General features: G+C 71.4%; 42 protein-coding genes and 1 pseudogene (1 of these 43 only partly in view). 15 read left to right on the top strand and 28 right to left on the bottom strand.

The window, feature by feature from the left end; genetic code table 11:
• Window positions 1-76: 76 nt before the first annotated feature.
• The gene (locus ACL06G_RS12480) at window positions 77-1,084 is read left to right on the top strand and encodes a dihydroxyacetone kinase subunit DhaK (protein WP_412786624.1); all 1,008 of its coding nucleotides are present in this window, start codon (window positions 77-79) and stop codon (window positions 1,082-1,084) included.
• Window positions 1,081-1,722: a dihydroxyacetone kinase subunit DhaL gene (gene dhaL, locus ACL06G_RS12475; protein WP_412835885.1), complete on the top strand. Its 642-nt coding sequence runs from the start codon at window positions 1,081-1,083 to the stop codon at window positions 1,720-1,722. Before ACL06G_RS12480 ends, dhaL begins: the two co-directional genes overlap by 4 nt.
• Window positions 1,723-1,834: 112 nt before the next feature.
• Here the strand turns inward: dhaL and ACL06G_RS12470 are convergent, their stop codons facing one another.
• The 3 genes from ACL06G_RS12470 to ACL06G_RS12460 form a co-directional block, all read right to left on the bottom strand.
• The gene (locus ACL06G_RS12470; RefSeq protein WP_412786626.1) at window positions 1,835-2,677 is read right to left on the bottom strand and encodes an SAM-dependent methyltransferase; all 843 of its coding nucleotides are present in this window, start codon (window positions 2,675-2,677) and stop codon (window positions 1,835-1,837) included.
• A 106-nt stretch (window positions 2,678-2,783) separates the two neighbouring features.
• Complete coding sequence (locus ACL06G_RS12465) at window positions 2,784-3,782, bottom strand: helix-turn-helix domain-containing protein (RefSeq protein ID WP_412835884.1); 999 nt, start codon at window positions 3,780-3,782, stop codon at window positions 2,784-2,786.
• A 219-nt stretch (window positions 3,783-4,001) separates the two neighbouring features.
• Window positions 4,002-4,397: a GNAT family N-acetyltransferase gene (locus tag ACL06G_RS12460; RefSeq protein WP_412786628.1), complete on the bottom strand. Its 396-nt coding sequence runs from the start codon at window positions 4,395-4,397 to the stop codon at window positions 4,002-4,004.
• A gap of 135 nt (window positions 4,398-4,532) precedes the next feature.
• On the opposite strand from ACL06G_RS12460, the gene ACL06G_RS12455 reads away from it, so the two are divergent.
• The gene (locus ACL06G_RS12455) at window positions 4,533-7,130 is read left to right on the top strand and encodes a cation-translocating P-type ATPase (protein WP_412786629.1); all 2,598 of its coding nucleotides are present in this window, start codon (window positions 4,533-4,535) and stop codon (window positions 7,128-7,130) included.
• Window positions 7,131-7,217: 87 nt separating this feature from the next.
• Here the strand turns inward: ACL06G_RS12455 and ACL06G_RS12450 are convergent, their stop codons facing one another.
• The 21 genes from ACL06G_RS12450 to ACL06G_RS12350 all read right to left on the bottom strand — a co-directional run bounded on the left by ACL06G_RS12450 (window position 7,218) and on the right by ACL06G_RS12350 (window position 27,886).
• Complete coding sequence (locus ACL06G_RS12450) at window positions 7,218-8,666, bottom strand: alkaline phosphatase PhoX (protein ID WP_412786630.1); 1,449 nt, start codon at window positions 8,664-8,666, stop codon at window positions 7,218-7,220.
• A gap of 132 nt (window positions 8,667-8,798) precedes the next feature.
• Window positions 8,799-10,313 carry a hypothetical protein gene (locus ACL06G_RS12445; protein WP_412786631.1) on the bottom strand — a complete coding sequence of 505 codons (1,515 nt, stop codon included), beginning with the start codon at window positions 10,311-10,313 and terminating at the stop codon, window positions 8,799-8,801.
• A gap of 240 nt (window positions 10,314-10,553) precedes the next feature.
• Window positions 10,554-11,417, bottom strand: coding sequence for an EI24 domain-containing protein (locus ACL06G_RS12440; protein WP_412835883.1), 864 nt, complete (start codon window positions 11,415-11,417; stop codon window positions 10,554-10,556).
• Window positions 11,418-11,485: 68 nt separating this feature from the next.
• Entirely contained in the window at window positions 11,486-12,478 is a 993-nt protein-coding gene (dapD, locus tag ACL06G_RS12435; protein WP_412786633.1) for a 2,3,4,5-tetrahydropyridine-2,6-dicarboxylate N-succinyltransferase, read from the bottom strand.
• Window positions 12,479-12,625: 147 nt separating this feature from the next.
• Complete coding sequence (locus ACL06G_RS12430) at window positions 12,626-13,972, bottom strand: cytochrome P450 (RefSeq protein WP_412786634.1); 1,347 nt, start codon at window positions 13,970-13,972, stop codon at window positions 12,626-12,628.
• A 31-nt stretch (window positions 13,973-14,003) separates the two neighbouring features.
• The gene (locus ACL06G_RS12425; protein ID WP_412786635.1) at window positions 14,004-15,122 is read right to left on the bottom strand and encodes a selina-4(15),7(11)-diene synthase; all 1,119 of its coding nucleotides are present in this window, start codon (window positions 15,120-15,122) and stop codon (window positions 14,004-14,006) included.
• Between the two features lie 271 nt (window positions 15,123-15,393).
• Complete coding sequence (locus ACL06G_RS12420) at window positions 15,394-16,836, bottom strand: cytochrome P450 (protein ID WP_412786636.1); 1,443 nt, start codon at window positions 16,834-16,836, stop codon at window positions 15,394-15,396.
• Window positions 16,833-17,453 carry a GTP-binding protein gene (locus ACL06G_RS12415; RefSeq protein ID WP_412786637.1) on the bottom strand — a complete coding sequence of 207 codons (621 nt, stop codon included), beginning with the start codon at window positions 17,451-17,453 and terminating at the stop codon, window positions 16,833-16,835. Before ACL06G_RS12415 ends, ACL06G_RS12420 begins: the two co-directional genes overlap by 4 nt.
• On the bottom strand, window positions 17,434-17,790 hold the full coding sequence (locus ACL06G_RS12410) for a DUF742 domain-containing protein (protein WP_412786638.1): 357 nt from the start codon (window positions 17,788-17,790) through the stop codon (window positions 17,434-17,436). The genes ACL06G_RS12415 and ACL06G_RS12410 overlap by 20 nt, the downstream gene beginning before the upstream one ends.
• Window positions 17,787-18,191, bottom strand: coding sequence for a roadblock/LC7 domain-containing protein (locus ACL06G_RS12405; RefSeq protein WP_412786639.1), 405 nt, complete (start codon window positions 18,189-18,191; stop codon window positions 17,787-17,789). Before ACL06G_RS12405 ends, ACL06G_RS12410 begins: the two co-directional genes overlap by 4 nt.
• Window positions 18,192-18,194: 3 nt before the next feature.
• Window positions 18,195-19,814: a sensor histidine kinase gene (locus ACL06G_RS12400; protein ID WP_412786640.1), complete on the bottom strand. Its 1,620-nt coding sequence runs from the start codon at window positions 19,812-19,814 to the stop codon at window positions 18,195-18,197.
• A gap of 274 nt (window positions 19,815-20,088) precedes the next feature.
• A complete protein-coding gene (locus ACL06G_RS12395) occupies window positions 20,089-20,652 on the bottom strand; it encodes a TetR/AcrR family transcriptional regulator (protein WP_412786641.1) in 564 nt (187 codons plus the stop codon).
• Window positions 20,652-20,972 (bottom strand): DMT family transporter, encoded by a 321-nt coding sequence (locus tag ACL06G_RS12390; protein ID WP_412786642.1) that lies wholly within the window; start codon window positions 20,970-20,972, stop codon window positions 20,652-20,654. The genes ACL06G_RS12395 and ACL06G_RS12390 overlap by 1 nt, the downstream gene beginning before the upstream one ends.
• 117 nt (window positions 20,973-21,089) lie before the next feature.
• Window positions 21,090-21,419, bottom strand: coding sequence for a metal-sulfur cluster assembly factor (locus tag ACL06G_RS12385; protein ID WP_412786643.1), 330 nt, complete (start codon window positions 21,417-21,419; stop codon window positions 21,090-21,092).
• The gene (gene sufU / locus ACL06G_RS12380; RefSeq protein WP_412786644.1) at window positions 21,416-21,883 is read right to left on the bottom strand and encodes a Fe-S cluster assembly sulfur transfer protein SufU; all 468 of its coding nucleotides are present in this window, start codon (window positions 21,881-21,883) and stop codon (window positions 21,416-21,418) included. The genes ACL06G_RS12385 and sufU overlap by 4 nt, the downstream gene beginning before the upstream one ends.
• Before the next feature lie 22 nt (window positions 21,884-21,905).
• Entirely contained in the window at window positions 21,906-23,162 is a 1,257-nt protein-coding gene (locus tag ACL06G_RS12375) for a cysteine desulfurase (protein ID WP_412786645.1), read from the bottom strand.
• Window positions 23,159-23,923, bottom strand: coding sequence for a Fe-S cluster assembly ATPase SufC (gene sufC, locus ACL06G_RS12370; RefSeq protein WP_412786646.1), 765 nt, complete (start codon window positions 23,921-23,923; stop codon window positions 23,159-23,161). Before sufC ends, ACL06G_RS12375 begins: the two co-directional genes overlap by 4 nt.
• A 7-nt stretch (window positions 23,924-23,930) precedes the next feature.
• Window positions 23,931-24,272 (bottom strand): non-heme iron oxygenase ferredoxin subunit, encoded by a 342-nt coding sequence (locus ACL06G_RS12365; protein ID WP_412786647.1) that lies wholly within the window; start codon window positions 24,270-24,272, stop codon window positions 23,931-23,933.
• Window positions 24,269-25,450, bottom strand: coding sequence for a Fe-S cluster assembly protein SufD (gene sufD / locus ACL06G_RS12360; protein ID WP_412786648.1), 1,182 nt, complete (start codon window positions 25,448-25,450; stop codon window positions 24,269-24,271). Before sufD ends, ACL06G_RS12365 begins: the two co-directional genes overlap by 4 nt.
• 172 nt (window positions 25,451-25,622) lie before the next feature.
• Entirely contained in the window at window positions 25,623-27,044 is a 1,422-nt protein-coding gene (gene sufB / locus ACL06G_RS12355; RefSeq protein ID WP_412786649.1) for a Fe-S cluster assembly protein SufB, read from the bottom strand.
• The gene (locus ACL06G_RS12350; protein ID WP_412786650.1) at window positions 27,041-27,886 is read right to left on the bottom strand and encodes a helix-turn-helix transcriptional regulator; all 846 of its coding nucleotides are present in this window, start codon (window positions 27,884-27,886) and stop codon (window positions 27,041-27,043) included. Before ACL06G_RS12350 ends, sufB begins: the two co-directional genes overlap by 4 nt.
• Window positions 27,887-28,053: 167 nt before the next feature.
• Between ACL06G_RS12350 and ACL06G_RS12345 the strand changes: the two genes are divergently transcribed.
• From ACL06G_RS12345 to ACL06G_RS12330, 4 genes are all read left to right on the top strand, one after another.
• Complete coding sequence (locus ACL06G_RS12345; protein ID WP_412786651.1) at window positions 28,054-28,980, top strand: ABC transporter ATP-binding protein; 927 nt, start codon at window positions 28,054-28,056, stop codon at window positions 28,978-28,980.
• A complete protein-coding gene (locus ACL06G_RS12340) occupies window positions 28,977-29,786 on the top strand; it encodes an ABC transporter permease (protein WP_412786652.1) in 810 nt (269 codons plus the stop codon). The genes ACL06G_RS12345 and ACL06G_RS12340 overlap by 4 nt, the downstream gene beginning before the upstream one ends.
• 108 nt (window positions 29,787-29,894) lie before the next feature.
• Window positions 29,895-30,899 (top strand): COX15/CtaA family protein, encoded by a 1,005-nt coding sequence (locus ACL06G_RS12335; RefSeq protein ID WP_412835889.1) that lies wholly within the window; start codon window positions 29,895-29,897, stop codon window positions 30,897-30,899.
• Window positions 30,900-31,014: 115 nt separating this feature from the next.
• Window positions 31,015-31,404: a hypothetical protein gene (locus ACL06G_RS12330; protein WP_412835882.1), complete on the top strand. Its 390-nt coding sequence runs from the start codon at window positions 31,015-31,017 to the stop codon at window positions 31,402-31,404.
• A gap of 78 nt (window positions 31,405-31,482) precedes the next feature.
• Here ACL06G_RS12330 and ACL06G_RS12325 read toward each other — a convergent pair whose 3' ends face one another.
• Entirely contained in the window at window positions 31,483-32,424 is a 942-nt protein-coding gene (locus ACL06G_RS12325; protein ID WP_412786654.1) for a heme o synthase, read from the bottom strand.
• Between the two features lie 391 nt (window positions 32,425-32,815).
• On the opposite strand from ACL06G_RS12325, the gene tkt reads away from it, so the two are divergent.
• The 7 genes from tkt (at window position 32,816) to ACL06G_RS12290 (ending at window position 42,069) form a co-directional block, all read left to right on the top strand.
• Window positions 32,816-34,888, top strand: coding sequence for a transketolase (gene tkt / locus ACL06G_RS12320; RefSeq protein WP_412835881.1), 2,073 nt, complete (start codon window positions 32,816-32,818; stop codon window positions 34,886-34,888).
• A gap of 42 nt (window positions 34,889-34,930) precedes the next feature.
• Window positions 34,931-36,049, top strand: a complete 1,119-nt coding sequence (gene tal, locus ACL06G_RS12315; protein WP_412786656.1) for a transaldolase — start codon at window positions 34,931-34,933, stop codon at window positions 36,047-36,049.
• A 6-nt stretch (window positions 36,050-36,055) separates the two neighbouring features.
• Window positions 36,056-37,582, top strand: a complete 1,527-nt coding sequence (zwf, locus tag ACL06G_RS12310) for a glucose-6-phosphate dehydrogenase (protein WP_412786657.1) — start codon at window positions 36,056-36,058, stop codon at window positions 37,580-37,582.
• Window positions 37,579-38,715: a glucose-6-phosphate dehydrogenase assembly protein OpcA gene (opcA, locus tag ACL06G_RS12305; RefSeq protein ID WP_412786658.1), complete on the top strand. Its 1,137-nt coding sequence runs from the start codon at window positions 37,579-37,581 to the stop codon at window positions 38,713-38,715. The genes zwf and opcA overlap by 4 nt, the downstream gene beginning before the upstream one ends.
• Window positions 38,712-39,497, top strand: coding sequence for a 6-phosphogluconolactonase (pgl, locus tag ACL06G_RS12300; protein ID WP_412786659.1), 786 nt, complete (start codon window positions 38,712-38,714; stop codon window positions 39,495-39,497). The genes opcA and pgl overlap by 4 nt, the downstream gene beginning before the upstream one ends.
• Before the next feature lie 128 nt (window positions 39,498-39,625).
• Window positions 39,626-41,038, top strand: coding sequence for a HEAT repeat domain-containing protein (locus ACL06G_RS12295; RefSeq protein WP_412835880.1), 1,413 nt, complete (start codon window positions 39,626-39,628; stop codon window positions 41,036-41,038).
• 164 nt (window positions 41,039-41,202) lie between these two features.
• On the top strand, window positions 41,203-42,069 hold the full coding sequence (locus ACL06G_RS12290) for a peptidoglycan-binding protein (RefSeq protein ID WP_412835879.1): 867 nt from the start codon (window positions 41,203-41,205) through the stop codon (window positions 42,067-42,069).
• 87 nt (window positions 42,070-42,156) lie between these two features.
• Here ACL06G_RS12290 and ACL06G_RS12285 read toward each other — a convergent pair whose 3' ends face one another.
• From ACL06G_RS12285 to ACL06G_RS12275, 3 genes and pseudogenes are all read right to left on the bottom strand, one after another.
• Entirely contained in the window at window positions 42,157-42,957 is an 801-nt protein-coding gene (locus ACL06G_RS12285; RefSeq protein ID WP_412786662.1) for an ABC transporter permease, read from the bottom strand.
• A 13-nt stretch (window positions 42,958-42,970) separates the two neighbouring features.
• Window positions 42,971-43,207, bottom strand: a complete 237-nt coding sequence (locus tag ACL06G_RS12280; RefSeq protein WP_412786724.1) for a hypothetical protein — start codon at window positions 43,205-43,207, stop codon at window positions 42,971-42,973.
• Window positions 43,208-43,328: 121 nt separating this feature from the next.
• Window positions 43,329-43,571 (bottom strand): annotated as a pseudogene (locus ACL06G_RS12275) (ATP-binding cassette domain-containing protein); the annotation flags it as partial.
• Here ACL06G_RS12275 and ACL06G_RS12270 point away from each other — a divergent pair.
• On the top strand, window positions 43,570-43,661 hold the 5' portion of the coding sequence (locus ACL06G_RS12270; protein ID WP_412835878.1) for a GDSL-type esterase/lipase family protein. Its footprint extends 1,123 nt past the window's final position; the window shows 92 of its 1,215 coding nt (coding positions 1-92); its start codon is at window positions 43,570-43,572; its stop codon lies beyond the right edge, outside the window. The pseudogene ACL06G_RS12275 and the gene ACL06G_RS12270 sit on opposite strands and share 2 nt — an antisense overlap.

Below are 43,661 nucleotides of genomic sequence, written 5' to 3'. Positions count from 1 at the left end.
AGCCGGAACCCGAGCAGCGGACTCCGGGACCGGGTGACCGGATCGGCTCGCGACTCCGTGGAAAGGACGTGTACCGATGAACCATCTGTTCCTCCCCGACACCGATCCGGTGGAGGCCTCGCTGCGGGGCTTCGTGCGTGCGCACTCCGGGCTCGTCGCCCTGCACGAGGATCCCCTCTTCGTCACCGCCCGCAACCGTCACCCCGGACGACGGGTCGGACTCGTCTCCGGAGGCGGCTCCGGGCACGAGCCGCTGCACGCCGGCTTCACCGGGACCGGCATGCTCGACGCCGCCGTCCCGGGCCGGATCTTCGCCTCTCCGCACAACCGGCAGGTCTACGAGGCGAGCCGGGCCGTCGCCGGGGACCAGGGCGTCCTGCACATCGTCAAGAACTACACCGGTGACCGGATCAACTTCGGCATCGCGGCCGAGCGTCTGCGCGACGAGGGCATCGCGGTCCGCCGCGTCCTCGTCGACGACGACCTGGCCACCGACAGCGCCGACACCGCGACGGGCCGCCGCGGAACGGGCGCCACGGTGATCGTGGAGAAGCTGCTCGGCGCCGCCGCCGACGCCGGCCTGGGGCTCGACGAGTTGGCCGCGCTGGGCGGCGACGTGGTGCGGGCCTCGCGCAGCATCGCCGTCGCCGGACGGGCCCAGACCTCCCCCTCCCACGGCGGGGAAGCATTCGACCTCGCGGAGGGACAGATCGAGTACGGGGTCGGTATCCACGGCGAGCGGGCGGCCGGAACCGTCACCCAGCCGCCGTTCGAGGAACTCACCGAACGCATGGCGGTGCAGGTCCTGGACGCCTTGCCGCACACCGGCGCCGGCGTTGTCCTGCTCGTCGGCGGGTTGGGCGCGACCACGCTGCTGGAGCTCTACGCCCTGCACGATCACCTTCGCACCGTGCTGGACAAGCGCGGTGTGGCGGTGGCCGGCCAACTCGTCGGCACCTACGCGCCCGCGCTCGACATGAGCGGCTTCTCCGTGACGATGACCGCAGCCGACCCCGGCTGGCTCGCGTGGTGGCACGCGCCGACACGCACACCCGCCTTCCCCTCCTGGGAGCAGCCACGATGACGAACCACCAGACGGATGTCCTCCGCACCTACACCGAGGCCGTGCACGCCACCGAGGAGGCGCTGACCGCGCTCGACCAGCTCTCGGGCGACGGCGACTTCGGGCGCAACCTCCGCGAGGGCCTGGACCGGACGCTCACCCTGCTGGACCACGAGCCGCGGGAGTCGGCGACCGCCACGGCCGCGACGGCCTTCCTCGACCACGTCGGCGGCACCAGCGGCCCGCTGCTCGGTCTGCTGCTCCGGGAAGTCGGCCGGGCGCTGGAGACCGAACAGGACCACCTGGCCGGCTGGTCGGCGGGCGTGCGCGAAGGGCTTGCCGCCGTCCAGCGCGTGGGCGAGGCGGAACCGGGGGATCGCACCATGGTCGACGTCCTGGTGCCGGCCCGGGACGCGTTCGCCGCCGGCGCCTCGTTCACGGGCGTGGCGAGGACCGCACTGGCCGCCGCCGCCGCGACGGCCGACATGCGGGCCCGGCGGGGACGGGCGTCCTACGTGGGCGCGCGGGCTCTCGGCGTTCCCGACCCGGGAGCGGTGGGCGTCGCGCTGCTGTTCTGGGCGCTGGCAAGAGTGTCGGAACCCGGCAGCGCACTCGGCGACCCCGCCGACCTCGTGCCCGTACCGGAACGGCACGGCTGAGCCAGAGCCGTCGAGCGCGACGGCGGGGCGGGCCGGACGTGTCCGCCCGGCTGCCCGGAGACGGTTCAGGAGAGGGCCGTCTCCGGAAGCGGACCGGCCACGTAGGTGCCGCTCACGGCTTGAGGCCGACCCCGGCCCACAGGCTCACCTCTGGGTCCGTCGGCGCCTCGGAGACGCTGTCGGCGCTGCCGCGGGGAGCGGGAACGGTGATGTCCGGCCGCCACTTGTGCGCCATCACGATGCCCGGGTCCAGCAGCCGCAGACCGTCGAAGAAGCCGGTGACCTCCTCGCGGCTGCGTGCCTGGGTGGGGACGCCCTTGGCGGTGTAGACGTCGATCAACCGCCCCACGCCCTCGGGGTCCACGTCCTGCGTCACGTGCGACAGGCACAGCGCCGAACCGGCCGGGAGGGCGGCCAGCAGGTGCCTCGCGATGTCGTAGGGGCCCCGGTCGTCGGGCACGAAGTGGAGGACGGCGTTGACGGACAGCGCGATCGGCTCGCTCAGGTCCAGCGTCTGCCGGAACTCCTCGGACTCGAGGATGCTGTCCGGCCGGGTGATGTCACCGGCGACGTAGGCCGTCGCGCCGTGTTCGCTGTTCAGCAGAGCACGTGCGTGCGCGAGCACGATGGGGTCGTTGTCCGCGTACACGACCCGCGCGCCCGGCGCCGCGGCCTGGGCGACCTCGTGCAGGTTCGGGCTGGTGGGAAGGCCCGTGCCGATGTCGAGGAACTGACGGAACCCCGAACCCGCCAGGACCTGGACCGCGCGGTGCATGAACGCCCGGTTCGCCCGCGCGGCGCTGCGCGCGGCGGGCCACGCCTTCAACGCCGCCTCGGCGCCTTCCCGGTCCGCCTTGTAGTGGTCCTTCCCACCCAGGTAGTAGTCGTACATGCGCGCGGAGTGCGCCCTGTCGAGCTGCAGGTCCACCGGGCCCTCGGCACTGGATGAGGTCATGACACGCCTTCCTCGTTCTGCTCCCACAGAAGCTGACTGATCATCGGGTCGACGCACCCATCGTAGTGACACGCTTCACCCTCCATCAGGAGCATGGCACATCGGGCTAGTCGGGGACCGCAGGAAGGTAGCCCCGCTGCACAGCGTGCACTCCGGCCTGGAAACGGCTGCGGGCACCCAGGTGGGCCATCACATCGGTGGCGATCCGCCGTGCCGTACGGGCCGAGACGCCCAGCCGCTTGGCCGTCGCCTCGTCGGTGAACCCCTGGGCGAGCAGCCGCAGCACCTCGACCTGCTGGTCCGCCAGGTCCTCCGGGTCTGCCCTGCGGGGAGCGCCGAGGGGGCGAGCGGTCTGCCAAACGCTCTCGAAGAGTGCGCACAGGGCCGCGACGACGCCCCGCGCCCTGATGACGACAGCACCCGTCCCCGTGTCGTCCGCGTCCGCGGCGATGAGGGCGACACGGCGGTCGCTGATGATCAGCCGGGTCGGCAGGGAAGGAGCCGTTCGCACCTTCCCGCCGAGCGAAGTGAGCCACTCGGCGTGCGCCACCGTCGCGGGATCGCGTCGAATACTGTCCAGATAGACGGTCCGCATCCGGATTCCGCGATGCAGCAAACGCTTGTTGAGTGGCCGGGAAGCATTCATGTTCGCCGCGGTCTGCGGGCCCCCGGGCGCGAAGGTGAGGAACTCTTCCTCGACTTCCCTGTTCAACGTGGAGAGATAGTCCCGAATACTGTCGATACCACTGAGCTGCGTCAGATCCCCTTGCGGAGCACTGTTCACCTGGGAAGCGAATTCGGAAATGAGTTTTGCAGCAACTGCCCGACTTGCTTCGACGCGCTGTTGCTGCGCCGCGAGTTCAGCCTGCTGCCGGGCGAGTAGGATCTCCATGGCCAACTGGGGACTCACCGCATGGCTTCGATCGTGCTCGTCCGCGGCCGGCCTGACGAGCGCGAGTTCACTCAACGTGTCCAAGGCCGCTCTGACGACGCTCTCCGGGTGACCCAGACGCTCCGCGAGCTCGGCGATGGAAGCATGAGGATGAACCAGCATGTCTCGGTAAATCGACTCCGCAATCGGGTTGATTCCCAATATCTCCAGCATTCGACTCCCTTGACGTATTCAATTGGTGTCCAGTTGTCATCCTCGTAGAGTACCCGGACACCTCTGCTACGGCGATGCATTCCGGACAATCCATCCCGACAACTGGACAAAGAGAACGCGCCGTCGGACCATCAAGGGTCACGGGCCGGCCCGCGCAAAACACTCGAGCATTCCGCGCCCCGGCAGCCGTCCGGACGCGCGGGTGCGGTACCGGCTCCGTCACAGGGCGAGCAGCCCGGCCGCCGTCCCGCGGAATCCGCAGGCGTCGACGTAGAACGGGCGCAGATCCTCCTCGAAGTCCACGTGCAACCAGGCGCACCCGGCTGCCCTGGCCCCCTCGGCCGCCGTGCCGACGAGGGCAGCGCCGACGCCCCGCGAGCGCACGCGGCGCGCCGTCACGGTGTCGAGTACGAACGCGTGCGCCCCTCCGTCCCAGGCGACATTGACGAAGCCGACGAGCTGCTCCCCCTCCGTGGCGCACACCCACCCCAGACTGTGGCGCTGCAGCCTCTCCCGCCAGTCGATCCGTCCGACCGGACCACCGAATCCCTCGGCGTGCAGGGCGTTGAGCGCGGCGTTGTCCACCGGTCCCCGCCAGAGGTACGTGAGCGTCATACGGTGACACTATGCGCGCCGTCCGTCCGGGGACAGGCCGCCGTGTCGCAGGGCCGGGCGGCCCTGCCGGCCGGCCCCGGCTGCGCCTAGCGTCGGAAAGAGGGAACGGCACGCCCGCGCCGCACGGGAGGCGTCATGGCCGAGGGAGCAGCCCGCCGGGAGGTGCCGGCCGGACCACGCGGGCTGTCGGAGGCCGAGGCCTCCCTCCGGCTCTCCGCCCACGGCCCCAACGTGGTCACAACGGCCCGGCACACGCCCGTGTGGCGGCGGCTGCTCCAGCAGCTGCGCGACCCGCTCATTCTGGTGCTGCTGGTCGCCGCCGCGCTCACCCTCGCCACCCGGGACTACTCGGACGCCCTGGTCATCGCCTTCGTCGTGGTGGTGAACACGGCTGTCGGCGTGGCCCAGGAGGTGCGCGCGGAACGGGCGATCACCGCGCTGCGGTCCCTGAGCGCGCCGACCGCCAGGGTGATGCGTGACGGGACGGCGCGGTCCGTGCCGTCCGCCGAGGTCGTCTCCGGGGACGTCGTGGTGCTGGCCGAGGGCGACATCGTCCCCGCGGATGGCTCGCTGGTCGACGCGGCGGCCCTGCTGGTGGACGAGTCGTCCGTGACGGGAGAATCGGTGCCCGTCGACAAGACCGCCACCGGCGACGAACCCGGCGGCGACGCCGTCCGCACAGTGTCGGCGGGGACGGTGGTGGTGCGGGGACGCGGCCTGGTGACGGTGACCGGCACCGGCGCGGAAAGCGCCCTCGGCCGCATCGCGTCCCTGCTGGGGACGGCGCCCGGGCTCACCCCGCTCCAGCATCGCCTTGCACGCTTCGGGCGGCTGCTGGCCGCGGTGACCGTGGTGCTGTGCACGGTCGTGCTGGCCGCGGGGCTGGCCCGCGGCCAGCCCCTCGAACTGATGGTGATCACGGCGATCAGCCTTGCGGTGGCGGCCGTCCCCGAGTCGCTGCCCGCCGTGGTCACCCTCGCCCTGGCGCTCGGTGCCCGCCGGATGGCCGCCCGGAACGCCATCGTCCGGCGGCTTCCCGCAGTGGAGACGCTCGGCTCCGTCACGGTCATCGCCAGCGACAAGACGGGCACCCTCACCCAGGGGCGCATGTCGGCCGAACACCTGTGGACGCCGTCGGGGGCCGCGGTGGCCACCGGGCACGGGTACGATCCGGCGGGCCGCGTCGCACGCGGCGGGCGCACGGTCACGGCCGAGGACGCACCCGATCTGGAACGTCTGCTGCGCTGTGCGCTGCTCTGCAACGACGCCGCCCTGCAGCCTCCCACCGCCGGCGGTGGGAGCTGGACGGCGCTGGGCGACCCGATGGAGGCGGCGCTGCTGGTGGCGGGGGCCAGGTTCGGCCTCGACAGGTCCGCCGTCGACGCCACCTGGCCACGGGTGCGCGAGGTGCCGTTCGACAGCGGCCGGAAACGCATGACGACGGTGCACCGTGGCGCCGACGGGCTGCTCGTGGTGTGCAAGGGCGCGCCCGAGGTGCTGCTGCGGTCCGGCGTCCTGGTCGAGGACGGCACCCACCGGGCCGAGGCGCGCCGCGAGGCGGAGCAGCTCGCGGCCGCGGGGTACCGCGTTCTGGCCGTCGCCAGTGCCCGCCGTCCACCCACCGCGCCGCTGGACGCGCCGCCGGAGAGCTGGGAGTCCGGTCTGCAACTGGCGGGCCTGATCGGCGTCATGGACCCGCCGAGAGCGGAAGCTGCGGACACGGTGAGGGCCTGCCGCGACGCGGGCATCGTGCCGGTGGTGGTCACCGGCGACCATCCGCTCACGGCGCGTGCGGTCGCCGACCGGCTCGGCATGCCGACCGGGCCGGGGGACGTCGCCACCGGCACGGAGGCGGAGTCCGACGGAACGCGGGGCACGCCGCTGCGGCGGGTCCACGCGCGGACCTCGCCCGAGCAGAAGGTCGGCATCGTCCGGGCGTGGCGGCGGAGCGGGCATGTGGTGGCCATGACGGGCGACGGGGTGAACGACGGCCCGGCGCTGCACGAGGCCGACATCGGCGTCGCGATGGGGCGGCGCGGCACGGAGGTGGCCCGGCAGGCAGCCGATCTCGTACTCGTCGACGACGATCTGGGCACGGTGGTCGCGGCCGTCGAGGAGGGCAGGCGGGTGTACGCCAATGTCCGCCGGTTCCTGCTCTACGGGCTGGCGGGCGGCTCAGCGGAGATCCTGGTGATGCTGCTGGGCCCGTTCCTGGGGCTGACGCTGCCACTGCTGCCCGCGCAGATCCTGTGGATCAACCTGCTGACGCATGGTCTTCCCGGGGTGGCGCTCGGCGCGGAACCCGTGGACCGGGGCGTGATGCGGCGCCCGCCGCGGCCTCCTGCGGAAAGCGTGCTCGGCGCGGGTCTGTGGCCGCGGATCGTCCTGATGGGCGTGGTGATCGGCGTGGTGACGCTGGGCGCCGGCGTGTGGGCGTTCGAGGCGGGGAGGGCATGGCAGTCCCTGGTGTTCCTGGTCCTGGGCGTGGCGCAGTTGGGTGTCGCCCTCGGTTCGCGCGCCCGGCCGGGCACACTGGCCAACCCCTTCCTCGTGGTGGCGGTCGCCGTCGCGCTCGCCCTGCAGGCCGCGGGCGTGTTCGCCGCCCCGCTGCGCTCCCTGCTCGGCACGGAGCCGGTGGGGCTCCTCGAGGTGGGAGTGGCCGGTGTGTCGGGCGTCGTGTGCTATCTGGTGATGCGCGCGCAGGCGGCGGTGCGGCCCGAACACCGCCGCTGAGGCGTGCGGCCCCGGGCCCACGCCGTGCCCGCAGGGGAGGCTCCGTGTCTCGGACCCGGGCGGGCTCTGCGGGGCGGGCGGTGCTGTTCAGCGGCGCTGCTGCGGGTTCCGCTGCCAGGGTCCGGTGATCGCCAGCATGATGCCCGGCGTCTGGATGTTGGCGTACAGCGTCTCGCCGTCCGGGGAGAAGCAGACGCCGGTGAACTCGCTGAACTCGGGCTCCGCTTCGGTGCCGATGTTGTACTCGTTGCGGGCGATGGCGTACGTGTCGCCGCGGTCGGTGGCACCGAAGAGGTGCTGCAGGCCCTCGCCGTCCTCGGCGATGACGAGACCGCCGTAGGGCGAGACGGTCATGTTGTCCGGACCGTCCAGGGCGCCGGGCTCGGAGGGGTCGGCGTTGACCCCGAACCGCACCTTCAGGGTGACGGTGCGGCGGCGGGGGTCGTAGAACCACACCTGGCCGTCGTGCGGCTCGCCCGGGCTCTCGTCACGGGCGAAGGAGGACACGAAGTACGCCCCGCCGTCGCCCCACCACATGCCTTCCAGCTTGCGGGCGCGGGTGACCTCGTGCGCGCCGAACTGCTTGCGCACGGGAGTGGTCCGCGCGTCCCGGTCGGGCACCTCCGTCCAGTCGACGCCGTACACCGTGCCGATGCGGGTCGCGTACGACAGGTCCTCGACGAAACGGCCGCCCGAGTCGTAGCAGCACATGGCTTGGAGCACGCCCGCGTCGTCGGCGAGGCCGCGCAGCGCGCCCCGGCCGTGCTCGAAGCCGTGGGGCGGGGTCCAGCGGTAGAAGAGCCCGTTCGGGCCGGAGGCGTCCTCGGTAAGGTACAGGTGACCGCGCCGGGGGTCGACGACGACGGCCTCGTGGTCGTACCGGCCCAGCGCCTTGATCGGCTTCGGGTCCCGGTTGGCCCGGCGGTCCCGCGGGTCGACCTCGAACACGTAGCCGTGGTCCTTGGTCATGCCGTTCTCGCCGGCGCGGTCGGTGTTCTCCTCGCAGGTGAGCCAGGTGCCCCACGGGGTCGAGCCGCCCGCGCAGTTGGTGGAGGTACCGGCGATGCCGACCCACTCCTCGACGTGGTCGCCGTGCCGGGAGACCTCGACCACCGTGCAGCCGCCGGAGGCGGCCGGGTCGTACACGAGCCCGTCCAGCAGCGGCACGGGGTGGTCGTAGTCGCTCCGCGGACCGCGGAGCTCGTGGTTGTTCACCAGCAGGGTCGCGCCCCGCTCGCCGTCGAACGCTGCGGTGCCGTCATGGTGGGAGGGGGTGCGCTCGCCCGACTCCAGCGCGGTCACCCCGGAGTGGGTGAGGATCCGGTACGAGAACCCTTCGGGCAGGGCCAGCACCCCGTTCGGGTCCGGCGCCAGCGGGCCGTAACCGACCTCGTGGTGCCTGTGTCCCTGCGGGCCCGGGCCGACGGGGCGGCCCAGTGCGCCCGGTGCACTGCCCAGCACGCCCACGCTGCCGGCGAGCACGAGGCCCGCCCCGGCGGCTGAGTGCTTGGTGAAGTCCCTTCGGCTGACCGGCATGTGTGCCCGCCTCCCGTGGTGTCGTGAACGTTGCACCGGCCACGTTTCCCGGCAGGTGCCAACGCAGGTTGAACCGACGGCGACGGCGAGCGGACGCGTTCCCGACGCGACGGGAACGGAGGCGGGACCCGCTCAGTCGCGGCGGGCGGAGCGTGCCTTGAAGGCCGCCTTACGGGCTTCCTTCGCGATCTTCTTGTCCGGGTGGAGACGCCCCATGGCGTCGAGGACGTCGGCCACGGCCGGGTGGTCCGCCTGCCAGGCCTGGTCGAAGAAGCCCGCGTGCTGTTCGACCAGCCCCTGGATCAGCTCGCGCAGTTCGTCCGCCTCCCCACCCGTGGCGAGTTGCGCGGCGATGGTGTCGACCGCCAGCCAGAAGACCATCTGCTCGTCCGGAACGGGGACGTCCTCCGCGCCGTGCTCCACGAGCCAGACCCGGGCCAGCCCGCCGAGTTCGCGGTCGTCGAGGACCTCGCGGAGGGCGGGTTCCGCGGCGTCGCCCGCGAGGGAAAGCGCCTGCTGGCACACCAGACGGCGCCCGGGCGCCTCCTCGTCCCGCCCACGGGCTGCGGCCAGCAGGTCCCGTGAGGCAGTGTCCCGGTCCGCGCGGGAGGCGAACCAGCCCTCGACCTCCTCCTGCGCGCCCGCCTCCGGGTACGTGACGAGTGCGTCGAGCAGCTCGCGAGCCTCGGCGTCCCGGAGGTCGCCGACCAGCGGTGCGTCGACGCCCTCGTCCAGCATCCGCTGCCGCACGGCGTAGAGGCCGAGCGGAGTGAGCCGCACCATGCCGTAGCGGGAGACGTCCTCCTCGTTCTCGTCCTCCGGCGACACGTCCGCCTCGTCGGCCTCCCGCGTCAGCGCCTCGTCCACCGGGCGATAGGCGATGACACCCGTCGGCTCGAGGATCCGGAACTGGTCGTCGAGACGCATCATCGCCGAGGAAACCTCCTCGAGCACCTCGTCGGTGGGCTCGCCCATGTCGTCGGGCACGATCATCGACGCCGCGAGGACGGGCAGCGGCACCATGGCGCCGGAGGAGACGGCCGGGTCCTGGAGAGTGAAGAGGTAGAGGTTGGCCAGAGCACTGTCCAGGAACTCGGTCTCCTCCTCCGGGTTCCACTCCATGGCTTCGAGGTCGAGGGCGTCGGGGTCGATCCGGCCGTTCTCGTCGACCACCCCGTCCAGATCGCCGATGAGGTCCTCGATGTTGGGCGTGGCGGCGTCGGCGAGCACCGTCCCGAACCCCAGCTCCCACAGCTCCAGGATGTCGGAAGGGGCGGGAGAGCCGTTGAGGCCCGCCAGTTCCGGACCGCCCTTCGCGGTCCCCACGGGATCGTCGGTCTCCAGCGTGGGTTCGGCGCCCTCGTCCTCCTCAACCTGCAGCAACTCGGTGTCCACGGCGAGGTTCCAGGCCTCGGACGTCGCTGCGGGCCCCTCGGGGTCGTCCTCCAGACCGAGGCGCCCGGCAGCCTCCTTGAGCTGCTCCGCGAGGAGTTCACCGCCCGCCCCGACGCGTACGCCGTTCTCTGCGGCCCAGCGGGCCAGGCTGACCGCGCGGGCGAAGAGCGGTGCCGCCAGTGCGTCCCGGGCGAGCTCTGCCTCGGCCGGCAGCCGTACGGGAGGCAGGGTGGGGCGGTCGTCTCCGGTCATGGGCGGGCTCCTCGGCGGGCGTCGGCGGAGGCGGAAGGCAGGACCCGGGCGCGCGAGGAGCGCGGAGGCACCGGCGCCCGGTCAGGGAGCCAGCCTAGAGGACATGGGCGGGAAAGTCGTAAGCCGGACGCTGCGGTGTCCGCCCGTGACCTGCCACGACGCTCGGCACGGGAACTGCGGTCCACCACAGGTTCATCCCTGCGTGTCATGTCCGGCCCTGCGGCAGGGCCGCGGTCGTGCTCAGCTGCCCGACGGTGGTTCGGACGTGCGCGGGCCCGCGTCCGGCACGCGAACGCCGGCATCGGCCGCAACCGCCTCCCCCTCCGGGGCGTCGGACGCCTGGGCGCTCCGCGGAGCGGCGGCTCCGGGGCCGTCCACCACGTCGCGTACCAGCAGGGCCGCGCCGGCCACCGCGCCCGGGGTGAGCAGCACCGCGAGGAACGGCAGAAGGAAGCCGAGCACGAGGGGGACCCCGAAGCCGAGCGCCAGCGACCGTCGGGCGCGCACCAGCCGCAGCCGCTCCCGCACCGGGATGCCACGGCGCTGCATGGCGACGGAGGTCAGCTCGACGGTGAGGAAGTAGCCGGATACGCAGAAGCCGAGCACCGGAGCGACGGTCTGGCCCGCCACCGGTACGAAGCCCAGCAGGAACAGCGGCACGGTGAACAGCAGGGCGCGGAAGAGCACGTACAGGCTGTCGCACAGCGACCGCCACAGTCCGACCCACCAGGACTGGTCCGGCCCGGGCGGGCAGTGCCCCTCGGCCTTCTCGACCTCCTCCGAGAGCTTCTCGTAGAACGGATCACCGATGAGGAGGGTCACGGCGGTGAAGGTGAGCACGGCGAGGGCGAGGCCGACCGCCCACAGCAGCACGGCGGACACGATGCGGAGCGCCTCGCGCCAGAAGGTGGACCAGTCGTCGGCGAACGGGGTCGCCCAGGAGGCGATGTCGTCCGCCCGGAAGGCCAGAGCGGTCAGGGCGGCGGCGTACAGCAGGAACGCGATCAGTGCGGGCACCAGCCCGAACGCGTACCAGCGGAAGTGGCCGAACGCCCAGCGCTGCCCGCGCCGCAGGTAACCGAACCCCACCCTGAGATCGCTCATGCCCGGCAGCCTACCGGGGGTGCCGGGGGCACTGCCCCCGGTAGGCCGTGACCTTCGGGCCCGTGCTGTCAGTTGTGGGCGTGCAGGGCCTCGTTGAGGCCGCCCCAGGAGCCGCTGCGCTGCAGGGCTTCGACGGTGCCGGTGGTGGAGTTGCGGCGGAACAGCAGGTTGTGCGCGCCGTTCAGCTCGACCGCCTTGACGACCTGGCCGTCCGGCAGCGTGACGCGAGTGCCGGCGGTGACGTAGAGGCCGGCCTCGACGACGCAGTCGTCGCCGAGCGAGATGCCGATGCCTGCCTGGGCTCCGAGGAGGCAGCGCTCGCCGAGCGAGATGGTCTGCTTGCCCCCGCCGGAGAGGGTGCCCATGATCGAGGCGCTGCCGCCGACATCCGAGCCGTCGCCGACGACGACGCCGGCGCTGATGCGGCCCTCGATCATCGAGGTGCCCAGCGTGCCGGCGTTGAAGTTGCAGAAGCCCTCGTGCATCACGGTGGTGCCCTCGGCGAGGTGGGCGCCGAGGCGGACCCGGTCGGCGTCGCCGATGCGGACGCCCTTCGGCGAGACGTAGTCGGTCATGCGGGGGAACTTGTCGATGCTGGTGACGTTGAGCTGCACGCCGCCGGCGCGGGCGGCGAGCCGGACCTGCTCGACGCGGTCGACGGCGACCGGGCCGAGGTTGGTCCAGGCCACGTTGGACATCAGGCCGAAGATGCCGTCGAGGTTCTGACCGTGCGGGCGGACCAGGCGGTGGCTGAGCAGGTGCAGCCGCAGGTAGGCGTCGTGGGCGTCCAGCGGCTTGTCGCCCAGATCGGCGACGACCGTGCGCACGCCGATGACCTCCACGCCGCGACGCGGGTCGGGACCGAGCGCGTGCGGTGCCGCCTCGCCCAGCAGCGCGGCAGTCTGCTCGGCGCTGAGCCGTTCGGTGCCGGCCGGGCCGGCCTCGGCGGACAGTTCGGGGGCGGGGAACCAGGTGTCGAGGACGGTTCCCTCGTCGGTGACGGTGGCGAGCCCGGCGGCGACGGCGCCGGTGGTGCGGGTGGTGGTGGCTGCATCGGTCATACGCCGAACGCTAGCCCGACCGGCGCGAGGATTGCGAACGGCAGCCGGTGGGCGTGACGTGTGGCGTCCCCGCGGGGCCGGCGCTGCCCAGCACCCGCCCGGGCCCGCGGGGAGACGGGGCCGGGCCGGGCGACGGAGGGGCAGCAGCTACTTCCTGCGGGCCACCACCCGCATCGGCAGCTTGTCCGGGTGGGCGACGGCGGAGGCGACCTCACGGACTTCATGGCCCGGGAGCGGCTCGAAGCGCCAGCGCGCGAGGACGGTGGCCATCGCGAGGGCGATCTCCGTCAGCGCGAAACCGTCGCCGATGCACTTGCGGTTACCGGCGCCGAACGGAATGTATCCCTCGCGGGGGCGTCCCTCCCGGCGTTCGGGCAGCCAGCGGTCGGGGTCGAAGGTGTGCGGGTCGTCGTAGAGGCGCTCGTCGCGGTGCAGGGAGTAGAGGCTGAAGGCGAGTTCGGTGCCCTCCTCCAACCGGTGGCCGGCGATTTCGACCGGTGTGGTGACACGCCGCATGAGGAGCGGGACCGAGTGCATGCGGCCTATCTCGTCGATGACCTGGCGGGTGTAGGTCAGCTTCGGCAGGTCCTCGAAGGCCACGTTCCCGTCGGGCGCCACGCTGTCGATCTCCGCGAGGAGCTTCTCCTCCACCTCGGGGGCCTTGGCCAGTTCGTGGAAGGTCCAGGCGAGCGTGGAGGCGGTCGTCTCGGTGCCGGCGAACATGATGGCGACGAGTTCGTCCCGGATCTCCCGGTCGGTCAGCTTCTCGCCGGTATCCGCGTCGCGGGCGTTGAGCAGCATGGAGAGCAGGTCGTTGTAGTCGACGTCGCCCTCCTTGTGGGAGGCGGCGATGACGTCGTCGATGACCGTGCGCAGCCGTTTCGCCGCCTGGTTGAAACGCTGGTTCGCCGGAATCGGAAGATGGTCGAGCAGGCGCGGGGTGACGGCCCGCAGCAGTGCGTAGCGCAGCAGGATCGGCACGTCGACGCGAACGGCTTCGGCGGCGGGCCGGCTGATGTCGGCGGAGAACATCGTCTCGGCCAGAGTGCCGACGGAGAACTCGGCGAGCTCCTGGTCGACCTGGACGGTCTGCCCGTCGGTCCAGGCGTCGGCCATGGCACGTGCCCGGGACGCCATCGTCTCCGCGTATCCGGCGATCTTGGCCTGGTGGAAGCTGGGCTGCATCAGACGCCGGTGCCGCTTGTGGATGTGGCTGGGCGCGGTCGGCAGCGAGTCGCCCACCAGGACGCGGGCCCGGACGAAGAAGCGCCCCTTGTCGAGATGCCGGGCCTTGGTGACGAGCAGTTCGTGGGTCAGCTCCGCACTGTTGACGAAGTAGATGGGCAGGGTTCCCACGTCCACCCGCACGAAGTCGCCCGTGTGCCGCAGCGACTGCATGAAGTCGAGCGGGCGGCGGACCAGCGGGAGGACGTGTCCGATCAGCGGCATGCGGCCCGGTGCTCGCGGCACCACGGCAGCACTGGTTGCGGCCATCACAGCGTTTCCTTGTCTCGGCACCGGGCCGTCAGTTCGCCATCAGTCGGGTGTGAGGGGTGTTCTGCGCCGGGACGCGCGCGGCGTACTCCTGCGAGTGGGGCAGCAGGTCCCACCACCAGGCGATGCAGGGGATGTCCAGCGGTTCGTTGCTGTCGTCGGTCGGGGTGTCGAGGAAGGTGGAGGGCAGCTGCGCGGGGTCGTCGGGAGTGGTGTAGCGGTGCGAGCTGATGCCCCAGTCCTGCGCGCCCCGGATGAAGTGGCCCAGGCTGCGCAGGTACTGACTCAGCTGCGGGCCGGCGGTCGTGAACGTCAGGTGGTCGCAGAGCCTCTGGAAAAGCACCATGACGCGGTCGCGCTGGGCGACGGCGGTGCGCAGGGCCTCTTCCGGGGCCAGTCCCTGCCGCTGTTCGAGGACGCGCAGCACGTTGAGGTAGTACTGACCGGCGCGGCTCTCCTTGTGGTGGGAGAAGAGGTCGTTGTCCCAGGTGATGACGTAGTAGGCCATCTCGGCGGCGGCCCGAACGGAGCGGTGGTCGCGTTCGCCGGGGTGGAGTTCGTAGCCGTGCCCCATCTCCAGCAGGGGCAGGACGACGGAGGTGGCGCCGTCGTAGAGGCGCATGAGGGTGTAGTCGTTCAGGTCGGGCACCGTCGCTCGGCTGCGGTGCCCGGCCTCCCACACCACGGAGAGGAAGTACTCGCGCAGTGCGTCCACCCAGCGGGTGACCTGAGCCGGCGTACCGTGCTGCGCCATGCGACGGCTCAGGTCGCGCAGACCGTCGGCGAGCGGGTCCTGCGGCAGCATCGGTGCTTCGGGGTTCTGCGCGACGCGCAGCAGACGGGAGAGTTCGCCCGACAGCAGGCCCGGGTCGGCGCCGAGTTCCCCCTCCTCGCAGTGTCCGTCGTCGACGCCGAAGAGCCAGAGGATGAAGTCGGCGAGAAGCTGCACGACCTCCTCGCGCCCCTCGGGGAGGATGCGGGCGGCGAAGGTGCCGATCTCACTGGCGACGAGCTTGTCGCGCAATGGGGGTGAGCCGATGCCGAAAGCGTGCGCCCATGCCGCGTTCCGCTCGTCGACGGCCTGGTGCCGCGGGTGGATGGCCGGGGGTATCGGAGAGTAGACGGGCGGAACGAGCAACCCGTTGTGCACGAGCGATCACCTCAGTCGTTCAGCGGACGGCTGCTCTCCACGCGGGTCTCGGAGAGCCGCCTGCACCGCGGCCTGATCCACGGCACACCGATGCAGCCACCGCAGGGGTTTCGCAGTGGCTGCATCAGTGTGCGAAGACGGCCAGAAGTTGATCACAACGTTTCGAAGCGCTCAACCCCTCGGATGTCGAACTGAGGTGTCAAGAGGGCCTATTGCGCCACTCTCTGCCCGGATCGGCAGCCGGCCCCGGCACCCGGTGCGCTGTCCTCCTTCACCGGCGGCTCCGGCCGGGAGAACGAAAGGGCCACCGGATGCCGGGGACGGAGGTGGGCGGACGGGTGGGTTCGGCAGCGGGTGCCGGTGGAACGGGAACAGCGCGCTGGGGCGGCAGTTCGGGCCCGGGGGCTCGCTCCGGTGCCGACCGGCTCTTCGCGGACCAGGGGTGGCCCGGGGTGAACCGGACCGGCAGAGCGGTCAGCGGACGCGACATCAGCGAAGCGTTCCAAGTCAGTTCCTCCTCCGCCACAGCCAGTTCCAGATCCGGCAGCCGGGAGAGCAGGACGTCGATCCCGGTGTCGGCGATGGCCCGGCCCAGATCCTGGCCGGGGCATTCGTGCGGACCGCCGCTGAAGGCCAGATGCGAGCGGTTCCCGTGCACGGAGGCGGAGGTGTCGGGGCGAATGGCAGGATCGACGTTGCCCGCGGCCAGACCAAGGATCAGCATGTCGCCCTCCTTGATCCGCTTGCCCGCCAGTTCGACGTCACCGGTCGCCCAGCGGCCGAGGTTGGTGGTCATCGGCGGGTCGTCCCACAGCACCTGCTCCAGCGCGTCGGGCAGCGTCATGTGTCCGCCGGCCAGGTTCGCCCGGAAACGACGGTCGGTGAGCACCAGCCGCAGGGTGCCCGCCATCAGGTTGACCGTCGGTTCGTTGGCCGACACGAGCACGACGCGCAGGTGCTCGCGCACCTCCTCGTCGCTCAGCCCGGCGGCATGCTCGATGAGTTTGGAGGGCACGTCGTGCCCGGGCGTGACGCGTTTGCGTTCCACGAGCTGCTGCAACGTCTCGGTGATGTAGTCGTTGCTGGCCACCGCCGTTTCGGTGCCGCCGAGCATGTCGCGCGCCGCGTCGACGAGCTGGGGACCGTACTCCTCCGGCATGCCGAAGAGCTGGGTGACCACACGCAGCGGGAGCTGCGCGGCGAACTGGTCGACCAGGTCGGCTCGGCCGGTGGCGACGAAGTTGTCGATGAGGTGGTGGGAGAAGCGGGTGACGTAGCGTCGGATGCCGCGCGCCTCGAACCGGGACAGGCTGTCGGTCACCGCACGGCGCAGCCGCTCGTGCTCGGTGCCGTCGGCGAACACGCACAACGGCTGCCACGCGGTCAGCGGCGTCAGGGGGTGGTCGGGCGGTACGTTGCCCTCGGCCATGTCGCGCCAGCGGCGCGAGTCCCGGGAGAACAGCGTCGAGGTCCGGGCCACCTCCAGGTTCTCCCGGTGGCCCAGCACCAGCCACGCCGGCAGGTCCCCGTGCACCAGCACGGGGGCCACGGCGCCGTGTTCGGCGCGCAGCTTCTCGTACAGGCCCATCGGGTCGGCGTCGGCCTCCGGCCCGTAGAGGCGCCGCAGGCCGCCCGGCCCCGGGTTGTGCGCCGGGCATCCGGGCGGTGGTGCGGCCGGACCCGGCTCGACGGTGGGCTCACTGGAGGGGGTCACATCGCCTCCGAACTCGTGACAAGGGAACGCAGGTGGTGCATCAGCGTCATCAGGACGTCGCGGCTGGAGTCGCGCTGCCGCGCGTCGCACACGACGATCGGGACACCCGACGGCAGGTCGAGCGCGCCGCGCAGGTCCTCCACCGAGTAGGTGGGGGCGTCCGGGAAGGAGTTGACGGCCACGATGAACGGCACCGACGCCTCCTCCAGCCGGCCCATCACGTCGAAGCTGGCCTCGAGGCGCCGCGTGTCGACGAGGACGACGGCGCCGAGCGCCCCGTCGAACAGGCCGTTCCACAGGAACCAGAACCGCTCCTGCCCGGGCGTGCCGAACAGGTAGAGGACCATCTCCTGGTTGAGGCTGATACGGCCGAAATCCATCGCAACGGTCGTGGCCGTCTTCCGCTCGACGCCGGTGTTGTCGTCGACCGTGGCCCCGGCCTGTGTCATCGTCTCTTCGGTGGTCAGCGGACGGATCTCACTGACCGAACGGACCAGCGTCGTCTTGCCGACGCCGAAGCCGCCCACGACGACGAGCTTGACCGCCACATTGGTCGACGACGGCAGCGCGTCCTCGCTCCGCGGCCCCGTGACCGCCTCAGAGCTTTTTGAGTCCATCGATTACCGCCTCAATCAGTGCGATGTCCGGAAGTGTTGATGCAGGGTTGCGCGTCTGCACCAGTTCTTCGTCCAACAGGTCGGTCAGCAGCACGGTGGTCACGCTGGCGGGCAACCGCAGGTACGCGGAGATCTCCGCCAGGGACAGCGGTGAACCGCACATGCGCAGAATGGCCGCGTGCTCCGGTTGCATGCCGACCTTCGGCTGTTCGCGGGCGACGATCAGCGTGACCAGTCCGAGGCCCGCCGTCTCCGGCGAGTCGGTACGGCCCCCCGTGATGACGTAGAGCCGCTCGGGCGTCTCCGCGTCCTCCCATTCCTGGTCTCTTTCGCTCATACGGGCGATCCGTCATGCCGCGGAGGGCTCGTGAGATGGGCTCCGATGCGCGCCACCAGATCGCGCATGCACTGGCCGACCAGGCCCGCATCGACCCCCTCGTCCGCCAGCACGGCCAGGTGCGCTCCCGCACCGGCCGCCATCAGGTACATGAAGCCGCCGTCGATCTCGATGACGACCATCCGCATCCGCCCGCTGCTGTGCTGGAACTCCGCAGCGACCGCGACGGACAGGCTCTGCAGCCCCGATCCGATGGCAGCGATGCGATCGGCAGTGTCCTGGTCGGTGTCGTGCCGTGCCATGCACAGGCCGTCCGAGGACAGCACCACCACATGACGGGTCTGCGGGACGCTCTCCGCCAGGTCTTTCAGCATCCAGTCCATGTCGGCCTGCCGATCCATCGCTCACTCACCCTCATCCGACGTCGTGTCTGTGCTGCTGTTGCGGGGTGCGGATGTCGTGCGCCCCTCGCCGGACAACCCGCTCGCCAGGTCCGCCATCCACATGCCGGGCTCCGGCGGGGCGGCCCCGCCCTCCGCCTCCGGCGGTGAGGCCGGGCCCCGCGCATCGAAGCGGCCGCGACCGGCCGGACGCTGCCGGCGGCGACGCCGCTGCGGCAGACCGTTGGCGTTGCGCACCGGCTCCTCCCGGGGAGCCGCCCCCCCGGCCTCCTCCTGGAGACCGGTCGCGCGCCGCGGGAGTGCACCCGACGTCCCGCCGTCGCTCGGCGGCCCCGAAGCGGCCGGTTCCGCGGCGGCCGGCGCCGCACGCCGCGGCTCGTGCTCGGCATCGGCCCCCGAACCGACGCCCTCCGAAGCGCTCACGGGAGCACTCGGGTCCGCGGGCGCGGCCCCGATACCGTGTGCGCGCACCGTGACCGGCGCCGTCGTGATCGTCCGGCTCGGCACGACCAGCACGGCCCGCACACCGCCATAGGCGGACGGCGGCAGCGACACCTGGAAGTCGTAGGCCCTCGCCAGGCGTCCGACCACAGCCAGCCCCAGGCGCGGCGCTTCTCCCAGGTCGTTCAGGTCGATCCCGGCGTGTGCCTCCTTGAGCATCTGCTCGGCGCGGGACCGGGCCTCCTCGCTCAGCCCGACACCGCCGTCCTCGATCTCGATCGCGACACCCGCGTGGACCTCGCTCGCCGTGAGGTGCACCTTCGTCTTGGGCGGCGAGTACCGGGTCGCGTTGTCGAGCAGCTCGGCGAGCGCATGGATGAGCGGTTCGACCGCAGGTCCGGTGACGGCGACGTCGACCACCGAGTGCAGCTCGACGCGCTGGTAGTCGGTGATGCGCGACATCGCGCCACGCATCACGCTGTAGAGCGCGACCGGCTTCCTCCACTGCCTGCCGGGGCGTGCCCCGCCCAGCACGGCGATGCTGTCGGCAAGGCGACCGATCAGCGCGGTGCCGTGGTCCAGTTTGAGCAGGTCGGCGAAGAAGTCGGGCCTGCTGCCGTGCCGTTCCTCCATCTCGCGCAGGTCGCGGGCCTGCTGGTGGATGACGGCCTGCACACGGCGAGCGATGTTGACCACACCCCGCTGCGCGGAGTCGCGCAGCGTCTCCTCGGCCTGCACGGCCTGTACGACGCTGCGCAGCAGCTCCCGGTGGGCGGACCGGAATTCGGCGCTGAGCCGCTCGTCGGCGGACTCCATGGACAGCAGGACGTCCTCGGCGAACTCGCCCTCCTGCAGGCGCTCGACAGCTTCGGGCAGAAGCTGCTGCGCCAGCGCCGTCGTGGCGGCCTCCTGCTGGATCAGGCGACTGCTCAGCGCCTCTTCCCGCTCGGCGTGCCGGGCGCGCTCGGCGGCCGCCGCGGCGCCACGGCGGGCCACCTCCGCCGCGAGCACGGCGACGGCGAGCGTTGCCACCGCCCCGCACCAGATGACCGCCGCGCGGGCCTCGACCTGTACGACCAGGGCGGCGACGACGGTCACCACCGCGGTCACTGCGGCGGGCAGGAACCACGCCGCCGCAGGAACGGACCGCGGGCCTCCGGGGGACGATCCAGCACGAACCATCAGCATCCTCACAATGTCGAAGCGGCGAACGCGACAGTGGTGTTCGTTCGCCGAGCAACCGAAAGTCGGCCGGTCGAGCGCACGGCCGACACGGCGACAGGACAGGGAGAGACGAGGAGATCCACTGCGTCAGCGCTCCGAGTCCTCGGCAGCATAGCTGTCATGAACTCATAGATCACACAGGCTACTTGGCGGATCATCGGTTTCAGGCATTGCAATGCGGTCACGCCGCGGCCCCCGTCGCTGCCGGTCGGCTCGACGCGCGGCCCGGGAGTCAGTGCGTGCCGACACCGCGGGAGGCGAGGGGCTCCAGACAACCCCGGAGCGCCTCCGGATCGACAGCGCGTCCACTCAGGAGCAGTTGCAGCGTCAGCCCGTCGACGAGGGCGGCCAGGGCGCGGGCGGTGGCGTCGTCGGGCGTGCGGCGCCGCAGGATCGCGGCCAGTCCGTCGATGCACTCGGCGGCCAGCGGCCGCACCGCGTCGTGGCGCAGTGCCGCGAGATACAACTCGTACTCGACGCGGGTACGGGCCAGGCCGCCGGTGAGGGAGTTCTCGATGAGCCGCGCGGTCTCCGCCGCCAGGTCGGCGTCTGCGGGCAGACCGCGTTCCCAGCTGTCCACGGCCGCCAGCCAGTCCGCGCCCATCCGCTCCAGCGCCGCGACGAGCAGGTCGTCGCGGGAGGCGAAGTGGTAGGTGGTCGAGCCGAGAGGGACGTCGGCCGAGGCGGCGACGCGGCGGTGGCTGAGCCCCGCGATGCCGTGCTCCGCGACGACGCGGATCGCGGCGTCGACGAGACGGCGGCGACGGTCGGGGTCGTGCCGGCGCACAGCGGCCATCAGTGAGCCCCTCCGAGGTTCAGCAGGACCACTCCGGCGATGACGAGCAGCAGGCCGAGGATCTTCGGGAGGGTGACGGCCTCGCCGATGAAGACCATGCCGATGGCCGCGACGGCCGCGGTCCCCAGCCCCGCCCAGATGGCGTAGGCGGTGCCCACGGACATGGTCCGCAGCGTCTGGGCGAGGAGGAAGAACGCGACGAGATAGCCGGCGACCGTGGCGAGCGACGGCCACAGCCGCGTGAACCCGTCGCTGTACTTCATCGCCGTGGTCCCCAGGACCTCCGCGAGGATCGCCGCGCCCAGTGTCAGATAGACCATGTGTACGAGCGTACACAACGATATGTACGCCCGTACACAAGACGGCGGTCCCGGGCACCCACCGCGTCCCTCGGGAACGCGTGGGCGGCCGGGACCGCCGGTCGGCCGGAGCGGCGCTCAGACGTTGAAGCCCAGTGCCCGGAGCTGCTCGCGACCGTCGTCGGTGATCTTGTCCGGACCCCACGGCGGCATCCAGACCCAGTTGATCTTCAGCTCCTTGACGATGCCCTCGGTCGCGGACTTCGCCTGGTCCTCGATGACGTCGGTCAGCGGACAGGCCGCCGAGGTGAGCGTCATGTCCAGGGTCGCCACGTTGTCGTCGTCCACGTGAACGCCGTAGATCAGTCCGAGGTTGACGACGTCGATGCCCAGCTCGGGGTCGACGACGTCGTAGAGCGCCTCGCGGACCTCTTCCTCGCCCGCCGGCTTGGTGGTGGTCTCGGTCATGAGGTCTTCTCCTTCACCGCATCCTCGCCCAGTGCCTGGGCGGTGGCGTCCTTCCATGCCATCCAGCTGAGCAGCGCGCACTTCACCCGTGCCGGGTACTTGGACACGCCCGCGAAGGCGACCGCGTCGTCGAGGACGTCCTCCATGGCGTCGTCCGGCTCGAGCTGCCCCCGGGACTGCATGAGCTCCAGAAAAGTCTCCTGGATCTCGCGGGCCCTGCTCAGCTCCTTGCCGACCAGCAGCTCGTTGAGCACCGACGCGCTGGCCTGACTGATGGAGCAGCCCTGGCCCTCGTAGCTCACGTCGGCCACGGTGTCGCCCTCGTACCGCACCCGCAGGGTGATCTCGTCACCGCACGTCGGGTTGACGTGGTGCACCTCGGCGTCGCCTTCGCGCAGGCCGCGCCCGTGCGGGTTCTTGTAGTGATCCAGGATCACTTCCTGGTACATCGAGTCGAGCTTCACGCCTCGTCCTTACCCGTCGTCCTCAGCCGAAGAAGTTCCGTACGTGCTCCAGCCCGTCCACCAGGGCGTCGACCTCGGCCGGCGTGGAGTACAGGTAGAACGACGCTCGCGTGGTCGCAGGAATTCCGTACCGCAGGCAGACGGGTCGCGCGCAGTGGTGACCGACCCGGACCGCGATGCCCTGTTCGTCCAGCACCTGCCCCACGTCGTGCGGGTGGATGTCGCCCAGGGTGAACGAGAGCGCGGCGACACGGTCCTCGGCCGTGTTGGGGCCGATGATGCGCAGGTCGGGGACATCGTTGAGCCTGTCCACGGCGTACTCGGTCAGCGCCTGCTCGTGCCGGGCGACCCGGTCCATGCCGATCGCCGACAGGTAGTCGACGGCCGCACCGAGCCCGACCGCCTGCGCGATGGGAGGGGTGCCCGCCTCGAACTTGTGCGGCGCGGGCGCGTAGGTCGAGGAGTGCATCGAGACCGTCTCGATCATCTCCCCGCCGCCCAGGAACGGCGGCAGGTCGTCGAGCAGCCCCTGCCGTCCCCAGAGCACACCTATACCGGTCGGGCCGCACATCTTGTGGCCGGTGAAGGCCACGAAGTCGGCCTGGAGGGCCTGCACGTCCACCGGCATGTGCGGGGTGGCCTGCGAGGCATCGATCACCACCAGCGCGCCGACCTCCTGGGCACGGCGCACGATCTCCTCGACCGGGTTGTGCGTGCCGAGGATGTTCGAGACCAGCACGAACGAGACGACCTTGGTCTTCTCGGTGATGATCTCGTCGATCCGGGAGAGGTCGAGGCGGCCCTCGTCGGTCAGACCGAACCACTTCAGCTTCGCGCCGGTGCGCTGCGCCAGCAGCTGCCACGGGACGATGTTGGAGTGGTGCTCCATCTCCGTGATGACGATCTCGGACTCGTGCGAGACCCGGTACGGCTCGTCGGCCCAGCCGAGCATGTTGGCGACCAGGTTGAGCGACTCGGAGGCGTTCTTGGTGAACACCACCTCGTCGCGGCTCGGGGCGTTGACGAACGACGCCACCTTGTCGCGCGCCCCCTCGTACAGCGCCGTGGCCTCCTCGGCGAGGACGTGCACGCCGCGGTGGACGTTCGCGTTGTGCCGCTCGTTGTACTCGGCCATCGCGTCGAGGACCTGCCGCGGCTTCTGCGAGGTCGCCGCGTTGTCCAGATACACGAGTCGCTGCCCGTCGTGGACCGTGCGGTCCAGGATGGGGAAGTCCTTGCGGAGCGCCTCGGTGTCGAGGAGGCCCGGCAGCTGTGTCACGCGGTCACCTCTCCCTTCACGTACTCCTCGTAGCCCTCGGCCTCGAGCTTGTCGGCAAGCTCGGGACCGCCGGACTCGGCGATGCGGCCCTTGGCGAAGACGTGGACGTGGTCGGGCTTGATATAGCGCAGGATACGCGTGTAGTGGGTGATCAGCATGGTGCCGACCTCACCGTGCTCCCGGACGCGGTTGACGCCCTCGGAGACGACCCGCAGCGCGTCGACGTCGAGACCGGAGTCGGTCTCGTCGAGCACGGCGATCTTCGGCTTGAGCAGTTCGAGCTGGAGGATCTCGTGGCGCTTCTTCTCACCGCCGGAGAAGCCCTCGTTGACGTTCCGCTCGGCGAACGCCGGGTCGATCTGGAGGCGCTCCATGGCCTCCTTGACCTCCTTGACCCAGGTGCGCAGCTTCGGGGCCTCGCCGCGGATCGCGGTGGCGGAGGTGCGCAGGAAGTTCGAGACGGAGACGCCGGGCACCTCGACCGGGTACTGCATGGCGAGGAAGAGGCCGGCACGGGCGCGCTCGTCGGGAGTCATCTCGAGGACGTCCTCGCCGTCGAGCTTCACCGAGCCGCCGGTGATCGTGTACTTGGGGTGGCCGGCCAGCGAGTAGGCCAGCGTCGACTTGCCGGAGCCGTTCGGACCCATGATCGCGTGGGTCTCGCCCTGCTTCACGGTCAGGTCGACGCCACGGAGGATCTCGCGCGAACCGTTCTCGGTGTCGACGGAGACGTGCAGGTCGTTGATCTCAAGCGTTGCCATGGGGAACTCAGGACTCCTGGGTGACGGAGACGAGCACACCCGCGTCGGGGCCGTCTCCTTCGATCTTGACGGGGTATACGGGGACGGGTCGGGTCGCGGGCAGGCCGGAGGGCTTACCGGTGCGCAGGTCGAAGCTGGAGCCGTGCAGCCAGCACTCGATCTGGCAGTCCTCCACCTCGCCCTCGGAGAGCGAGACGTTCGCGTGGGAGCAGATGTCGTAGATCGCGAACACCTCTCCCTCGGTGCGGACCACCGACACGGGAGTGCTGTCGATCTCCACCCGCTTGGGGGTGTCCTCCTCCAGCTCGCCCAGGGTGGCGACGCGGACGAAACCGGCTGCGTCACTCATGCGACGGACGCCTCCAGCTCTTCCTCGATCTTGGCGATGAGGCGCTCCTCGACGTCGGGCAGGCCGATCTGCTGGACCAGTTCGGCGAAGAAGCCGCGGACCACCAGGCGGCGGGCCTCCTTCTCCGGAATGCCGCGGGCCATCAGGTAGAACAGCTGCTCGTCGTCGAAGCGTCCGGTGGCCGAGGCGTGACCGGCCCCGACGATCTCACCGGTCTCGATCTCCAGGTTGGGGACCGAGTCGACCCGCGCGCCGTCGGTGAGGACGAGGTTGCGGTTGAGCTCGTAGGTGTCGGTGCCCTCGGCGGCCTTGCGGATCAGGACGTCGCCGATCCACACGGCGTGGGCCTCGCTGCCCTGCAGGGCGCCCTTGTAGGCGACGTTGCTGCGGCAGTGGGGGCTCTCGTGGTCGACGAACAGCCGGTGCTCCTGGTGCTGGCCGTCGTCGGTGAAGTAGACGCCGTACAGCTCGGCCTCGCCGCCGGGGCCCGCATAGGTGACCCGGGGGTTGAGCCGGACCACGTCGCCGCCGAAGGTGACGACCACGGACTTGAAGGTGGCGTCGCGGCCGACCAGCGCGTCGTGCTGGGAGCAGTGCACGGCGGTGTCGTCCCAGTCCTGCACCGACACGACGGTCAGCTTGGCGCCGTCGCCGAGGACGTACTCGACGTTGGCGGAACGGACGCCGTCGCCGGTGTGGTCGATGACGATCACGGCCTCGGCGAAGGCACCGAGCTCGAAGACGGTGTGCCCGTAGGTCACGCCGCCCTGGCCGTGGAGGGTGACGCGGATCGGCTCGCCGAGCACCGACTCCTTCGGCACCGAGACGACGGTCGCCTTCTCGAAGGAGCTGTACGCCTGGGCGGCGACCCGGTCCACGGGGGTGCCGGCCCGGCCGAGGCGGGCGTCGTCACGGGCCACGGTCTCCACCGTGACGCCGTCGGGGGCGGAGACCTCCGCCTTGAGGGAGCCCGAGGCCTCGGCGGAGCCGTCGTGCAGGCCCTTGAGCCGCTCGAGGGGAGTGAAGCGCCACTCCTCCTCGCGGCCGTGCGGCACCGGGAAGTCGGCCACGTCGTAGGACGGCTCGGCGCTCATCCTGGTGGCGACGGTGGACTCGTCGGCCACCGCGATGCCGCCGGAGGCGGTGGAACCCGCCGGAATGTTCTGACTCTCAGCCATGGCTGTCGTCGTGCTCTCTTTCTGCCTTCGGTCTTCTCCGCCCGCCTCCGGGCGCCTGCGGGGGCCGGGGTCACCCCCGGCTCCGGTGACGTGCGGCACGGGTGCGGGCCACGGCCCTCCGGTGGAGGACCGCGACCGCGCACCGGGCGGCCGTCGGGTCGCGCCGGCGGCGTCAGCCGACCGCGCCCTCCATCTGCAGCTCGATCAGCCGGTTGAGCTCCAGCGCGTACTCCATGGGCAGTTCCTTGGCGATGGGCTCGACGAAACCGCGCACGATCATCGCCATGGCCTCGTCCTCGGAGAGGCCGCGACTCATCAGGTAGAAGAGCTGGTCGTCGCTGACCTTGGAGACGGTGGCCTCGTGGCCCATCGTCACGTCGTCCTCGCGGACGTCGACGTACGGGTAGGTGTCGGACCGCGAGATGGTGTCCACCAGCAGCGCGTCGCAGAGCACGTTGGACTTCGAGCCCTCGGCACCCTCGCCGATCTCGATCAGGCCGCGGTAGGAGGTGCGACCGCCGGAGCGGGCCACCGACTTGGAGACGATGTTCGAGGAGGTCCGCGGCGCCATGTGGACCATCTTGGCGCCGGCGTCCTGGTGCTGGCCCTCGCCCGCGAAGGCGACGGACAACGTCTCGCCCTTGGCGTGCTCGCCCATCAGGTACACGGCCGGGTACTTCATCGTCACCTTGGAGCCGAGGTTGCCGTCGACCCACTCCATGGTCGCGCCCTCGTAGGCCACGGCGCGCTTGGTGACCAGGTTGTAGACGTTGTTCGACCAGTTCTGGATGGTCGTGTAGCGGCAGCGGCCGCCCTTCTTGACGATGATCTCCACAACCGCGGAGTGCAGCGAGTCCGAGTCGTAGATCGGCGCCGTGCAGCCCTCGACGTAGTGCACGTAGGCGTTCTCGTCGACGATGATCAGCGTCCGCTCGAACTGGCCCATGTTCTCGGTGTTGATCCGGAAGTAGGCCTGCAGCGGGATGTCGACGTGGACGCCCGGCGGCACGTAGATGAAGGAGCCTCCGGACCACACGGCGGTGTTCAGCGCGGCGAACTTGTTGTCGCCCGCCGGGATCACGGTGCCGAAGTGCTCCTGGAAGATCTCCGGGTGCTCGCGCAGCGCGGTGTCGGTGTCCAGGAAGAGGACGCCCTGGCTCTCCAGGTCCTCGCGGATCTGGTGGTAGACGACCTCCGACTCGTACTGCGCTGCGACACCGGCCACCAGGCGCTGCTTCTCCGCCTCGGGGATACCCAGCTTGTCGTAGGTGTTCTTGATGTCCTCGGGCAGGTCCTCCCAGGAGGCGGCCTGCTTCTCCGTGGAGCGGACGAAGTACTTGATGTTGTCGAAGTCGATACCGCTCAGGTCCGAGCCCCAGGTGGGCATCGGCTTCTTCTCGAACAGCTTGAGGCCCTTCAGACGCAGCTTCAGCATCCAGTCGGGCTCGTTCTTCTTGTCCGAGATGTCACGGACGACGTTCTCGTTGAGCCCGCGCTTGGCGGCGGCGCCGGCGGCGTCGGAGTCGGCCCAGCCGTACTCGTACCGGCCCAGGCCCTCGAGCTCGGGGTGGGCAGTCTCCGTGGGGAGAGTCATGCGGGGTTCCTCCCGGCCGTTTCTTTCGCAGATGCTGTGGTGGCTGTCGTGGCGTTCGGACTGCTGTCGCGGTCGGTCCCGCCGTCGCTCGGGTTGGTGGTCGTCGGCGCCTGCGCCTGGGGCACGTAGGTCGTGCACACCCCGTCGCCGTGGGCGATGGTGGCGAGGCGCTGCACGTGCGTTCCGAGCAGGCGGGAGAAGACCTCGGTCTCCGCCTCGCACAACTGCGGGAACTGCTCGGCGGTGTGCGCCACCGGGCAGTGGTGCTGGCAGAGCTGCTCTCCCGTCGCGGCAGGAGCACTGCGCGCGGTGGCAGCGTACCCGTCCTCGGTGAGGGCCTCGGCCAGCACGGCGGTGCGTTGCGCGGGCGGCACCTCCTGCAGGGCCTCCCGGTACCGCTCCGTCTGCGCCCGGACGCGGGCCCGGGCGAACGCCGCGACCGCGGCCTCGCCCTCGGCTCCACCACCGGCACTGTCGGCGATCCAGCGCAGGGCGTCGGCGGCGAGCTGGTCGTAGGCCTGGTCGAAGGCGTCCCGACCGGCGTCGGTGAGCGCGAAGACCTTGGCCGGCCGACCACGCCCCCGGCTGCCGTACACCCGCTGCGCGCGGGCCTCGACGACCCCCTCGGAAACGAGGTGGTCGAGGTGCCTGCGGACGGCCGCCTGGGTGAGTCCCAGCCGCTCGGCCAGTTCGGCGGCGGTGGACGGACCGTGGTCCAGTACGGAACGGGCCACCTTGTTACGGGTGCCGTGCTGCTCGTCCTGGGAGCCGGGCACGGGGGAGCCGCCGGCGGCCGGTCCGGCCGTCGTGCGGGGCTCCTGCGTCTCGCCCGTCTTTTTCACAACGTCATTGTTGCGTAATTCTTCGGACGCAGGCAAGCCCGGCTGTGACGTGCAGCAATGGCATGCATCACGCAAGGTAAGCCTTGCCTCACCCGACCTCACCCGACCTCACGCGCCCCGTGAACCCCGCTGACCGGCGCGGTCGCGGGCTCCCTAGACTTCCCCGTATGCGCAACGCACCGGCTGTCGAGATCGCGGGCCTGGTCAAGCGGTACGGCAGTACGACCGCGGTGGACGGACTCGACCTCACCGTCGAACGCGGCTCCGTGACCTCGGTACTCGGCCCGAACGGAGCCGGCAAGACCACCACCGTCGAAACCTGCGAGGGATTCCGCCGGCCCGACGACGGCCACGTTCGGGTCCTCGGCCTCGACCCCGTCACCCGGACGGCCGAACTGCGCCCGCGACTCGGCGTGATGCTGCAGAGCGGCGGCGTCTACCCCACCGCCCGCGCCCAGGAGATGCTGCGGCACCTAGCCGCCCTGCACGCCCACCCCCTCGACACCGGGGCGCTCACCGAACGCCTCGGGCTGGGCGGCTGCGGCCGGACCCCCTACCGGCGGCTCTCCGGCGGCCAGCAGCGCCGCCTGGCACTCGCCATGGCCGTCGTCGGACGTCCCGAACTGGTCTTCCTCGACGAGCCGACGGCCGGACTCGACCCGCAGGCACGCCGCGCCACCTGGGACCTCGTGCGGGAACTCCGCTCCGACGGCGTCACCGTGGTGCTCAGCACCCACCACATGGAGGAGGCCGAGGAGCTCTCCGACCACGTCGCGATCGTGGACGGCGGTACGGTGATCGCCGAGGGCACCCCCGAGGAGCTGTGCCGCGGCGGCGCCGAGAACACCCTGCGCTTCACCGGGCAGCCCGGTCTGGACCTCGCCTCGTTGCTGAAAGCCCTCCCCCCGGACACCGGCGTCGCCGAACTCAGCCCCGGCGGCTACCGGCTCACCGGCACCGTCGACCCGACCCTGCTCGCGACGGTCACCTCCTGGTGTGCACAGAACGGCGTCATGCCGGACCGCATCACGGTCGAGCGCCGCACCCTGGAGGACGTCTTCCTGGAACTCACCGGCAAGGAGCTGCGCGGATGACCGCCCCGGACGAAGGCACGTTCACCCCGCGCCCCGGAGCCGCACCGCTGCCCCGCATGATCGCCGCGCAGGCGGCGTTGGAGACCCGCCTGCTGCTCCGCCACGGCGAACAACTGCTGCTCACCGTCGTCATCCCCACCCTCGTGCTGGTGCTCTTCGGGACCCTCCACATCGTGGACCTGCCGGCCGGAACCGCGGCGGACGGCGGCGACGCCGCCGCACGGGTCGACTACCTGGCCCCCGGCGTCCTGGCGCTCGCGGTGCTGTCCACCGCCTTCACCGGACAGGCCATCGCCACCGGCTTCGAACGACGCTACGGCGTACTCAAACGGCTCGGCGCGTCGCCGCTCCCCCGCTGGGCACTGATGGCCGCCAAGTCCGGCGCGGTCCTGGTCACGGAAGCCCTCCAGATCACGCTGCTCTGCGCGGTGGCCCTCGCCCTCGGGTGGTCACCGGCCGGCAGTGCGGCAGCGGCGGCGGCACTGGTGCTCCTGGGCACGGCCGCTCTCTCCGGTCTGGGCCTGCTCATGGCCGGCACGCTGCGCGCCGAGGCCACCCTCGCCGCCGCCAACCTCGTCTTCGTACTCCTGCTGTTCGGCGGTGGCGTCGTCGTGCCCCTGTCCACGTTCCCCACCCCGCTCACCGCGGTGCTGGAGCTCACCCCCGTCGCCGCCCTCTCCGACGGCCTGCGGCAGGTGCTGCAGGACGGGTCCGGCACCGGCACGCCGTGGGGCGACCTGGCGGTACTCGCCGTGTGGGCGGTGCTGGGGCTCGGAGCGGCGGCGCGCTTCTTCCGCTGGGAGTAACGCGCACCTCCGGCGGACAGCGGACCGTCGGAGCAGAGGCACCGGTCGAACCCCGACCCTTGTGAAGGCACGCACAAGTCGCCTGCCTACCATGTGCGGGTGCCGAACATGCTCGAACTGGTACGCAACCCCGTCGCGTACATCGCCGCCCGCTGGACCCCCGACCAGCGGACTCTTCAACGCGCCACCGCGTCCTCCCTGGTGATGAGCGTGCTCATCGTGGTCACCGGAGGCGCGGTGCGGCTCACCGGTTCCGGTCTGGGCTGCGACACCTGGCCCAAGTGCAGCGACGACAGCCTGGTCGCCACCGCCGAGATGGGCATGCACGGCGCGATCGAGTTCGGCAACCGGATGCTCACCTACGTGCTGTGCGCAGCGGTCGGCTGGGCCATCGTCGCCACGCGCAGCGCCGAACCGGCGCGACGCGGGCTGAGCCGCCTGGCCTGGGCGCAGTTCTGGATCGTGATGTCCAACGCCATGCTCGGCGGCGTCGCGGTGCTCAGCGGCCTCAACCCCTACACCGTCGCCGGCCACTTCGTCGCGGCCAGCGCCCTGGTGACCGTCGCCGCGGTGACCTGGCTCCGTGCGCGGGAAGGGGACGGCGCGCCGCGGCCGCTGGTGGGCGGGCCGGTGCGGCAGCTGGTGCGGCTGCTCACCGGGGTCACGGCCGCGCTGATCGTCATGGGAACCGTCGTGACCGGCGCCGGGCCACACGCGGGCGACAGCAGCAACGTGCCGCGGATGCCCGTGGACTGGGAGTTCGTCGCCCGGATCCACTCCGCCCTGGCCTGGCTGGTACTGGCCCTGGCGCTGCTCACCTGGCTGTCGCTGCGCGTCTTCGACGCACCCCGGGGTCCCCGCGCCCGGATCCGCGAGCTGCTCGTGGTGCTGGCGGTGCAGGGAGCGATCGGCTACGCCCAGTACCTGCTGGAGCTGCCGGAGGTCCTGGTGGGCCTGCACATGCTGGGGTCCACGCTGATGTGGATCGCGGTGGTGCGGCTGCTCCTCTCGCTGCGGGAGCGCGGCGCGCCCGGCGGGCAGGCTCACGGGCCGGTGACCGTCCCCGAGGAGGAGGCGGTAGCCCTCGCACCGTCCGGCGGCCGGAGCGCGTAGCGGCACCGTTCGGGTGCCAGGACGCGGAACGTCGCCGCTACGGAACGCTGTGGCCTGGATCTCCCCCGCGTGCGGTCCCGTGACCTGCACGCATACCCGTCGGTAGCATGCGGGTATGGCAGAGACACAACACGCGGAGGACGCCGCGGACGAGACGACCGCTTCCGCCGAGAGTTCCCGCCCGTCCGGCTCCGGCAGGGACGCACGCCGGGTGGCCCGATTGGCCAGGCGGATCAACGCGTTCGCAGCCGCCCACGGAGGCGGCGCGGAGGGCCAGATCGCCTACCTGGGGCAGCGCGGCGCGCGCATCGTCCTGGTGGGCGAGAACGGCGACTGGGGCGACCTGGTGGCTCCCTCGCAGAAGATCGCGGAACAGGCCGTGGAACGGGCGGGCATCACCGTCCACGAGACGTTCGACGGCGCGATGGCGGAGAAGGTGCGGACAGGGCGCTACGAGTGGTCGCGCATGGCCGGCATCCAGATCGGCGGAGCGTCCAACGGCTGACGCCGGTCCCGACATGCCGGGTGCCCGGACGCGACGCGTCCGGGCACCCGGCATGTCGGCCGGTGCGGCGCGTGTCCGTCAGCGCAGGAAGGGGTCGATCGCCACGGCGAGGAAGAGCACCGAGACGTAGGTGATCGACCAGTGGAAGAGCCGCATCTCCTTGAGCTTCGCACCGGTGAGGCCGGCCTTGGCGCGACCCTGGAGGGCGTGCGCCTCCCACAGCCACCAGCCGCCCGCCAGCGCGGCGACCAGCGGGTAGAACCAGCCGACGTGACCGAGCGGCCAGAGCAGCAGCGACACGCCGACCATGACCCAGCTGTAGACGACGATCTGCCGCGCGACAACGGTGTTGGCCGCGATCACCGGAAGCATCGGGACGCCGACGCGCGCGTAGTCGTCCTTGACCTTCATCGAGAGCGGCCAGTAGTGCGGCGGCGTCCAGAAGAAGATCACCAGGAACAGCACCACGGCCGCCCAGCTCAGGTCGTTCGTCACCGACGACCAGCCGATGAGCACCGGCATGCAGCCGGCGATGCCGCCCCACACGATGTTCTGCGAGGTCCGCCGCTTCAGGAGCATCGTGTAGACCACGACGTAGAACAGCAGTGCACCGAGCGACAGGGCGGCGGAGAGCCAGTTGACGAGCAACCCGAACCAGAGGGTCGAGACCACTGCGAGGGACAGGCCGAAGACGAGCCCCTCGCGCGGCGACACGATGCCCGTGACCAGCGGACGCTGCTCGGTGCGGTGCATCAGCGCGTCGATGTCCCGGTCCAGGTACATGTTCAGTGCGTTCGCGCCGCCCGCGGAGAGATAGCCGCCGAGGCACGTGAAGAGGACCAGCAGCAGATCGGGCACGCCCTGAGCGGCGAGGAACATCACCGGGATGGTGGTGATGAGCAGCAGTTCGATGATGCGGGGCTTGGTGAGGGCGACGAACGCCTTCACCCGGGTACCGAACGAACGGGGGACGGTGCTGCCCTCGAGCACGCCCGCGGGACGGGATTCGACGGCCGTCACGAACACCCCTGATACGTCATCGATCGAACGAGCCACCGGTCTTCGCGTGGACACACGCGCCCCGGGCGTCAAGATCCTGGGGAGGGCTCGCACCTACCACGCCACTCTAGACGCCCGCCATACCTCGATCGTCGCGGGGGTCCCACGTGTTCGGTACGCCGCCGACCGTCCGCTGCCCGGAACACGTGAGCGGGGCGTGGTCGTTCTCCGGTGGGAGCACGCCGTGGGGCACGTCTGCGCGGATGAGAGAGGGCGCGCCCGTACGAGAAGTCGCCTTCCCACTCTTCGAGCAGGTCGCGAGCGGGACACGGCGCAGCGGTACGCTCGACAACGCCCGGTGCACACCGTCCGTCACCGGCCCTTCGACATGTGAGAGGAGCCCTGACGCAGGGTGAGCGAGAAGCCGACCACCACAGATCTCGAATGGACCGACCTGGACCAGCGAGCCGTCGACACGGTGAGGGTCCTGGCCATGGACTCCGTGCAGAAGGTCGGCAACGGCCACCCCGGCACGGCGATGAGCCTGGCCCCTGCCGCCTACCTGCTCTTCCAGAAGCTGATGCGGCACGACCCGGCCGACGCCGACTGGACCGGGCGCGACCGGTTCGTGCTCTCCGTGGGCCACTCCAGCCTGACGCTCTACATCCAGCTCTACATGGCCGGCTACGGTCTGGAGCTCGACGACCTGAAGGCCTTCCGCACGTGGGACAGCCTCACACCCGGGCATCCCGAGTACGGCCACACCCGCGGCGTGGAGACCACCACCGGCCCGCTCGGGCAGGGCGTGGCCAATGCCGTGGGCATGGCGATGTCCGCCCGCTACGAGCGCGGACTGTTCGACCCGGACACGCCGAAGGGCGAGTCGCCGTTCGACCACACGATCTGGTGTCTCGCCGGCGACGGCGACATTCAGGAGGGCATCTCCTCGGAGGCGTCCTCACTGGCCGGGCACCAGAAGCTCGGGAACCTCGTGCTGCTGTGGGACGACAACCACATCTCCATCGAGGGCGACACCTCCGGTGCGATCTCCGAGGACACCGTCGCCCGCTACGAGGCCTACGGCTGGCACGTGCAGCGCGTCGAGCCGCTGGAGAACGGCGACCTCGACCCGGTCGCGCTGCACGCGGCCCTGGAGGCGGCGCGTGCGGAGACCGAGCGGCCGTCGTTCATCGCGGTCCGGTCCATCATCGCCTGGCCGGCGCCGCACGCGCAGAACACCGGTGCCGCGCACGGCGCCGCGCTCGGCGAGGAGGAGGTCGCGGCCACCAAGCGTGTGCTGGGCTTCGACCCCGAACAGCACTTCCAGGTCGACGAGGACGTGCTGGCCCACGTCCGCAGGGCCGGGGACCGGGGCCGTGAGCTGCGGGCCGAGTGGGACAAGCAGCTCGCCGCCTGGCGCAGCGCCAACCCGGAACGGAGCGCGGAGTACGACCGGATCCGCGCCGACGAGCTGCCGGAGGGCTGGGAGCAGAAGCTGCCGGCCTTCGAGGCCGGCAAGGACATGGCGACCCGCAAGGCCTCCGGCGCCGTGCTGAAGGCCCTGGGCCCGGTGATCCCGGAGCTGTGGGGCGGCTCCGCCGACCTGGCCGGCTCCAACAACACCACGTTCGCGGAGACGTCTTTCCTGCCGGAGGGGAACCGGCTCCCGCACGCCAGCCCGTACGGCCGCACCGTCCACTTCGGTATCCGCGAGCACGCGATGGCCGCGGCCATGAACGGCATCGCGCTCCACGGCAACACGCGCATCTACGGCGGAACGTTCCTCACGTTCTCCGACTACATGCGCAACTCGGTGCGCCTGGCGGCGCTCATGAAGGCGCCCGTGACGCACGTGTGGACGCACGACTCGATCGGCCTGGGCGAGGACGGCCCCACCCACCAGCCGGTCGAGCACCTGGCGGCACTGCGCGCCATCCCGGGCCTGAAGGTGGTCCGGCCGGCGGACGCCAACGAGACCGCGATCGCCTGGGCGGAGATCCTGCGCCGCCACAAGCCCGACCCGGCGCCCCACGGGCTGGCCCTGACCCGGCAGAACGTCCCGACCTACGAGGCGAACGAGGCGGCCGCCAAGGGCGGCTACGTCTTCGCCGAGGCCGAGGGCGGCAGCCCCGAGGTCCTGCTGATCGGCACCGGTTCCGAGCTGCAGCTGGCCGTGGAGGCACGGGAGCAACTGCAGGCCCGGGGCGTGCCGACGCGCGTGGTGTCCATGCCGTGCGTGGAGTGGTTCGAGGAGCAGGACCGTGCGTACCGCGAGTCCGTGCTGCCGCCGCAGGTGCGGGCGCGGGTCGCCGTGGAAGCCGGGATCGCGCTGACCTGGTGGCGCTACGTCGGTGACGCCGGCCGGGTGATCTCTTTGGAGCACTTCGGCGCGTCGGCGGACTACAAGACGCTCTACAGGGAATACGGCATCACCGCGGAAGCCGTGGTCGAGGCCGCCGGAGAGTCCCTCGAAGCCGCCCGCTGACGACGCCCACCCCGCACGCAAGAAACAGGAGGAGAGCATCCCATGACGGAGGCACTCAAGCGCCTGTCCGACGAAGGCGTCGCCATCTGGCTGGACGACCTGTCGCGGAAGCGCATCACGTCCGGCGAGCTGGCCGAGATGATCTCGGAGCAGCACGTGGTGGGCGTGACCACCAACCCGACGATCTTCCAGAAGGCGATCTCGGCGGGTGACGGTTACCAGGAGCAGGTCGCGGACCTGGCGACCCGCGGCGTCACCGTCGAGGAGGCGGTACGCATGATCACCACCGCCGATGTGCGGGACGCCTGCGACATCCTGCTGTCGCTGAACGAGGCGACCGGCGGCCGGGACGGCCGGGTGTCCATCGAGGTCGACCCCCGGCTCGCGCACCGGACCGACGCGACCGTGGCCGAGGCCAAGCAGCTGGCCTGGCTGGTGGACCGGCCCAACGCGTTCATCAAGATCCCGGCGACCCGGGCGGGCCTGCCCGCCATCACCGAGACGATCGCGCGCGGCATCAGCGTCAACGTCACGCTGATCTTCTCGCTGGAGCGCTACCGCGAGGTGATGGACGCCTACCAGGCCGGGCTGGAGAAGGCCGACGCGAAGGGCCTGGACATCTCCCGCATCCAGTCGGTCGCGTCCTTCTTCGTCTCCCGCGTGGACACCGAGATCGACAAGCGGCTGGAGGCGCTGGGCACCGACGAGGCGAAGGCCCTCAAGGGCAAGGCGGCCGTCGCCAACGCGCGCCTGGCGTACCAGGCCTTCGAGGAGGTCGTCGCCGGGGAACGCTGGCAGGCACTGGCCGGGAAGGGCGCCAACGTCCAGCGGCCGCTGTGGGCCTCGACCGGCGTGAAGGACCCGGCCTACCCGGACACCCTCTACGTCACCGAACTCGTCGCCCCGCACACCGTCAACACCATGCCGGAGGCCACGCTGGAGGCCACCGACGACCACGGCGAGATCACCGGCGACACGGTGCGCGGCACGTACGAGCAGGCCCGGGCCGACCTGGATGCCGTCGAACAGCTGGGCATCTCCTACGACGAGGTCGTGCAGCTACTCGAGGACGAGGGCGTGGAGAAGTTCGAGAAATCCTGGACGGACCTTCTCGAGTCCACCGAGGCGGAGCTGAAGCGCCTCGCTCCGAAGGGGGCGTAGGAACCAGTGAGCAGCGCGGTCAACCCGCTGCGTGACGCACAGGACCGACGGCTTCCGCGCATCGCGGGGCCGTCGGGCCTGGTCATTTTCGGCGTCACGGGGGATCTTTCCCGCAAGAAGCTGATGCCGGCGGTGTACGACCTGGCCAACCGCGGCCTGCTGCCGCCCGGGTTCTCCCTGGTGGGCTTCGCCCGCCGGGACTGGGAGCACGAGGACTTCGCACAGATCGTGCACGACGCGGTCAAGGAGCACGCACGCACGCCGTTCCGCGAGGAGGTGTGGGAGCAGCTCGCGGCCGGAATGCGCTTCGTGCCCGGCGTGTTCGACGACGACACGGCGTTCGCGACACTGAAGTCGACGATCGAGGAACTGGACAAGTCCCGTGGCACCGGCGGCAACTTCGCCTTCTACCTGTCCGTGCCGCCGAAGTTCTTCCCCACCGTCGTGGCGCAACTGGAGAAGCACGGCCTGAACCGCGGCGAGGGCGACAGCTGGCGGCGCGCCGTCATCGAGAAGCCGTTCGGCAACGACCTGGCGAGCGCGCAGGAGCTGAACCGGACGGTGCACGGCGTGTTCCGCGCCAGCGAGGTCTTCCGCATCGACCACTACCTCGGCAAGGAGACCGTCCAGAACATCCTGGCGCTGCGGTTCGCCAACACCATGTTCGAACCGCTGTGGAACCGGTCGTACGTGGACCACGTGCAGATCACCATGGCCGAGGACATCGGCATCGGCGGCCGCGCGGGCTACTACGACGGAATCGGCGCCGCGCGCGACGTCATCCAGAACCACCTGCTGCAACTGCTGGCGCTCACCGCGATGGAGGAGCCCTCCTCCTTCGACGCCAAGGCGCTGGTCACCGAGAAGCTGAAGGTCCTCAACGCGGTCGAACTGCCGAAGGACCTGGAACACTCCACGGTGCGCGGCCAGTACGCCGCAGGATGGCAGGGCGGCAGGAAAGTGCCCGGCTACCTCGACGAGGAGGGCATCGACCCGAAGTCGGTGACCGACACCTACGCGGCGATGAAGCTCCACATCGACAACCGCCGCTGGGCCGGTGTCCCGTTCTACCTGCGGACGGGGAAACGGCTGGGCCGGCGCGTCACCGAGATCGCGGTGGTCTTCCAGCGGGCACCGCACTCCCCCTTCGGCACCACCGACACCCAGGAGCTGGGGCAGAACGCCCTGGTCATCCGGGTCCAGCCGGACGAGGGCGTGACGATCCGCTTCGGATCGAAGGTGCCGGGCACCCAGATGGAGATCCGGGACGTGACGATGGACTTCGCCTACGGCGAGTCGTTCACGGAGTCGAGCCCGGAGGCGTACGAGCGCCTGATCCTGGACGTGCTGCTGGGCGACTCCAACCTCTTCCCCCGTCACCAGGAGGTCGAGCGGTCCTGGGAGATCCTCGACCCGATAGAGCGCCACTGGGCGCGCGGCGGCAATCCGGAGCAGTATCCGGCCGGTACGTGGGGCCCGGCCGCGGCGGACGAGATGCTCGCGCGAGACGGACGGAGCTGGCGACGGCCATGAACATCGATCTGACGGACACCACGTCGAGCCGGATCAACGCGGCGCTGGTCCAGGCACGTCGGGCCAGTGGCTCGCCGGCCATCGGCATGGTGCTGACCCTGGTGATCGTCACCGACGAGGGCAACCACTACGACGCGCTGAAAGCCGCCGGCGAGGCGTCGAAGGAGCACCCGTCCCGCATCCTGGTCGTCGTGCGCCGTCCGGGCCGGTCGCCGCGCGACCGTGCGAAGGCGCGGCTCGACGCCGAGGTGCGGATGGGCCCGGAGGGCGGCGCCGGCGAGACGGTACTGCTGCGGCTGCACGGCGAACTGGCCGCCCACAGCTACAGCGTGGTGCTGCCGCTGCTCCTGCCGGACGCCCCGGTGGTGGTGTGGTGGCCCGAGGACGCCCCGGAGTACCCGTCGAAGGATCTCCTCGGCACGCTCGCGCAGCGCCGCATCACCGACGCCTCCGCCACGGAGGACCCCGTGGCGGCGCTCACCCTCCGGTCGGAGACCTACGCCCCCGGGGACACCGATCTGGCGTGGACGCGGGTCACGCCGTGGCGCAGCGTGCTGGCCGCGGCGCTCGACCAGAAGCACACGAGGATCACCTCGGCCGAGGTGGAGGGCGAGGCGTACAACCCCTCGACCGAACTGCTGGCGTTGTGGCTGGCCGCCCGGCTGGGCGTGCCGGTGGACCGGGCCGTCTCGGACGGGCCGGGCATCACCGCCGTCCGCATGCACACGGCCGACGGTGTGATCTGCCTGGACCGGCAGCACGGCTCGCTCGCGGAACTCGCGGTGCCGGGCCAGCCGGACCGGCACGTGGCGCTGCACCGGCGTTCCACGGCCGAGCTGATCGCCGAGGAGCTGCGGCGCCTCGACCCGGACGAGGCGTACGAGGAGGCGGTGCGCTTCGGCGTCGACCGCATCCGCGTCGTGCCGCCCGGCTCGGGCGGTGACGCCGAGGGCGCGCCGGGCGGCGGCGCCGGGAGCGGCGACGGCGGCACACAGCAGGAAGCACCGCGGGACGACGCATCCGACGGCGCGGGGAGCGGAAGCAGGGCCGCGGCGAAGGGCACATCGAAGAAGTCCGGCTCCGGGTCCGGCTCGGGCTCCCGGCGCGGCGGTTCGAAGGCGGCGAAGTCATGAGCAGCACCCCGCAGGTGGTCGTCCATCACGACCCGCGCGAGATGGCGCAGGCGGCAGCCGCGCGCCTCCTCGCCCGTCTCGTCGACACCCAGGCCGCACGCGGCACCGCCTCCGTGGTGCTCACGGGCGGCCGGAACGGCAACGGCCTGCTGGCCGCGATGGCCCGGTCCCCCGCCCGCGAGGCCGTGGACTGGTCGCGGCTGGACGTCTGGTGGGGCGACGAGCGGTTCCTGCCGGAAGGGGATCCGCAGCGCAATGTCACCCAGGCGACCGAGGCGCTGCTGTCCTCCGTGCCGCTGACCCCGGACCGGGTCCACGCGATGCCCGCCTCCGACGGTCCGCACGGCAACGACGCCGACGCCGCGGCAGCCGCCTACGCGCAGGAACTCGCCGAGGCGGCGGGCCCGGAGAGCCGCACCGGTGTGCCGGCGTTCGACGTGCTGCTGCTCGGAGTGGGCCCCGACACGCACGTGGCCTCCCTGTTCCCCGAGCACCCCGGAGTCCGGGAGACGGAACGCACCGTCGTGGGCGTGCACGGGTCCCCGAAGCCGCCACCCACCCGGATCTCGCTGACGCTGCCGGCGATCCGCTCGGCCCGCGAGGTGTGGCTGCTCGCGGCGGGCGAGGACAAGGCGGACGCCGCGGCGCTGGCCCTGTCCGGTGCCGGGGAGCTGCAGACTCCTGCCGCGGGCGCCCGCGGCACGGCCCGCACCCTGTGGATGCTCGACGCGGCGGCCGCCGCCCGGCTCCCCCGCGACCTGTACCCGTCGGCGTCCGCCTGAGGGCTCTGCTCAGCCGGTGGCGCGCGGCCCCGTGCCGCGCGCCACCGCCGGTATTTCGGGTGATCGCAGCCCCGCCGGCGCTCTACCCTCCCCGGAGGAGAACCGGTACCACCCCGGGGGCACGACACATGGACAGCGAGCACGACAGACCGGCCGCGGCACGCCTGCACGACGGGACGCCACCGGCCGACGCGTTCGACACCCGCGATCCGCAGGCCTGGTTGGCACTGGACCAGGAGGTGAGAGAGGACGCCTTCCGCCACGGGCCGGCATCCCCCTCCACACGGAGCCTGATTTTGCGCGGCAGCGACCCGGTGGACCACGGAGAGGCGTCCGCCGCGCTCGCGCTCTGCCACCGGGACGGCCGGGTCCGGGAGCGGACCCTGGAACGGGCCGCCGCGTACCCGAACCTGCTGCCACTGGTGGCGATCCGCTGCACCGACTGGGTGGAACCCGTCCGCAGTCGTGCGCGGCAGCTGCTGCGGGAAGCACTCGACATCGGCACGGCGGTACGGCTTGCACCACTCCTCCTGCTCCTCGGCCGACGCGGCCGAGGAGCCGCCGGGCTCGCCCTGCTCCACGAGACGCTGGCCCCGGCCACCGCCGAGCAGCTCGCGCCGCTGCTCGAGGGAACGGACCGCACGGCACGGCGGTTCGCCCACCGTCTCGCCGTGGCACAGGGCCTCCTCCCTCCCCTCGCACTGGCGCGTACGGCCGTGCGGGGCGACGACACGGTCGTGCAGAACCTCTGCGCCGAGGCCGCGTTCACGACGGCCGGACCGGGCGAGGAGGACGAGGTGATCGCCACACTCCTCTCCGCCCGCGACCCCGGCGTCCGTTCCGCCGGTGTCACCGCGCTGCGGCGCAGCGGGCGGCCGGAGGAGGCGGAGCACTTCCTCACCGACCGCTCCGGCCTGGTCCGGGCCTGCGCCCGGTACGTGCTGCGGCAGCACGGCACGGACCCGCGTGCGCTGTACCTCGCCCACCTGCGGACACCGGACGACCCGTCGCTGCCGCCCGCTGCGGCGGTCGGGCTGGCCGAGTGCGGCGACCGGTCGGACGCGGACCTGCTGCGGAGACTTCTCGTCCACCCGGTTCCCGCGGTGCGGGCGCGCACGGTGGCCGGGCTGCGCCTGCTGGATTCGGCCGAAGCCGGTCGGCTGTGGCCGCTGCTCGACGACCCGTCGGCCGCCGTCGTCCGCGAGGTGGCCGTCACGCTGCTCCCCGCTGCCGGCGAACTTCCGCAGGACGCCCTGACGGAACGTCTCGGTCCCGGACTGCCACGGCACGTGCGCGCAGCGGCCTTTCGTCTCCTGCACCGCGTCGGCGGCGTCGTCCGCCTGAGGGCCGCGACCGCGCTGCTGGACGACCCGGATGCACGGCTGCGTCGCCGGGCCGAGGCGGCGGTGCAGCAATGGTCTCCGTCGGAACAGGTGCCCTGGGGAAGTGCCGAGGTCGGTGAGCTGCTCGACCGGAGCGGGCACCTGCTGTCCCCCTACGTCCTGGACAGGCGGAAGCGGGAGGCGGGACTGCGGAGCTGACGTTCCCTGAATTCTCCGGCAGGAGCGGGTACAACACCGGGGACGGCCACGGCACCCGGCCGTGGTGCCGTCCCGGCGCCCCAGCTCTCCGCAGGCTCACCGCGCACCGCCGGGGGAGCCTCCGGAGAGCCGGGCCTGCCGCGTCGCTGGGAAGGGAGACCCGCATGGCGACACCCCTGAGTGCCTCGCGCTTCCTCGAGATTCTGCGGAACGAAGGACTGGAGGTCCACGAATACCGTGACTGGCGTACCCACAACCGCAACCACAAGGGCGCCTGGGGCCCCATCAACGGGGTGATGATCCATCACACCGTCACCCGCGGCACGGACGCCACGGTGAGGCTGTGCTACGAGGGCCACTCGACGCTGCCCGGGCCGCTGTGCCACGGGGTCATCGCCAAGGACGGCGCGGTGCACCTCGTCGGGAACGGCCGCGCCAACCACGCGGGGCTCGGCGACGACGACGTGCTGCGCGCCGTCGTCCGCGAATTGCCGTCCCTCCCCCGGGACAACGAGGCCAACACCGACGGCAACGCCCGCTTCTACGGTTTCGAGTGCATCAACATGGGCGACGGGGAGGACCCGTGGCCGTCCGCCCAGCTCGAGGCCATCGAGAAGGCGTCCGCGGCGATCTGCCGTGCCTACGGCTGGAACGAGCGGTCCGTGATCGGGCACCACGAGTGGCAGCCCGGCAAGGTCGATCCCCGCGGCTTCCGCATGATCGACATGCGCAGGCGCGTCGCCGACCGCCTCGGCCGGGACCCCGAGGGCCCTACGCAGCCGCGGTACCAGCCGTACCCCGGGGCGGACTTCTTCCACATCGGGCAAACCAGCCGCGTCATCACCCACATGGGCCGGCGTCTGGTCGCCGAGGGCTGCGGACGCTACCGGGTCGGCCCCGGTCCGCACTGGACGCAGGTGGACCGGGATTCCTACGCCGCCTGGCAGCGCAAGCTGGGCTACTCCGGCTCCGACGCCGACGGCATCCCGGGGCCGACGAGTTGGCGGAAGCTCGCCGTCCCCCACATCTGAGGGGACGGCGGCGAGTGCCGATCCGCCCGGACCGCCCCGTGGGCAGTCCGGGCGGATCGGTGCACCACCGACGCGCTTATCCGGCCGTCAGAGAACGTCCCGCCGGCGCAGCAGCCACGCCGCGAGCCCGGCGAAGACGCACGCGTAGGCGGCGACCATCAGCGTCGCCCGGCCGGAGCCGGCCAGTTCGGCCACACCGGGGGTGTCGGCCTGCGCCCCGAGGGAAGCAGCGAGCGATCCGGCGTTGTCCCCGGGCAGCCAGAGCCTGGCAGCATCGACCCAGCCCAGCAGCGGGGCCGCGAGCGAGATCACGAGGTTCTGGACGACCAGCACCCACACCAGTCCCAGGCCGATCGGCAGTGCCAGCCCGCGCAGCGCCACCGCCAGCAGCGCCCCCAGGGCGGCCCACATCAGGGCGATCAGCCACCCCGCACCCAGACCGACGACGAGGTCGGCGGCCGACGGCCACGCGATCGGCTCGCCCTCGGCCGCCGCGATGGCGGCACTGGTGACGGCACCGGTGACGAAGAGGGTCACCACGAACCCGAGCGCGGCGGCGGCGAGCGCGGCCAGTTTTCCGCCGAGGACGGCGAGCCGCGACGGGTTCTGCGTCAGCACCGTCTTCCACGTGCCCCAGCCGTACTCCCCGCCGATCGCGAGCGCACCGAGGACCAGCAGGATCGCACCCAGGAAGACCGGAAGTCCGCCCAGGGAGTTGCCGACCAGCTCTCCCGGCAGGATGGCGTCCAGACCGCGCTCGCTGTTCGGCACGCCCTGCGCGGCGCCGGTGACGCCCGCGAGCGGAATGAAGTAGCCGAACGTCAGACCGAGCGCCACCGCCACGGCCAGCAGGGCCCAGTGGGCCGGCCGGCGGACCAGCTTCGTCATTTCCGCGATGCTGCTACCCCACATGGCCCGTCACCTCTCCGGTCAGTTCGAAGAACACCTGTTCCAGGTCCCGTTCCTTGGTGCGGAGTTCACCGACGGCGACGCCCTCCCGCACCAGCAAGGCGTTGATCTCCGCCGCACGCTCCGCTCCGACGCTCAGGTCGAGCCCGCCCTCGACCACCTCCACACGCCCGGCTCCGAGCAGTCCGGTCACCGTTTCCTCCGCCCGGTCGAGCGGTTCGGCCGCCACGTGCAGAACCGTCCCGCCGCGGAGTTCCGCGACCGTGCTCTCCGCGACCAACCGTCCCCCGCGAGAGCACTCCGACCCGGTCGCAGATCTGCTGCACCTCGCCGAGCAGGTGGCTGGAGAGCAGCACCGTGCAGTCGGAGGCGCCCAGGGTGCGGATGAGCGCCCGCATGTCCGCCATGCCGCCCGGGTCCAGCCCGTTGGTGGGCTCGTCGAGGATCAGCAGACGGGGATCCTTCAGCAGAGCGGCCGCGACACCGAGACGCTGCTTCATCCCGAGGGAGTAGGCGGCGCCCCCGGTCGGGATGCCGGGCACCGGAGGAAAAGCGCGTGCGGATCCGGCGACCCGCTGACAGGATCGGCGCATGACCACCCGGTACGACCGCACCTCGGCCCGCACCGCGGGGGCACCCGGCATCACCACTCCCGTCACGGAGACGCTGCTGCGGGGTGCACT

Source organism: Streptomyces callyspongiae, from assembly GCF_047200695.1.
In the GTDB taxonomy this organism is placed as follows: Bacteria; Actinomycetota; Actinomycetes; order Streptomycetales; family Streptomycetaceae; genus Streptomyces.
This window is presented reverse-complemented; position numbering and strand designations above follow the sequence as displayed.

Excerpts from the sequence above, each read along its gene's own strand:
- ACL06G_RS12480 (WP_412786624.1), top strand. The coding sequence starts at position 77 with ATGAACCATCTGTTCCTCCCCGACACCGATCCGGTGGAGGCCTCGCTG.
- dhaL (WP_412835885.1), top strand. The coding sequence starts at position 1,081 with ATGACGAACCACCAGACGGATGTCCTCCGCACCTACACCGAGGCCGTG.
- ACL06G_RS12470 (WP_412786626.1), bottom strand. The coding sequence starts at position 2,677 with ATGACCTCATCCAGTGCCGAGGGCCCGGTGGACCTGCAGCTCGACAGG.
- ACL06G_RS12465 (WP_412835884.1), bottom strand. The coding sequence starts at position 3,782 with ATGCTGGAGATATTGGGAATCAACCCGATTGCGGAGTCGATTTACCGA.
- ACL06G_RS12460 (WP_412786628.1), bottom strand. The coding sequence starts at position 4,397 with ATGACGCTCACGTACCTCTGGCGGGGACCGGTGGACAACGCCGCGCTC.
- ACL06G_RS12455 (WP_412786629.1), top strand. The coding sequence starts at position 4,533 with ATGGCCGAGGGAGCAGCCCGCCGGGAGGTGCCGGCCGGACCACGCGGG.
- ACL06G_RS12450 (WP_412786630.1), bottom strand. The coding sequence starts at position 8,666 with ATGCCGGTCAGCCGAAGGGACTTCACCAAGCACTCAGCCGCCGGGGCG.
- ACL06G_RS12445 (WP_412786631.1), bottom strand. The coding sequence starts at position 10,313 with ATGACCGGAGACGACCGCCCCACCCTGCCTCCCGTACGGCTGCCGGCC.
- ACL06G_RS12440 (WP_412835883.1), bottom strand. The coding sequence starts at position 11,417 with ATGAGCGATCTCAGGGTGGGGTTCGGTTACCTGCGGCGCGGGCAGCGC.
- dapD (WP_412786633.1), bottom strand. The coding sequence starts at position 12,478 with ATGACCGATGCAGCCACCACCACCCGCACCACCGGCGCCGTCGCCGCC.
- ACL06G_RS12430 (WP_412786634.1), bottom strand. The coding sequence starts at position 13,972 with ATGGCCGCAACCAGTGCTGCCGTGGTGCCGCGAGCACCGGGCCGCATG.
- ACL06G_RS12415 (WP_412786637.1), bottom strand. The coding sequence starts at position 17,453 with ATGGACTCAAAAAGCTCTGAGGCGGTCACGGGGCCGCGGAGCGAGGAC.
- ACL06G_RS12410 (WP_412786638.1), bottom strand. The coding sequence starts at position 17,790 with ATGAGCGAAAGAGACCAGGAATGGGAGGACGCGGAGACGCCCGAGCGG.
- ACL06G_RS12405 (WP_412786639.1), bottom strand. The coding sequence starts at position 18,191 with ATGGATCGGCAGGCCGACATGGACTGGATGCTGAAAGACCTGGCGGAG.
- ACL06G_RS12400 (WP_412786640.1), bottom strand. The coding sequence starts at position 19,814 with ATGGTTCGTGCTGGATCGTCCCCCGGAGGCCCGCGGTCCGTTCCTGCG.
- ACL06G_RS12395 (WP_412786641.1), bottom strand. The coding sequence starts at position 20,652 with ATGGCCGCTGTGCGCCGGCACGACCCCGACCGTCGCCGCCGTCTCGTC.
- ACL06G_RS12390 (WP_412786642.1), bottom strand. The coding sequence starts at position 20,972 with ATGGTCTATCTGACACTGGGCGCGGCGATCCTCGCGGAGGTCCTGGGG.
- ACL06G_RS12385 (WP_412786643.1), bottom strand. The coding sequence starts at position 21,419 with ATGACCGAGACCACCACCAAGCCGGCGGGCGAGGAAGAGGTCCGCGAG.
- sufC (WP_412786646.1), bottom strand. The coding sequence starts at position 23,923 with ATGGCAACGCTTGAGATCAACGACCTGCACGTCTCCGTCGACACCGAG.
- ACL06G_RS12365 (WP_412786647.1), bottom strand. The coding sequence starts at position 24,272 with ATGAGTGACGCAGCCGGTTTCGTCCGCGTCGCCACCCTGGGCGAGCTG.
- sufD (WP_412786648.1), bottom strand. The coding sequence starts at position 25,450 with ATGGCTGAGAGTCAGAACATTCCGGCGGGTTCCACCGCCTCCGGCGGC.
- sufB (WP_412786649.1), bottom strand. The coding sequence starts at position 27,044 with ATGACTCTCCCCACGGAGACTGCCCACCCCGAGCTCGAGGGCCTGGGC.
- ACL06G_RS12345 (WP_412786651.1), top strand. The coding sequence starts at position 28,054 with ATGCGCAACGCACCGGCTGTCGAGATCGCGGGCCTGGTCAAGCGGTAC.
- ACL06G_RS12340 (WP_412786652.1), top strand. The coding sequence starts at position 28,977 with ATGACCGCCCCGGACGAAGGCACGTTCACCCCGCGCCCCGGAGCCGCA.
- ACL06G_RS12335 (WP_412835889.1), top strand. The coding sequence starts at position 29,895 with ATGCTCGAACTGGTACGCAACCCCGTCGCGTACATCGCCGCCCGCTGG.
- ACL06G_RS12330 (WP_412835882.1), top strand. The coding sequence starts at position 31,015 with ATGGCAGAGACACAACACGCGGAGGACGCCGCGGACGAGACGACCGCT.
- tal (WP_412786656.1), top strand. The coding sequence starts at position 34,931 with ATGACGGAGGCACTCAAGCGCCTGTCCGACGAAGGCGTCGCCATCTGG.
- opcA (WP_412786658.1), top strand. The coding sequence starts at position 37,579 with ATGAACATCGATCTGACGGACACCACGTCGAGCCGGATCAACGCGGCG.
- pgl (WP_412786659.1), top strand. The coding sequence starts at position 38,712 with ATGAGCAGCACCCCGCAGGTGGTCGTCCATCACGACCCGCGCGAGATG.
- ACL06G_RS12295 (WP_412835880.1), top strand. The coding sequence starts at position 39,626 with ATGGACAGCGAGCACGACAGACCGGCCGCGGCACGCCTGCACGACGGG.
- ACL06G_RS12290 (WP_412835879.1), top strand. The coding sequence starts at position 41,203 with ATGGCGACACCCCTGAGTGCCTCGCGCTTCCTCGAGATTCTGCGGAAC.
- ACL06G_RS12285 (WP_412786662.1), bottom strand. The coding sequence starts at position 42,957 with ATGACGAAGCTGGTCCGCCGGCCGGCCCACTGGGCCCTGCTGGCCGTG.